This is a genomic window from Streptomyces sp. NPDC001450 (assembly GCF_053597295.1).
Genome location: NZ_JBSFHY010000055.1, coordinates 1 through 48,059, shown reverse-complemented (window position 1 = coordinate 48,059; position 48,059 = coordinate 1). Strand labels below are relative to the sequence as shown.

Here is a 48,059-nt window from a genome sequence, read left to right as displayed (position 1 = left end):
CTCACGGTGGTCACGCCACCGGCCACCACGCCTCGGCGTCCGGTCCGGCAGCAACGGCTCGATCCGCGCCCACTGCGCGTCAGTCAACGGCACATCCAGACCAACGAGCAGATGATCCAAACGAAACTGCCTAACCCCACCAACTGATCACTGCGCCTGTTCCACCCACAACGGCGAACCGGACAAAGGGTTACATACCGCCCTCTGAGAACTCCGCAACAGGAGGAGAACGCGCAACCCTCCCAGGACCGACGGCCGGGCCGGCCGCAGCGGCGGAGACTTCACCGGCTGTGGTAGGACGAGGGGGCCAGGAGCTGAACGGTCGGCCGCTGAGGCCGGCCGCGATCGGGCTGCTCGGATGACCGACTGCTGACGCTGACTCGCCCGGCCGGCCTGATGAGCCTGCTCGGCTGCCGGTGTGCCGGACCGCGGTCGTGGGTCAGAGCTCGGGCGGGCCCCAGGCGTCCACGGTCAGCTTGTCTCCGACGGCGAGTTCACCGGGGCGCAGTACGGCAAATTTTGAGCCGAACGCGACGCCGCCCGCTGTGGCGCGCCGGTACCGGGCGAGGGTGCGCAGTGGCTCGGGGCCGGCTTTGGCGCCGGTGGCCTGGTCGACCAGCGTCACGGCGCAGCGGATGGCGAGTTTGGCGTAGGCCAGCTCGGCGGAGCCGATGGTGATCCGGCGGGTGAGGTCTTCGGTGTGCGGGGTGTCCCAGCCGTCGACGACGATGTTCGGTCGGAAGCGGGCCATCGGTAGCGGACGGCCGTCGGGTGCGGTGGTGAGTGTGTTGAGGTGGTCGAGGGTGGAGCGGGAGAGCAGGTGCACCGCGCAGCTGTCGGCGTAGCCGGAGGTGCCGGGGACCTGTCCGTCGGTCACCCGGTCGTGCTCGGGCGGTACCCGGACCAGTCGGCTGCGGGCTCCGAGTACCTCGGAGAACCAGTCGGCGGCGGCCTCGCCCTGGTCGATCCCGAGGAACGGGTTCCCGAACAGTTCGACCGGTCGTCGCGGTCCGGCGGCGTCCACTTCGAGGGTGAGGGGTTCGGTCCCCGGCGCGGTGAGGGCCAGGCGGCGGCCGTCCGCGGAGACGTCGGGGCGGACGGCGGCCAGCTGCGGGTCCCGGCGCTGGGAGCGGAAGACACCTGCCTCGTCGATCACCATGAATGCGCGGTCGTGCGGCAGCCCGGCCGGGGTGAGTTCCGTCTTCTCCAGGGCCACGGCGGCGCAACCCTTGATGGGATAGGTCGTCAACTCGACCACGGTGGCCATCGGTTACTGCTCCCCCCGGTGGGGGCCCGGTGGCCCCTCCCGTCGAGCATAGTGGATCTTCCCGGAGGCCCTGCACGGACCTCGGAGGCCGCAGTCGGAGTACTCGGGGCGGCGGTGGCGGGCGTGCCGGAGGTCCGCAGGAAAACTCGGCACCGGTCCGCTGCACCTGGATGCCGCAGGGCCCTGGTGCTGCCGACCCGGGGTGCCGGCGACCCGGCTGCCGTGCCTGCGTGGCCGTCGCGACCGGCGCCCGGGCGGTTGCGTGGCGTACGCGGGCTGCTTCGGTGACCTGAACGGGTCCCGGCAGGGCCGCACCAAGCAGGTCTCGGACCCTCCGATGGCGTACCAGGCCGGCAGCGCCACGGTGTACTTCTTCCCGCGTGCGATCTCCGACCCGATCCTCGACATCCTGGGCACCGTCGGCGACCCGGTGAACGGCCAGCCGGCCTGCTACGGAAACCCGCCCGGCTGCGGCACGGCCGACGGGCGTACGGTGATCCGCATCGCCATGCACCAGATCAGCCACGTTGAGGTGGCGAAGAAGCTCTGGGACCTCGACGGCGCCGGCTGCTACGTCGACATCGTCTACCGGGGCCTCGACACCAACGGGTCGGCCGTCCTGGACCGGCTCACCCGGTCCACGAAGTTCGGCGGCATCGCGCTGCACCGGCTGACCGACACGGGAGCGGCGGGCAACACCGCCACGCACTCCAGATATCTGCTGGTGGAGGTCGGCCACAAGGGCCTCCCGAACCAGAAGATCGTCTGGACCGGCAGCCACCCCCACACCGTCATGGGGCTGACCAGCAACGACGAGGCGCTGCTCAAGTACGACGACCCGGCGATCCACGATGCCTACCGGTCGAACTCCTGGGCCCGGCGCGCGGCCGCGGACGCCCAGACGGCGAAGCAGCCGGTTTTCGAGTGAGGGCGGCAGGGAGCGGACGAGCTGGCGGGTGTTCGCCCGGTCCCTGCCGAGTGCTGAGCGCGGCCCCGTACCCGGCCGTCCGCCTGGGCGGCCGCCCGCTTCGCCGCCTGCGGCAACCTGAGTGCCGCGCGAAGTCCCCCAGCGCCCCCGTGTGGCTGACGCTGACCGGGCTGCGGGGTGGGTAGTGGTGGCAGGCCCGCCGTGGCGAGTCGCCGGCCTGCGGCCGCTGGTCCTGCTCTCGGCCCCACAGCCCCGGCGGGCCCGCCAGACGCGAATCCTGCCCCGACCTGCTCCTGCGCAGTACCTCGGAACGGCCGACCGGTAGCCGGTCCACCCCGCCCCGTTGCGATCAGGGCAGGAAGAGCGACACCGCCGCCCCGGTTGCGGTGCGGAAGCGCTGCTCGCCCAGCTTGCCCGGGAAGTGGCCGCCGCGCTCCAGGCTGATCACCCCGTGGGCCGCCGCCCACAGGACGTCGGCGACCTCGTCGACATCGGCGTCCGCCCGCAGTACACCTGCCCGGACGCAGCCGCGAGCCGCCTTGCGCACGATGTCCAGGCTGGCCGCCGCGGCCGCGCGGGCCTCCTCGTCCGGGGTGAAGCCGGGCACGGCCTCACCGAACATGACGCTGTAGAAGTTGGGCTCCTCCAGGGCGTTGGCCCGATAGGCGCGCCCGAGGGCAGCCAGGTACTCGGCCGGATCCCCGTCGTGCGGCACGGCGTCCAGCCGACGCCGCAGCCGGGCGAAGCCCTCCCGGTAGAGGGCCGCCGTGATGCCGTCCTTGGAACCGAACAGCCGGTAGAGGACGGTGGTCGAGCAGTCGGCGGCCGTGGCCAGGCGGCGCATGCTGAGCGCGGCCGGGCCCTCGGCGGCCAGCAGTTCGGCGGCGGTGTCGAGCATGGCGGTGCGCAGGGCGGCCTCGCCCCGGGCCTGGGCCCGGGCGAAGACACCGGTGGGGGAGGTGGCGGGCATGGGCATGATTCTCCGGTATCGATCGGTGCTCGTCTTCTGCGGCACCCGCCTCTACTGCCAGTCCGGCAGCGGCCGGTAGATCGGCACACCGGCCTCCTCCAGGGCGGTGCGCCGAACGAAGTATTCCTCGCCCATCGGGTCCACACCGAGCAGCGGCATCGCACTGCGCCAGCTCGTCACGTCTTCCGGGGAGAGCTCTGCGGCCGCAGCGAAGTGCCGCTGCGCCGCCTGCTGGTGGCCGTGGCGCAGCAGCCACAGCGCCAGCGCGGCCTGGGTGCGGGCGAGTTGCTGCCCGGGGTCGGCGGATCGGGTCAACTCGGCGACCGCGTCCGCGGGCAGGCCCGTGTTGTCGGTGGTCACCCAGCGGCGCAGGGCCCCGAGCGACCTCGCGGAGTCGAGCCCGCTCATGGACCGGAACAGGTCAGTGGCGAACTGGGTGTCGTTCGGGCGTACGATCCGCCCCTGCTCGTCGATCCACACCACGGTCGGGACATTGAGCAGCTGGTACAGGTCGGCGACCCGCCCGTCGACGTCGACCAGCGCGAAGTGTGTGGGCGCGGCCTCGGCGATCCACGGCGCCGCGTCCTCGATCCGCCGGTCCACGGCGACGCTCAGCACCGAGAACCCCTCGGCGGCCAACGCCGCGTGCTGGCGCTCCCACTCCGGAAGGTCGTAGCGGCAGCCGCACCAGGAGGCCCAGAACACCAGCGCGACCTTCCGCCCGCGCAGTTCGCTCAGCGAGTGCCCGGCGCCGTGCACGTCCGGCAGTGTGAAGTCGGGTGCGTCACCGGCCGCCAGCGCCGCCGACCGCTCGGCCGCCGACGCGCCGACCGCCACCACCCGGGCCTCCGGCTCCACGACCACCGGCCGCCCCAACAGTCGGGCGAATCCCGTCAGTTCGATGAGCTGCCCGCCGTCCCTCTCCAGGTCGGCCATGACTGCCGCCGGTACGCATACGTCCCCCCGGCACCACCCCTGCGGCTTGCGCGTGAACCCGAGCACCCGCTCGACCTCCGCCGCGCCGAGCCACACCTGCGACCCGGTGCCAGGCTCCTCCGCCGGCCCTTCCATCAGTGCCCCCGCCACGACGCTCTCCGCGTGGTCGTTCAGAACGGTCAGCTCGATGCTGTTCATGATGTCCCCCTGGTGTCCCGTGTGTCCCCGCAGGCCGCACTCCGCGAAATAACGCCGTGACTCGACAATAACAGTGTTATTTGCGGCTGGGCAACCGCCTTTCTGACGGCGGCGGCCGAGCCGTGGCGCGACTCCACCACACGTTGCTTCGCCCCGATGCCCGTACGGCCGCCGCAGCTCCGCGCCGGCCCGCTGGGCGGTCAGCCGATTCGGGGCGCGCTGATGCCGGGACTACCCCTCCGTCCGGTGCGTGACCCACCACCCGGAGGCGGACCCGGCCTTGGCAGGTCGACGGGGCAGCCGGTGCCTGCCGCCGCCCACGCGGGTCGTGGACCGTGTCGGCACCTCGAAGAGCTGCACCGTCTCCGCGTGGACGCACCTCACCAACACCACCGGCTACGCCACCGTGGCCGGCGAGTCGGGCACCGCAGTGAGCTCCTTCCACCCGCAGTACTCGAAGGCGTTCAACGCGTGGACCTTCGTCTCTCCGCCCTCGGACGGCGCCGACCCGTCCGCCTGCCGGGCGGCGTTCGCGAGCACCCCGCCCGCACTCAACACCTGGACGCACCTGGCCGGCGTCCAGGACGCGAACACCCAGACCATGAGCCCGTACGTCAACGGCACTGTGGTCTCCGCCGTGCCCAACGGCTCCGCCTGGCCGGCCACCGGCTCCCTGGCGATCGGAAACGCCAAGAACGAGAACCCCTTCCCCGGCCGGATCCGCGACGTCCAGGCCTGGCAGCCCGCGCTGCCCGACCCGCGGCCGCCGTCGCCACTCTCGACTCGGGTGTCCAGCCCGTCCCGATCCAGCTGAGAGCGTCCGCCAGCAGGCGGGAGTGAGACTGGACCCTCCCGGTGAACGAAACCTAGGATCTGTCGCCGTGACGAATGTACATCGCGTGTTCTCCTACGGGACCCTTCGGCAGGCCGATGTTCAACAGGCGCTCTACGGGCGGCAGGTGCGAACTGTTGATGACTCCCTACCCGGATACCGCATCGACTGGCTTCAGATCACAAACCCAGAGGTCATCGCGACGAGTGGCTCCGATCGCCATCCGATTCTGCGCCATGGCACCGATGGCGACGGCGTCGAAGGCTCCTACCTGGAGCTCGATGACGCGGAGCTGGCAGTCACCGACGCCTACGAGGTCGACGACTACTCCCGACGCGAAGTCACACTGGCGTCGGGCTTGACCGCCTGGGTCTATGTCGGAGACGCATGAACTGGTTGAGTATGAGGCGGCTCGCGCTGCATCGAGAGCGGAGCAGCGAGGCGGCCATGGTTCAGGCGGGCGCCACGGGTCCGGGCTCTTGTCGCCCTTGGACCGGTTGCTGACCGTGGACACCGCCACGAGCTGAGGCTCCAACGGGTCGTCGGCGAACGCCTTCCTCGTGCTGCTGTCCCAGAGATCGGCGCCAGATCGCCAGGCGTTCGCCAACGGCACGACGTGGTCGATGTCGAGGTCCTTGGCGTTGGTCGTGGCCTTCCCGTCGTAGGGGCTGGTCCAGAATCCGGCAACCGCCTGGCACTTCTCGTTCTGGATCACGTCCCGGCCATCGCGGGCGGGCACCACTTCGCGTGGGTCAAACGCTTCGAGGCTGTTCCTCGGCCCCTTGTCCAGCAGCACCCCGAACGACCTGCTCATCCCGGAGACCACCGGCCCGCTCACCGACCGTTCGGGCGACCTGCCCGCCTCGAAGGTGCTGTTCAGCGACGGCTGGCTCGACTCCGCCGTCGCCCAGATCCTCCACATCCTCGACCGCCCCGACCCGGCCGCGGTGGCGGCCGGCTCCTACGCCGACCACGGCCACGTGCTGCTCTGGCCCACCGACCACCCAGGACGGGCAGTCGACGTGCTACCTGCGCCTGCCGGATGGCACCCCCCCACCTGGACCAACACGGCCCTGGCCCTGGACACCACCATCACCGTGCCCCTGACCGACTCGACGTCACCGGCTGAGATGCCGAGCAACTCGCGGACGGCGCCGCGCTGGCTACCGAGATCGGCTGGTACGGCCCCGGCGGCCGGGCCCATTGCGAGCCCCGGTCACCTTCGTGGTGGCCGGGTGTCCCGTGACAAGTGATCTTGACCATTTGCCAAAAGATCTTGACCGCTGAGTAGGCGCTGGCATGTGCGGGCAGGGGTGTCTGCTGGGCCAGGTCGGCCAGGAGGCGCCGTCTAGCCGTCGGTGCCCCGGTGCGGTCAGCCGTCGGTGCCCCGGTGCGGTGGTCTGCCGCCCACCCGTTCCACCGCTCGTGCTCCCGCCTCGCAGCCCTGTGCCGCCGCCTCCTCCGGATCCGCGCCCGAGAGCAGGGCGGCCAGGAACGCGCCGGTGAAGGCGTCGCCGGCGCCGGTGGTGTCCAGCGGGGTCGCCGGCACGGCCGGAACCCGGGCGACCACGGCCCCGGAACGGGCCACCAGCGCCCCGGCCACACCCGACTTGGCCACCACCAGCGGGACGAGCCGGCTCAACTTGGCCGCCGCGTCCGCCGGTTCGGGCAGCCCGGTCAGCAAGCACGCCTCGTCCCGGCTGGGCAGCAGTATGTCGAGCCCCTCCGCGAACGCCAGGAATCGGTCCACGCCGAACTCCAGCAGGAAGCCCGCCGACGCCGGGTCCAGACTGACCGGCACCCCACGCTCGCGTGCCGCGGCGAGCGCCACCTGGGCGAGCGCCCGGCTCGGCTCGGAGAACAACAGGTAGCCGGACAGGTGCAGCCGGGCGACCCCGTCGAGCAACGCGTCCGACCAGTCGGCGGGTTCGAGCCGCAGGGACGCCCCGCTGTCCGTGAGAAACGTGCGCTCGGCCGAGGCACCCGTGTCGACGAGGCAGATCACCGTCCCGGTCGTCGCCTCCCGGTCGAGCACCAGCCGGGGCCGCACGCCGGCCGCCAGCAGCTCCCGCTCGTGCCACTCGGCCGCGTCCGCGCCCACCCGCCCCACCAGCCGTACGTCGGCACAGCCCGCATGAGCTGCCCAGCAGGCCACGTTGGCGCCCGCGCCGCCCGGCAGGGTCCGGATCGCGGCGGCCGTGTCGGTGCCGGTCGCGAGCGGCACCAGGTGCCGGGCGACGACATCGGTGACGACGTCACCGACGACCAGCAGTGCCCCGCCCCGGGCTGCGGGCACTACCTGGTCCACGCCGTTGCGATCCGCGCCGCCAGCCGCACATTGCCGCGCACCGCCGCCAGGTTGGCGTCCAGCGAGGCCCCGTCCGTGTGTCGGACCAGGAAGTCGAGCAGGAACGGCGTGACCGCCTGGCCGGTGACTCCCTCCTCGTCACAGGCACGCAGCGCGTCGGCGAGCACGCGCGCGTGCAGCCCCGGATCGAGCTGCTGCTCCTCCGGGACAGGGTTGGCGACGATCAGCGCCGACTCCGGCGCGTCGAGCGCGTCCTGCGCCCGCATGACCTCGGCGACCTCTTCCGGGCTCCGCAGCGTCCAGTCGACCGGATGTCCGGAGTCGGACAGATAGAACCCGGGGAACCGGGCGGTGCGGTAACCGGCGACGGCCACGCCCAGCGTCTCCAGCCGCTGCAGGGTCGCCGGCACGTCCAGGATCGACTTCACGCCCGCGCACACCACCGTGATCCGGGTCCGCGCCAGCAGGCCCAGGTCGGCCGACTCGTCCTGGGTCACCGTCCACTCCCGGTGCACACCGCCCAGCCCGCCCGTGGCGAACACCCGGACGCCCGCCAGCGCCGCCAGCTGAGCAGTCGCCGACACGGTCGTCGCCCCACTCGCCCCCGCCGCCACGGCCAGCGGCAGGTCACGGTGGCCCAGCTTGCGGATGCCGTCCTCGTTCGCGACCCGCTCCAGCTGCTCCTTGTCCAGGCCGACGTGCGGGCGCCCGTCCAGGACGGCGATGGTCGCGGGGACGGCCCCCTCCTGCCGCACCACGTGCTCCAGCTCCAGCGCCACCTGGAGATTGCGCGGACGCGGCAGCCCGTGCGCGATGATCGTGGACTCCAGGGCCACCACCGGCCGCCGCGCGTCGATCGCTTCCCTGACTTCTTCCGACACCACCAGCACCACGTACCCGCCTCCTGTCCGTCGGTCCTTCCTCATCTCTGGCGGGCGCCACACCCCGCTAAACGCTTGCCGTCTGTGGGGGACACCACCAGCCTGGACCGCATGACTGACCACACCACGCGTCTCGACCACGTCGTCCTGTGGGTGACCGACCCGGTCGCAGCCGCGCGCTTCTACGAGGACGCCGTCGGCCTGGAGCCCCTGAAGGTCGCCGAGTACGCCGAGGGAAAGGTGTCCTTCCCCTCCGCGCGCGTCAACGAGGAGACGATCCTGGACCTCGCCCCGCGCAGCCTCGTGGAGCGCATGAACATGCTCCCCGGTTCCGCCGAGAGCGCGGGCCACCCCGTCAACCACGTCTGCCTGGCCCTGTCGTCCGACGGCTTCGACGCCCTGCGCGTCCGCCTGGCCGAACACGGCGTCCCCATGTCCGACATCGGCCACGACTCCTCCGGTGCCCGCGGGAACGCCACGCGGAACTTCTACTTCCGGGACCCGGACGGCAACGTCTTCGAGGCCCGGCACTACGCGTAGCCGTACCCGGGGCGCGCGGACCCGCCGCCGTCAGAACAGCGGCTCGGGCAGCACGCCCTCCAGTGCGAGCAGCTTGCGCTTGGTCTCCAGACCGCCACCGAAGCCGCCGATGCCGCCGTCGCTCTCCACCACCCGGTGGCACGGTACGACGACCGGCAGCGGATTGGCGCCCATCGCCGCACCCACCGCCTGCGCCCCGCCCGGCTGCCCGACCCGTCCGGCCAGATCGCCGTACCCCACCACCGTGCCGTACGGGACTCCGGAGGCCAGCTCGCGCAGCACCTGCCGGTTGAAGCCTGAGATGAGGGACCAGTCCAGGGGCAGGTCGAAGTCGTGACGCTCGCCCGCGAAGTACGCCTCGACCTGCCGTATCGCCTCGGCCAGCAGCGGCGAGTCCGGGTCCTCGAAGGGTGCGGTGCCCAGCCTGGCCGCCAGCCGCTCCAGGGCCCGCTCGCGCACCACGTCCGTGGCGTGGAAGACGACGTTGACCAGTCCCTCGTGGGTCGCCGCCAGCATCAGCGGGCCGATGCCGGTGCCCACGACGGCCCACACGACCCGCTGCTCGTCCTGCCCATGGCTGTCCATGCGCCCACCGTACGACCCGCCACTGACAACGCCCGCCGCCCAGCGGTCCCCGCTCAGCCGGTGCTCAGCGCCGTCCGGACCACGTCGGGCTTGTTGCTGATGAGCCCGTCGACGCCGTAGCCCGTGGCCTTCCAGGCGGTGGCCGCGTCGTCCACCGTCCAGGCGAACACCCCGAGCCGCCTGCCGTGCGGGCCGGTGACGGCATGCACGGCGGAGACGTAACTGGCGGAGATCGACCCGTACGAGGGATTGATCAGGTCACTGAAACGCGCGTACTGGCGCAGCTGCGCCACGGACGGCGTGCCGAGGTAGGCGGTGGTGAGAGCCGGCTTCAGCTCGTGCACGGTGCGCACGCTGTCCGCGTCGAAACTCTGCACGATCAGCCGCCCGAGGTGCCGCCGGTCCAGCCAGCTCTCCTCGCCGAGCAGCTTCACGGTCTGCTGCTCGATGCCGGGGTAAAGCGCCGGGTTCTTGACCTCCAGGAGCAGCTTCTCGTGGTTGTGCTCGACCCGGCGCATGTACTGCTTCAGGGTGGGCACGCGCGTGCCCGCGTACACGGGGGAGAACCAGCTGCCCGCGTCCAGCCGGGCGATCTCGGCGGCGGTGAAGTCCTTCACCTTCCAGGGCGCCCGGCCCGGGAAGACGTCCTCGACGTTCGTGGTGCGTCGCAGGTTGTCGTCGTGGATGACGACCAGTTGGCCGTCCTTGGTGCGCTGGACGTCGTTCTCGACCCAGGAGAAGCCCAGCTGCGCGGCCTTGTCGATGGAGGCCAGGGTGTTCTCGGGAGCGTAGGCGGAGGCACCGCGGTGGGCGATCACCGTGGGCTCGCCGGTCTCGCCCGCACGGGCCTCGGTGGTGGGGGTCAGCAGGGCTGCCGTCCCCAGGATCGCGGTTGCCGTGGCGGCGACTGCGCGCGCGTACATGCGGACTCCTCGCGTCGAGCGATTACCGACTGCATTAGCTTGACAGCAGAGAGTCAACGGCATGCGGGCGCAGGACGGCCACACGATGAATGGTGTCGCCCAAGTCCGCTCACGGGTGCCGCACAAGTGGGGCAAGGGCGTGTTTCTTTGCCGGAAAATCGTTCGACCATTCCGGTGCGGGTCATACTCTCTGCGTCAACCCTGACCGCCGGCGCGGTCCTGGGACGGGGGCGCATTTCAGTAATTCCGGGACGCAAGAGGGCGGAAGGGCAGCCGCGCATGCAGGGCACGGTCGACGGATTCAGCTACGGGGTCGTCACCCCGTTGGTGGCCTTTCTGATGGCCTGCCTCGGTGGCGCTCTCGGCCTGCGCTGCACCACCCGATCCCTGCTGGTCACCCACTCCTGGCGGCCCGCCTGGCTGGCCCTCGGCTCGGCCGCGATCGGCTCCGGCATATGGACCATGCATTTCGTCGCCATGATGGGCTTCACCATCAAGCGGACGCCGATCCACTACGACCAACCGATCACCTACGCGAGCCTCGGCCTCGCCGTCGTCATGGTCGGCGTCGGAATCTTCATCGTCGGCTACCGGGGCGCCACCGGCACCGCTCTGTTCACCGGCGGCACGATCACTGGTCTTGGCGTCGCCTCGATGCACTACCTCGGCATGGCGGGCATGCACTTCGACGGGCGGTTCTCGTACAACACGCTCACCGTCGCCGCCTCCGTCGCCATAGCGGTCGTGGCCGCCACGGCCGCCCTGTGGGCGGCCGGACGCGTCCGGGGTTTCCTGTGGAGCGTCGGGGCCAGCATGGTGATGGGTCTCGCCGTCACCGGTATGCACTACACCGGTATGGCCGCCCTCGACGTCCACCTCCATGGCACCTCCGACTCTGCCACCAGCGGCTCACCGGCCACGGTGCTCGCGCCGATGCTGATCGGCCCCCTCGCCTTCCTGCTCCTCGCCGGCGTCGTCGTGATGTTCGACCCGCTGATGGTCATGGGCAGACCCACTCGGCGGGACGTCGAGGACAAGCCGGGTGTCCCGGCCGCCGCCGTGCCCTCCCACCAGCACCGCCACCTCGCGCTCCACTCCGGCCACCGGCCGGTCCGCGACCCGGGGCACCACGGTTCCCGCACCCCGCAGAACCGCTGACCGGGACCCGTTGTCAGTGCGGGGTCGTACGGTGGATCCCATGCGGCCCGTTTCCCACATCGAACGCACGGTGGCGCCCTTCGAGGTCGTCAGCCCCTACCAGCCCAGCGGAGACCAGCCGGCGGCCATCGCCGAGCTGGCCAAGCGCATCGAGGCCGGTGAGAAGGACGTCGTCCTGCTCGGCGCGACCGGCACCGGCAAGTCCGCCACCACCGCGTGGATGATCGAGCAGCTCCAGCGCCCCACCCTCGTGATGGCGCCGAACAAGACGCTGGCCGCCCAGCTGGCCAACGAGTTCCGCGAGCTCCTCCCGAACAACGCGGTCGAGTACTTCGTCTCGTACTACGACTACTACCAGCCCGAGGCCTACGTCCCGCAGTCGGACACCTACATCGAGAAGGACTCCTCGATCAACGAGGAGGTCGAGCGCCTGCGCCACTCGGCGACGAACTCGCTGCTCACCCGCCGCGACGTCATCGTGGTCGCCTCGGTGTCCTGCATCTACGGCCTCGGTACTCCGCAGGAGTACGTGGACCGGATGGTCCCGCTCCGGGTCGGTGACGAGACCGACCGCGACGAACTGCTGCGCCGCTTCGTCGACATCCAGTACACGCGCAACGACATGGCCTTCACCCGCGGCACCTTCCGGGTCCGCGGCGACACCATCGAGATCTTCCCGGTCTACGAGGAGCTGGCCGTCCGCATCGAGATGTTCGGCGACGAGATCGAGGCACTCTCCACGCTCCACCCGCTCACCGGCGAGATCATCAGCGACGACCAGCAACTGTACGTCTTCCCCGCCTCCCACTACGTCGCCGGACCCGAGCGCATGGAGCGGGCCGTCAACGACATCGAGAAGGAGCTGGGGGAGCGCCTGTCCGAGCTGGAGAAGCAGGGCAAACTGCTGGAGGCCCAGCGCCTGCGGATGCGCACCACGTACGACATCGAGATGCTCCGCCAGATCGGCACCTGCTCCGGTGTGGAGAACTACTCGATGCACTTCGACGGCCGCTCGCCCGGCTCCCCGCCCAACACCCTGCTGGACTACTTCCCGGACGACTTCCTGCTCGTCATCGACGAGTCGCACGTCACCGTCCCGCAGATCGGGGCCATGTACGAGGGCGATGCCTCCCGCAAGCGGACCCTGGTCGAGCACGGCTTCCGGCTGCCCTCCGCCCTGGACAACCGCCCCCTGAAGTGGGAGGAGTTCCAGGAGCGCATCGGTCAGACGGTCTACCTGTCGGCGACCCCCGGCACCTATGAGCTGTCCCGCGGCGACGGCGTCGTCGAGCAGATCATCCGCCCCACCGGCCTCGTCGACCCGGAGGTCGTCGTCAAGCCCACCGAGGGCCAGATCGACGACCTGGTGCACGAGATCCGCAAGCGCACCGAGAAGGACGAGCGCGTCCTGGTCACCACGCTCACCAAGAAGATGGCCGAGGACCTCACGGACTACTTCCTGGAACTCGGCATCCAGGTGCGCTATCTGCACAGCGACGTCGACACCCTGCGCCGCGTCGAGCTGCTGCGTGAGCTGCGCTCCGGCGAGTTCGACGTCCTGGTCGGCATCAACCTGCTCCGCGAGGGTCTCGACCTGCCCGAGGTGTCCCTGGTGGCGATCCTCGACGCCGACAAGGAGGGCTTCCTGCGCTCCGGCACCTCGCTGATCCAGACCATCGGCCGCGCGGCGCGCAACGTCTCCGGCCAGGTCCACATGTACGCCGACAAGATCACCCCGGCGATGGAGAAGGCCATCGAGGAGACCAACCGCCGCCGGGAGAAGCAGGTCGCATACAACAAGGCCAACGGCATCGACCCGCAGCCGCTGCGCAAGAAGATCAACGACATCGTCGCGCAGATCGCCCGCGAGGAGGTCGACACCGAACAGCTGCTCGGCTCCGGCTACCGCAAGCAGAAGGACGGCAAGGGCGCCAAGGCCCCCGTCCCGTCGCTCGGCGACAAGGCGGCCAAGGGTGCGAAGGGCGGCAAGGCCGCCAAGGGCAAGGCTGGGGCCGTGGTGCCCACGGACCGCCCGGCGGCCGAACTCGCCGAGCAGATCGAGGAGATGACGGAGCGCATGCGCGCCGCCGCCGCCGAGCTGCAGTTCGAGATCGCCGCCCGGCTGCGCGACGAGGTCTCCGAGATGAAGAAGGAACTGCGCCAGATGCGGGAGGCGGGCCTCGCCTGACCCCTCGTAACCCTGCCGGACCTCGGCATACGCGCCTCGTGTTGCAACACCGACACAAAGCGCGAGCCGGGGTTCGGCACTGTCAGTGCCCGTGCGTAGGGTTCTGGACAGCCGCCCACTGTGCGGCAACAGGGGAACATCGAGAGGGGAATCAGCCGTGACCGTCAACTTGACCAAGGGTCAGGCCATCAGCCTGGAGAAGAAGGACGGGGCCATCCTGACCGCGGTCCGTATGGGTCTCGGCTGGCAGGCGGCGAAGCGGCGCGGCCTGTTCGGCTCGCGCACCCGCGAGATCGACCTGGACGCCTCCGCGGTTCTCTTCGCCGAGAAGGAGCCGGTCGACGTCGTCTTCTTCCGCCATCTGGTGAGCGACGACGGCTCCGTGCGCCACACCGGCGACAACCTCGTCGGCGGCGTCGGCCAGGGCGGTGACGACGAGGCCATCCTCGTGGACCTGCAGCGCGTCCCGGTCCACATCGACCAGATCGTCTTCACCGTGAACTCCTTCACGGGCCAAACCTTCCAGGAGGTGGAGAACGCGTTCTGCCGCCTCGTGGACGAGACCAACGGCCAGGAGCTGGCCCGCTACACGCTGGCGGGCGGCGGCGAGTACACCGCCCAGATCATGGCCAAGGTGCACCGCGTGGGCTCGGGCTGGACGATGACCGCCCTGGGCGAGCCGGCCAGGGGCCGCACCTTCCAGGACCTGATGCCGGCGATCCGGTCGTATCTGTAGGACCGCCCGACGCGGCGCGCACGACAACACGAGACAGGGGGGCGTCGGCGATGACGGCCGAGCTGGTGCGGGGACAGAACCACCCGCTGTCGCAGGTCCGGCTTGAGATCCGGATCTCTGCCGGGGTGCCGGTCCTGGCGGGAGCCACGCTCGGCGACGAGCACGGCACGGTGCACGGCGCCGAGTGGGTGGCCCACCCCGGCGCCCCCACGCTGCCCGGGATCGAGGTCCCGGGGCAGGCCGCCGCCGACCACCGGCTCGCCGTCGACCTGGCCGCCCTGCCCGAGGTGGTCCACCGCGTCACCGTGCTGCTGGCCCTGCCCACGCAGCCGGGAGGCGCGCTCCGGTTCGGTGCGGTCGCCGCCCCGCGTACGGCGGTCACCGGCCTCGACGGCACCGAGATCGTCCGCTTCACCCTCACCGACCTGGACGCCGAGTCCGCCGTCGTCGCCCTGGAGTTGTACCGCCGGCAGGGCGCCTGGAAGGTCCGCGCGGTCGGCCAGGGCTACGCCGCCGGCCTCGCCGCGCTCCTCGCCGACCAGGGCGTGCCCCAGGCCGAAGGGCTCGCGGCGGGCATCCAGGAGGCGGTGTCCCGAGGCCTCGCCCGCGCGATTCCGGTGCCACAGCCTCAGGACATCGCGGGCTCTTCGGCACCACGGCCGACACAGTCGTACGACACGCAGGACGCGCAGGGTGCGCACGACACGCAGGGTGCGCGCGACGCTCGGACATCGGGCGGCCCGATCGACGCTCGGACGCCGGGCGGTCCGATCGACTACACCCACCCCGGCCGCCGTACTCCCACGCCCCCGCCGCCTCCGGCGTCCCCGGTCCAGGACGGGCAGCCTGCCCAGCCCGTGGCGGGTGACGCGGTGGGCTGGTCGATGGAGGAGCGGCTGTACAACCAGGTCTGGGGCATGTTCGAGGATCTGGCCCGCAGCACGGCCGCGTACCGCAGCGCCGTCGACTTCGCCGGCGCCCGCCTGGAGAAGGAACTCGACCAGGTCCTCGCCGATCCGCGCAGCCGGCTCGGCACGACGGGCCAGGCCGCGCGCGAGGCGGCCCACACCCGGCACTCCCAGCTGGTCGACCAGGCACGGGCCGTCTTCGACCGGGACCTCGCCCAGCTCACCGCGGAGTCCGAGGTCGTCGAGCCCGCGCTGCCGCCGGCATACGCCCGCTGGGACAACCCCGCCTGGCACGGCTACCGCGTGCCGGACGAGCCGCCGATGGCCGTGCGGCTCGGCGATCTCCACCTGCCCGAGAGCGTGCCGTTGCGCATTCCCATGCTGGTCCGGCTGCCGCTGGAGCGGGGGCTGTGGATCGACAGCGGCCCGGTGGAAGGACCCGACGATGACACCTTCCTGGACTCCGCCGAGGTACGTCGGCTGGCCATGGACGCCGCGGTGGCGCTCGCGGTACGGCTGCTCGCCGTCCACCCGGTGGGGGAGTTCGCCGTACAGGTCGTCGACCCGGCCGGTGCCGGCTCCCAGGCGCTCCTGCCGCTGACACGGGCGGGGGCTGCGGCGGTTCCGACCGCGAGCGGCGCGGCGGGCGTGGCGGACATGCTGGGACGGCTCACCCGCCGTGTCGACCTGACGCAGATGGCGGTGCGCGGCGGCGCGGCCGCATCGCTGCCACCCGACGTCGACACCGCCCAGCAGCTGCTGATCGTCAACGACTTCCCGCACGGCTTCGACGACCGTGCGGTGACCCAGCTGCGCTATCTCGCCGACGAGGGCCCGTCCGTCGGCATGCACCTGTTGATGGTCGCGGACCGTGCGGACGCCGAGGCCTACGGCCCGTTGCTCGACCCGTTGTGGCGTTCGCTCATGCGACTCACCCCCGTACCCGACGATCACCTCGCCGATCCCTGGGTCGGCCACGCCTGGACGTACGAGCCCTCGCTCGTGCCACCCGGCAGCGGGATCCTCCAGCAGGTGCTCACCGAGGTGACAACAGCCCGCACCAAGCATCGGTAAAGGGTATCTGAGCAGCGGTTTTGGTCTTTCATTTACTAATGACTTTACCTTTCCTTGGTAATTGGGGTACTGTCTTCCCAGCGGAGGGGAGTACTCCCTGACTGCGACGCACCCGTCAGTACGGATCGATGTGGATCCCGGGGCGTCGGCCCATCGCGGGTGGAAGAGACCTCCGGCAGCGACAGCGCTGACAGTGTTTGCCGTTACGTAATGCCGGAGGTGCCATGGAAGTCTCTGTGACCCTGTGGGTCCTGACCATCGTGGGTCTTGCCACCCTGATCGCGGTCGATTTCCTCATCGGGCGCAAGCCTCATGACGTGTCGATCAAGGAAGCCGGCATCTGGACCGTCGTCTGGATCGCCCTGGCCGGGCTCTTCGGCCTCGGTCTCCTCGTCCTCGGAGGTGGCCAGCCGGCCGGCGAATTCTTCGCGGGCTTCATCACCGAGAAGTCGCTGAGCGTCGACAACCTCTTTGTCTTCGTCCTGATCATGGCGAAGTTCGCGGTGCCCTCCCAGTACCAGCAGCGGGTCCTGCTCGTCGGTGTCCTCATAGCCCTGCTCCTGAGGGCCGTCTTCATCGCGGCCGGAGCCGCGATCCTCGCCAGCTTCTCCTGGGTCTTCTATCTCTTCGGCGCCTTCCTGATCTGGACCGCCTGGAAGCTCATCCAGGAGGCTCGCGCCGACGAGGAGGACGAGGAATACGAGGAGAACAAGCTGCTGAAGGCCGCGGAGCGCCGCTTCGGCGTGGCCGACCGGTACCACGGCACCAAGCTCTGGATCCAGCAGAACGGCAAGCGGGTCATGACCCCGATGCTCGTCGTGATGCTCGCCATCGGCACCACCGACGTGCTGTTCGCGCTGGACTCCATTCCCGCGATCTTCGGCCTGACCCAGGACCCGTACATCGTCTTCACCGCCAACGCCTTCGCCCTGATGGGTCTGCGCCAGCTGTACTTCCTCATTGGCGGCCTGCTCAAGAAGCTGGTCCACCTGTCGTACGGCCTGTCGATCATCCTCGGCTTCATCGGCGTCAAGCTGGTGCTGCACGCGCTGCACGAGTCCGGGGTGCACGTCCCCGAGATCAGCATCCCGGTCTCGCTCGGCGTGATCTGTGCGGTGCTGGTCGTCACCACCATCACCAGCCTCATGGCCGTCAGGAAGCAGGTGGCCGCCGAGGTTGCGCACAGCGAGAGCGAGGGCGCCGCGACGGACAGTGTCGACGCCTGACGGCAGAGGTCGACGCCGGACGGCAGGGGGCGCGAGAACCATCACCCGACCTGCGGGGTACCAGCCCTACCGGCGCTGGTGCCCCGCACCGAAAGGATGAGAAGGGATCCGAGAAGAGCGGAATGCGAACCCGAATGCGAACCCTGTACGTGTCTGCCACGATCGCTGCATGATCACTCGGCTCAGGTCGCTCACCACCCAGTGGACGCTCCTCGTGCCGGTGCTCGCGGTCGTTCTGCTGATCTTCACCTGGGGCCGTCATCTGCCCGGCGCGGTCGTGGCGCTGGTGACTCTGGTCCTCGCGGGGTCCGTCCTCGCGGCGGTGCACCACGCGGAGGTGGTCGCTCACCGCGTCGGTGAACCTTTCGGTTCCCTGGTGCTCGCCATCGCCGTCACCGTCATCGAGGTGGCCCTGATCGTCACCCTCATGGCGGACGGCGGTGACAAGAGTGCCACCCTGGCCCGGGACACCGTCTTCGCCGCCGTGATGATCACCTGTAACGGCATCGTGGGGCTCTGCCTCCTCGTCGCCTCCCTGCGTCACGGGACAGCGATCTTCAACCCCGAGGGCACCGGCGCCGCCCTGGCGACCGTCGCGACGCTGGCCACGCTCAGCCTGGTGCTGCCAACCTTCACCACCAGCAAGCCGGGCCCCGAGTTCTCCACCGTGCAGCTGACGTTCGCCGCGCTGTCGTCACTGATCCTCTACGGCCTGTTCGTGGCCACCCAGACCGTGCGGCACCGCGACTACTTCCTGCCGATCACCCGGCAGGGCGAGGTCATCACCGCCGACGACCACGCCGCACGCCCCTCCGCGCGCGTCGCCTGGACCAGCCTCGGCCTGCTCGGCCTCGCCCTGGTCGGGGTGGTGGGCCTGGCCAAGGGGGTGTCGCCCACCATCGAGTCCGGTGTGGAGGCGGCCGGCCTGAACCAAGCGGTCGTCGGCGTGATCATCGCCCTGCTCGTCCTGCTGCCCGAGACGATCTCCGCGCTGCGCTCCGCCCGCCGCGACCGGGTGCAGACCAGCCTCAACCTCGCGCTCGGCTCGGCGATGGCCAGCATCGGCCTGACCATCCCCGCCGTCGCCCTCGCCTCCATCTGGCTGTCCGGACCTCTCGTCCTCGGTCTCGGACCGACGTACATGCTGCTGCTCGCACTGACCGTGGTGGTCAGCTCCCTGACAGTGGTGCCGGGCCGGGCCACGCCCCTGCAGGGCGGCGTGCACCTGGTGCTGTTCGCGGCCTACCTGGAGCTGGCGATCAACCCGTAGCGCGGCCGGCCCGGTCAGCTCGTGACCGGCTCCACCGTCGGCACGGGCACAGGCCGCGTCTCCGGCAGCAGCGCGAAGCAGGCCAGGCTCAGCAGGGCGATCCCCGTCAGATACACGCCCACACCCCACGGAACGCGCCCGCCGTGCTCCGCCAGGGCCGTGGCGACGATCGGGGTGAGCGCGCCGCCCAGGACCCCGCCGAGGTTGTAGCCGACCGCGGCCCCCGTGCAGCGCACCCGCGCCTCGTACAGCTCCGGCAGGTACGCGGCGATCACCGAGAACATGATGACGAAGGCGATCAGCGCGCCCAGGATGCCGAGGAACATCAGCAGCGGCTCGCCCGTCGCCAGCAGCGCGACCATCGGCAGCATCCACAGGGCGCATGCCGTGCACCCCACCAGGCACATCGGACGGCGCCCGTAACGGTCGCCCAGCAGCGCCATGAGGGGCGTGAGCGCGCCCTTGACCACCACGGCGGCCATGACGCACGTCAGCATGACGGTCCGGCTCACCCCGAGGCGTTCGGTCGCGTATGCCAGCGACCACGTCGTCACCGCGTAGAACACGGCGTACCCGACGGCCAGCGCCCCGGCCGTCAGCAGCACCAGCCGCCCGTGGTGTCGTACGACCTCGACGAGCGGCACGCGCGCGTGGTCGTCGATCTCCAGGAACCCGGGAGTCTCGGCGAGTGACGAACGCAGCCACAGCCCGGCCAGAGCCAGCACACCGGCCGCCCAGAACGGAACCCGCCAGCCCCACTGCGCGAACTGCGCGTCGGACAGTGCCGCCGACAGCGCGAGCATCACCCCGTTGGCGAGCACGAAGCCGACCGCGGGCCCCACCTGAGGGAAGCTCGACCACAGGGCGCGCCGTCCCGCGGGCGCGTGCTCGGCGGTCAGCAGCACCGCCCCGCCCCACTCACCGCCGAGCCCGAGACCCTGGAGGAAGCGCAGGACGAGCAGCAGCACGGGGGCGGCCACGCCGACGGATCCGTACACCGGCACGCACCCGACCGCGACCGTCGAAGCACCGGTCAGCAGCAGGGAGACGACCAGCACCGGCCGCCGTCCGCGGCGGTCCCCGAGGTGCCCGAACAGCACCGAGCCCAGCGGCCGGGCCACGAACCCCACCCCGAACGTCACGAACGCCGCCAGCGTCCCCGCCACCGGCGAGAACGTCGGGAAGAACAGAGGTCCCAGGACCAGGGCCGCCGCGGTCCCGTAGACGAAGAAGTCGTAGAACTCGATCGCGGTCCCGGCGAGCGAGGCGGCCGCGAGCCGTGGCATGGAGGGGGCCCTTACGGCCCGTACATCGTGCACACTGTGTCAACTACCCACCGTGATCAAGGGTTACGGGGGCGTGCGGTGTGATCAATGGGCCATGGCGCGCGCCGAGGCGGCCGGAGCAGGCGCCCCCCTTCCCGCGCCGCGCGCCGTGATAGACCGGGTTCGAGCAAGCGGTCGCAGAAGCCGCCCCGAACGGACCGGAGGAACCGTGCCCCGCACCCTGGCCAACGCCCCGATCATGATCCTCAACGGGCCCAACCTGAACCTCCTCGGCCAGCGCCAGCCCGAGATCTACGGCAAGGACACGCTCGCCGACGTCGAGGCGATGTGCGCCAAGGCGGCGGCGGCGCACGGCGGCACGGTGGACTTCCGGCAGTCCAACCATGAGGGCGAGCTGGTCGACTGGATCCACGAGGCGCGGCTCACCCACTGCGGGATCGTCATCAACCCCGGCGCCTACTCCCACACATCGGTCGCGATTCTGGACGCGCTCAACACCTGCGACGGCATGCCCGTGCTGGAGGTGCACATCTCCAACATCCACCAGCGTGAGTCGTTCCGGCACCACTCGTACGTCTCGCTGCGCGCCGACGGCGTGATCGCGGGCTGCGGCGTGCAGGGCTACGTGTTCGGCGTGGAGCGGGTCGCCGCCCTGGTGGGGGCGGCGCAGGCCGACGCATAGCCTCCGTAGGCCCTACAGGCGGCCGGACTCCACGATCCGCCGCAGGAAGCGCCGCGTGCGGTCCTGCTGCGGATCGCCGAAGACCTGCTCGGCGGTGCCGCGCTCCAGCACGACCCCTCCGTCCAGAAAACAAACCTGGTCGGCGACGTCCCGGGCGAACCCCATCTCGTGTGTCGCCAGCACCATGGTCATGCCCTCGTCCTTCAGGCCACGGACCACTTCCAGGACCTCGCCGACGAGTTCGGGGTCCAGCGCGGCGGTGATCTCGTCGAGCAGCAGCAGCCGGGGCCGTGCGGCGAGGGCCCGTACGATCGCCACACGCTGCTGCTGGCCGCCGCTCAGCCGGTCCGGGTAGGCAGCGGCCTTGCCGCCCAGCCCGAGGCGCTCCAGCAACTCCCTGGCCCGCTCCTCGGCCTCCGCGCGAGAGACGCCGTGCACCCGGCGCGGGGCGAGCGTGATGTTGTCCAGCACGGTCATGTGCGGGAAGAGGTTGTACGCCTGGAAGACCACGCCGATACGGCGCCGTACCGCGTCCTGGTCGACGCGCGGGTCGGTGATCTCCTCGCCGTCCAGCCAGATCGCGCCGTCGTCGATCTCCTCCAGGAGGTTGGCGCAGCGCAGCAGCGTGGACTTGCCCGAGCCGGAGGCGCCGATCAGCGCGGTCACGGTGTGCGGGGCGACCTCCAGGCCGACGTCCCGCAGTACGACCGAGCCCCCGAAAGTCTTGCGGACGGACTCCATCCGCAACACCGGGGAGCCGTCCCGGGGTGCCGTACTCATATCGATCCTCCCTGGGCCCGCTGCCGGTCCATCCTGGCCGTCACCCAGTCCGTGAAACGCGTCATCGGGATGGTCAGCGCCACGAAGATCAAGCCCGCGACGATGTACGGCGTGTAGTTGAGGCTGCGGCCCACGATGATGTCGGCGGCCCGTACGGCGTCCACCGCGCCGCCGATCGACACCAGGCCGGTGTCCTTCTGCAGCGACACCAGGTCGTTGAGCAGCGGCGGCACCTGACGGCGCACCGCCTGGGGCAGTACGACGTAGCGCAGGGCCTGCCGGTTGGTGAGGCCCAGCGAGCGGGCCGCGGCGCGCTGTGAGGGGTGGATGGACTCGATGCCGGCCCGGAACACCTCGGCCACGTACGCCGAGTACGTCAGCGTCAGCGCCGTACCGCCCAGCAGCACCGGATCCACCGTCACGCCCTGCAGCCGCAGCGCGGGCACGCCCAGCACCACGATCATCAAGTTGATGATGAGCGGCAGACCGCGGAAGAAGTCGGTGTACGCCGCCGCGAGCACGCGCAACGGGAAGAACACCGGGCCGCGCAGGGTGCGGGCCACGGCGATGAGCATGCCGAGGACCAGCACGGCGGCACCGCAGACGATCAGGAGGCGGACGTTCAGCCACAGTCCTTCGAGGACCTTCGGGAACGCCTCGCGCGCGTACTGAGCGCTGAAGAACGTCTCCTCGGTGCGCGGCCAGCCCGGCGCGTTGACGACGACCAGGTAGAGCACGGCCGCCGTGACCAGAGTGGAGAGAGCCGCGACGGCCGTGGCGCGGCGGGCGCGCACCCGCTTGTAACGCTCGCGCTCCAGCCGCCGCTCGGAGGGCACGTAGCCGTCACCGGCGCCGGGCACCGCGTCCCCGGCGCCGCCGGTCATGTCACCCTTGTCGTCCGCCCCCTCCGCCGCGGACTCACCCTTGGTGAGCGTCACTTGAGCACCGGAGCGTCGACGGCGTCCGAGAGCCACTGCTTCTCGATCCGCGCCAGGGTGCCGTCCTTGCGCAGGGCGTCGACGGCGCCGGTCACGCACGAGGTCAGCGCGCTGCCCTTGTCGAGCACGAGCCCGAACTGCTCGGGCGTGCCGCCCTGGTTCTCGAACTGGCCGACGATCTTCGCGTTCGTCACCTCGGCCGCGGTGATGTAGAACGCGGTCGGCAGGTCGGTGACGATGGCGTCGACCTGACCGTTCTTCAGCGCGGACTTGGCCTGGTCGTTCTTCGCGTACACGGCGGCCTCCTGCTTCGGCTTCACCACGTCGGTGATGTAGTCGAGGCTCGTGGTGCCCACCTGGGCGCCCAGCTTGAGGTTCTTCAGGCCCGCGAGGCTCGTCGCCTTGGCGGCCTTGCTGCCCTTGAGCGCGATGACGGCCTGACGCACGTCGTAGTAACCGGAGGAGAAGTCCACGGCCTTCTTGCGCTCCGTGCTGATCGACACCTGGTTGACGTCGAAGTCGAAGGTCTTCACGCCGGGTGCGAACGCCTTGTTGAAGGGCACGCTCTGCCAGACCACGGCGCTCTTGTCGTAACCCAGCTGCTGGGCCACGGCGTAGGCCACCGCGGACTCGAAGCCCTTGCCGTTCGCGGGCTTGTCGTCCTTGAACCACGGCTCGTACGCGGGCTCGTCCGTCGCGACCGTCAGCTTCCCGGACGTCTTGGTGGCCAACTTGCCCTTGGCGCAGCTCTTCTCGGCGGACCCGGACGGGGCGGCCGACGCCTGCTCCTCGGGCTGCGGAGCACAGCCGACAGCGGTGGCGAGCAGGGCTATGGTGGCGGCGGCTACCGCGCGGCGCAGTGCGCGAGGGGCAAGGTGCATGGCGGGAGATTGGCAGCGAACCCCCTGTTTGTCCAGGTCACGGCGGTCATTGTCCGCATACTGGGAACGGGTGTTGCGCTCGTGTGAACGCTGCCACCCGAGGTGGCCCTGGCCTGGGCCGCCGGCCGAGGGCGGGGTTGGCAGACCGGCGGCCCATACCGCGCAGGAGCCGTCATCCTGTGCGGGGCCGCCACCAGTTGACCGCGTGACACGGCGCGGGGGGAGCGCGCATGTGCCCCCCGTGCGTGCGAACAGTTCACACGGGGCGCGCGACCAGCGCGGAAACGCCAACTTCTTGTGCTGTGCGCGCCGGACGCATCACCACCCGCGCGCGTGCCACTCCGGCAGATGTGGCCGCTCCGCCCCCAGAGTGGTGTCGTTGCCGTGCCCCGGGTACACCCACGTCTCGTCCGGCAGCACGTCGAAGATCTTCGTCTCCACGTCGCGGATCAGACTCGCGAACGCCTCCGGGTCCTTGCGCGTGTTGCCGACGCCGCCCGGGAAGAGGCAGTCCCCGGTGAAGACGTGCGGGTGGCCGTGCGGGTCGTCGTAGACCAGCGCGATGGAGCCCGGAGTGTGTCCGACGAGATGGCGCGCGGTGAGTTCCACGCGCCCCACCCTGATGACGTCACCGTCGTCGACCAGGACGTCGGTGGGCACCGGGATTCCCGGGGCATCCTCCCGGCCGGCGTACGTACGGGCACCCGTCGCGGCGACGACTTCGGCGAGCGCCTGCCGGTGGTCGCCGTGCTGATGCGTGGTGACGACGGACGCGATGCCGTCGTCGCCGATCATGGTCAGCAGGGTCTGTGCCTCGTTGGCGGCGTCGATCAGGAGTTGCTCGTCGGTGGCCCGGCAGCGCAGCAGATAGGCGTTGTTGTCCATCGGGCCGACCGCGATCTTCGTGATCATCAGGTCCTTCAGCTCGTGCACGTCCGCCGGGCCGCCGACCTTGACCTCTCCGCTGTACGTCATGGTGATCAGCCTATAGCGGGGGAGTGCCCGGCGGCCCGTCGTCGCGCTACAGCGGAGGCAGCTTCGGGAGGGCGCCGCCCGTCGCCTCCAGGGCGGCACCTTCGCGGCGTCCGGCGAGCCAGCCCAGCAGGTCCGCCGGAGACCCGCTGACCGCGACCTCGGGCTCGGCGGCCTCGCGTCCCGTGCTCCACACGCGCGTGCCGTCCGTGACCCGGGTCGCCGGGACGTCGGGGTGCCCGGAGAACCGCTGTGCCAGGAACTCGATCTCCCGCTCGGTGAACTCCGCCGGAAGGTCCTCCAGCTCGTACCCGGTCCCGAGGTCCACATGGTGCAGGTCGACCTCGGCCCACCGCCGGAACGGCACCCGGGACGCGGAGTCGGTGACCCCGTTGCGCAGCTCCACCGTGCGCGTCCAGTCCGCCGGTGCGGCCCCCGTCTCCTGGAAGCGGGCAGCGCTCTCGCGGACGTCGGCGAGCTGGACGTCCAGGGCGCGCGGGGCGTCCCGCTCGATGTCGGCGTCCCGGGCCTCGGCGCTCACGTACATGGGGCGGCCCTCGAGGACGTTCACGAGCGCGTCCGCGTTGCGGGCGAGGTGGGCGAGGACGTGTCCGCGGGTCCAGCCGGGCAGGCGTGACGGCTCGGCGAGAGAAGCGTTGTCCAGCTTGGCGACAGCGGTGAGGAGCCGCTCGGTCGCTTCGCGTACACAGGCCAGGTCATGAGCGTGATCAATCATGGGCCTGACCTTAGCTCCGCCACACCTTTGGGTGAAGGTGGTGAACCTCGGCCGAAAATCGAAAGCACGTGCTATATCGTCGGGGGTGGCGTCGGGCATGCTGGATGACCGGGGGTTGTTATGCAACCGGGAAATCCGACCGGCGTTGTCAGTGGCTCCCCCTAGTCTCGAAGAAGCACGGGGGCCCCGCCCCTGTCACTTCTCTCAAGAAAGGTGCGGACCGGCGTGGCCGACCGTCTCATCGTCCGTGGCGCGCGCGAGCACAACCTGAAGAATGTCTCGCTCGACCTGCCGCGTGACTCGCTCATCGTCTTCACGGGCCTGTCGGGGTCGGGCAAGTCCTCGCTGGCCTTCGACACGATCTTCGCCGAGGGCCAGCGCCGCTACGTGGAGTCGCTCTCCTCGTACGCCCGCCAGTTCCTCGGCCAGATGGACAAGCCGGACGTCGACTTCATCGAGGGTCTGTCCCCGGCGGTCTCCATCGACCAGAAGTCGACCTCGCGCAACCCGCGCTCGACGGTCGGCACCATCACCGAGGTCTACGACTACCTGCGTCTGCTCTTCGCCCGCATCGGCAAGCCGCACTGTCCCGAGTGCGGCCGCCCGATCTCGCGCCAGTCGCCGCAGGCCATCGTCGACAAGGTCCTGGAGCTGCCGGAGGGGAGCCGCTTCCAGGTCCTGTCGCCGCTGGTGCGCGAGCGCAAGGGCGAGTTCGTCGACCTCTTCGCCGACCTGCAGACCAAGGGTTACTCACGCGCGCGTGTGGACGGCGAGACCATCCAGCTGTCCGAACCGCCGACCCTGAAGAAGCAGGAGAAGCACACCATCGAGGTGGTCGTCGACCGCCTCACGGTGAAGGACTCCGCCAAGCGCCGCCTCACCGACTCAGTGGAGACCGCCCTCGGCCTGTCCGGCGGCATGGTCGTGCTCGACTTCGTGGACCTCCCCGAGGACGACCCCGAGCGCGAGCGCATGTACTCGGAGCACCTGTACTGCCCGTACGACGACCTGTCCTTCGAGGAGCTGGAGCCCCGCTCCTTCTCCTTCAACTCGCCCTTCGGCGCCTGCCCCGAGTGCACCGGCATCGGCACGCGCATGGAGGTCGACCCGGAGCTGATCGTCCCGGACGAGGACAAGTCCCTGGACGAGGGCGCCATCCACCCCTGGTCGCACGGGCACACCAAGGACTACTTCGGCCGCCTGATCGGCGCCCTCGCGGACGCGCTCGGCTTCCGCACCGACATCCCCTTCGCGGGCCTGCCGCAGCGGGCCAAGAAGGCCCTGCTCTACGGCCACAAGACCCAGATCGAGGTCCGGTACCGCAACCGGTACGGCCGCGAGCGCGTGTACACCACGCCCTTCGAGGGTGCTGTGCCCTTCGTGAAGCGCCGGCACAGCGAGGCCGAGAGCGACGCCAGCCGCGAGCGCTTCGAGGGCTACATGCGCGAGGTGCCCTGCCCCTCCTGCGAGGGCACGCGCCTGAAGCCGATCGTCCTCGCCGTCACGATCATGGAGAAGTCGATCGCCGAGGTCTCCGCGATGTCGATCAGCGACTGCGCGGACTTCCTGGGCGAGCTGACGCTGAACGCCCGCGACAAGAAGATCGCCGAGCGCGTCCTGAAGGAGGTCAACGAGCGACTGCGCTTCCTGGTCGACGTCGGCCTCGACTACCTCTCCCTCAACCGCGCGGCCGGCACCCTCTCGGGCGGCGAGGCCCAGCGCATCCGCCTGGCCACCCAGATCGGGTCCGGCCTCGTCGGCGTCCTGTACGTCCTGGACGAGCCGTCCATCGGCCTGCACCAGCGTGACAACCACCGGCTGATCGAGACCCTGGTCCGGCTGCGCGACATGGGCAACACGCTCATCGTCGTGGAGCACGACGAGGACACGATCAAGGTCGCCGACTGGATCGTCGACATCGGTCCCGGCGCCGGCGAGCACGGCGGCAAGGTCGTGCACAGCGGCTCCCTGAAGGAACTGCTCGCCAACACCGAGTCCCAGACGGGTCAGTACCTCTCGGGGCGCAAGTCCATTCCGCTGCCGGACGTACGGCGCCCCCAGGACCCGTCCCGCCGGCTGACCGTGCACGGCGCCCGGGAGAACAACCTGCAGGACATCGACGTGTCCTTCCCGCTGGGGGTGTTCACGGCCGTCACGGGCGTGTCCGGATCCGGCAAGTCGACGCTGGTCAACGACATCCTCTACACGCACCTGGCCCGCGAGCTGAACGGCGCGCGCAGCGTCCCCGGACGGCACACGCGCGTGGACGGCGACGACCTCGTCGACAAGGTCGTGCACGTCGACCAGTCGCCCATCGGCCGCACCCCGCGGTCCAACCCGGCGACGTACACCGGCGTCTTCGACCACATCCGCAAGCTGTTCGCCGAGACCACCGAGGCGAAGGTCCGCGGCTACCTGCCCGGGCGGTTCTCCTTCAACGTCAAGGGCGGCCGCTGCGAGAACTGCGCGGGCGACGGCACGATCAAGATCGAGATGAACTTCCTCCCGGACGTCTACGTGCCGTGCGAGGTCTGCCACGGCGCCCGGTACAACCGGGAGACCCTGGAGGTCCACTACAAGGGCAAGTCCATCGCCGAAGTGCTGAACATGCCGATCGAGGAGGCGACCGAGTTCTTCGAGGCGGTCCCGGCGATCTCCCGGCACCTGGGGACGCTGAAGGACGTCGGCCTCGGGTACGTGCGGCTCGGCCAGTCCGCGACCACCCTGTCCGGTGGTGAGGCGCAGCGTGTGAAGCTCGCCAGCGAGCTGCAGAAGCGCTCCACCGGGCGCACCGTCTACGTCCTGGACGAGCCGACCACCGGTCTGCACTTCGAGGACATCAGCAAGCTGCTGAAGGTCCTCGCCGGCCTGGTCGAGAAGGGCAACACGGTCATCGTCATCGAGCACAACCTCGACGTGATCAAGACCGCCGACTGGGTCGTCGACATGGGTCCGGAAGGCGGCGCCGGCGGTGGCCTGGTGGTCGCCGAGGGCACGCCCGAGGAAGTCGCCGGCGTTCCGGCCAGCCACACCGGCAAGTTCCTGCGCGAGATCCTCGGCGCCGACCGCATCAGCGACGCGGCCCCGGTGAAGGCACCGCGCGGCGCAGCGGCCAAGAAGACCGCCGCGGCCAGGTCGACGGCGAAGAAGACGGTGACGGCCAAGGCCAACAACACGGCGACCAAGAAGGCCGCCGCGGCCACGAAGAAGACGACACCGGCGAAGAAGACGACGCGGGCCCGCAAGGCCTGAGTCCGGTTGGGGCCATGCCCTGACACGTCATCAAAAAAGCGGCGCCCCGCGGGAACTCCCCGTGGGGCGCCGCTCGTTTCATCATCAGCTACACCCGCTCCGCGGTTCGGTCGTCCCACGAACCGTGGGTTCGGCTGAACCTTGACACGAGCACAGAGAAAAGAGACCGCTCACAACTCGCCCAGCTCGGCCGCGTACGGCGGCTCCGCTCCCGCGCGTGAACAGGTGATCGCCGCCGCGCGTGCCGCGAACCGCAGCAGCCGTCGCCAGCCGTCCCGTCCCAGGGCGGCGAGTCCCTCCGGCGACAGAGCGTCCTGAGCCGACAGGCCGTGCAGCAGGGCCGCGTTCACCGTGTCACCGGCACCGATGGTGTCCACGACCTCGACCTTCTCGCCCGGTACGGAGTACTCCGCGCCGTCCCGGGTGTGGACGGTGAGACCGTCACCGCCCCGGGTGACCACCACGGCCGCCGGCCCCGCGGCCAGCCACTCGCGCGGGGTGCCGCCCAGCCACTCGGCGTCCTCCGCGGACAGCTTCAGCAGCGTCACCGAGGGTAGCCAGCTCTTGAAACGCGCCCGGTAGGCGTCCGCGTCCGGGATGAGGCCCGCCCGGATGTTGGGGTCGAGGGCGGTGAACAGGCCCTGTGCGGCCGCGGTCCGCATCAGCACCTCGTAGGCGCTCGCCCCCGGTTCCAGCACGAGCGAGCAGGTGCCGAAGGACACCGCGCGCGTGCCGGCGGGGAGAGCGGCGGGGGCACTGAAGAGACGGTCGGCGGTGCCGTCGACGTAGAAGGAGTAGGCAGCCGAGCCGCCGCCGTCGATCGTGGCGACCGCGAGCGTCGTCGGCTCGGGGCCACGCTGCACGCCGGACACGTCCACCCCGGCCCGGCGCAGCCCCTCCAGCAGGGCCTCGCCGAAGGCGTCGTGCGAGGTGCGGGAGCAGAAGGCGGTCGGGGAGCCGAGGCGGCCGAGGGCCACGGCGGTGTTGTACGGGCCGCCGCCGAGCGCCGGCTTCAGGTCCGCCAGCGCACCCGGGCCGTGCGGTACCAGGTCGATCAGTGCCTCACCGGCGACGACGATCACGAGGCGGTTCCCTTCTCGGAGAGCGCGGACGGCGCGGACAGCGCCGAATGTGCGGAGCGCGCGGACGGTTCGGTCTTCCCACCAGGCTCGGCCGGCCTTGCGTCTGCGGCCTGGTCCCGGTCCTCCGGGCATCCGCAGGAGGTGCGGTGGACGAGGGCGCAGGTCAGCCGGACGGTCCGGGCCGGTCGGTCGGGGTCGGCCAGCCGGTCCAGGAGCACCCGGACGGCCTGGGCGCCGATCTCCTTGCTGGGCTGGGCGACGGCGGTGAGCCGGGGCGAGAACAGGTCGGCCCAGGCGAAGTCGTCGAAGCAGCACAGGGCGATGTCGTCCGGGACGGCCAGGCACTCCCGGCGCAGGGCACGCAGGGCGCCGATGGTCATTGCGTTGTTGGCGGTGACCAGCGCCGTGGGCGGCGCCGGCAGGGAGAGCAGGGCGGCCGTGGCCCGCTCGGCACCCGCCGACTCGGAGTTGCCGGACACCATGAGGTCCTCGTCGTGGGCCAGCCCGGCGGCGGCGAGGCCCTGCCGGTAGCCGGTGATCCGTTCACTGGTGGTGCTGAGCCCGGGCAGGCCCGCGACCAGGCCGATCCGGCGATGGCCGAGCCCGGCGAGATGGGTCACGAGGCGGGCCGTCGGGCCCTCGTTCTCGGCGCAGATCTGATCGAAACGCGCCTGCTCGGGGAGCACCCGGTCCAGGAACACCGTCGGAACCTCGTGGCGGCCGAGGTAGGCGACAAGGTCGTGCGGGTGCGCGGAGGGGGCGACGATCATGCCGTCCACCCGGCGCTCGTGGAGGAGCTGGACGACCTTCCGCTCGTGCGCGGGGTCGTCGTGCGGGTCGGCGATGAGCAGGCTGTAGCCCTCCTCCAGGGCGGCGGCCTCGACGCCCTGGAGGATCTCCGTGAAGTACGGGTTGCTGATCGCCGACACCGCGAGGCCGATGGAGCGGGTGCGGGAGGTCACCAGGGAGCGGGCGAGGGTGTTGGGCGTGTAGCCGAGGGCGTCGACGGCGTCCAGTACGGCCTGGCGGGTGTGGGGCAGCACCGGACGCGTGCCGTTGAGCACGTGGGAGACGGTCGCCACGGATACTCCGGCACTCCGGGCGACGTCAGCCATGTTGGCCATCGCGTTTTCCTCTCCCTGAGCCGCTGAGCCGCTGAGCCGCGGGACTGTCGGACGCCGGGAAGGTACCCCATCCACCACCCCCGCGTAAACGCTTACGTAAACGTTTACGCACCCGATCCTCCCTCGTCCCCGCTCACCACCCCCGCCCCGGAGCCGGTCGTTCTGCCCGGGTATCGTCGGCCTGCACACCCCCTGACCAGTGGAGACCTGATGTCTGCCCGATCGGCCCGCCCGTCCACGAGTCGTCGTACCGTCCTGCGAGGAGCCGCCGTGGCTCCGGTGGCCGGGCTCGGGCTGGCCGCCTGCTCGGCCCCGGGCGGCACCACCGCCGACGCGACCCCGACCGCGCCGGTCGACCTCGGTGCCGAGAGCGAGGTCGCCAAGGGCGGCGCGAAGCTCTACCGGGAGCACAACGTGGTGGTCAGCCGGGACGGGAGCGGGGCCCTCAAGGCGTACAGCACCATCTGCACGCACGCGGGGTGCCCCATCAACAAGCTCCAGGGGACGACTCTGACCTGCCCCTGCCACGGCAGCCAGTTCGACGCCGTGACGGGCAAGGTGGTCCAGACGCCGGCCACCGAGGCGTTGAACGAACTGCCGGTGAAGGCGTCGAACGGCAGGATCATCGCCGGTCCGGGCGCCTGACCGGCCCGCACGGTCGAGCGGCGGTCAGACTCTCACGCCCGGCCATCGTCACACCGGCTCCGGGCGTTCCGTTCCCGCGCCACACCCGTTCCCGCGCCACACCCACTCCCGCGTCACACCCAGCCCCGCGTCACACCCAGCCCCGCGTCACTCCCAGTCCCAGGCGATGCCGACCAGTCCCGGCCGTATCCGGGGTTCGACCACGTGGACGCTGTGGTGCGGCCCGCTGACCGGCAGCTCGTGGCGGACGGTGCGCGGGGCCGCGGGGGAGTGCTGGGTGAAGCGGTGGCAGCGGGTGGGCAACGCGGCCCGGTCGAAGCGCACCTGGAGCGCGTACTGGCCGCCCGGGAAGCCGAACCCGTGGACGTACTCACGGGAAACCCCCGCAGTGCCGTCCTCGATGCCGTACCGGAAGAGGAAGGTGTCGCCGGAGCGCAGCCGGGTGCCGAAGAGGAGTTCGGCCACCAGTACGCCGGTGCCCTGGTCCAGGCGGACGCGCCCGGTCCGGCAGTTCTCCAGGGCGTGCACAGCCATGGAGCGGGGGCTGCAACCGGGGTCGCCGTGGTGGACGGCGAGGAAGCGGTCGACGCCGTCGCGGTGGGCCCGCACGATGTGGTGGGACTCGATGCCGGCCAGTTCGCGGCGGGCGCCGATCCGGACCCGCTCATGATGGCCGAGGGTGTGCAGGCCGCCGTCGAGGGACCAGCCAAGGTCGCCCTGGAGCCGGTTCAGGGCGTCCGAGGCCTCGATCAGAGAGCGGTAGGAGCGGGCCGACGGGCGGCGGGTGGAGGCGGGCTCGCCGGACTCGGTGAGCAGCCGGATCAGGGACTCGTCCGGCAGCTGGAGGATCTCCTCCAGGGCCCGTACGGCGCGCAGTGACTCGGGGCGCTGCGGGCGGCGGGCGCCCTGCTGCCAGTAACTCAGGCTGGTGACACCGACTTTGACCCCGTGGCGCGACAGATGGTGCTGCACGCGCTGGAGCGGCAGTCCGCGGGCGGCGATCGCGGCGCGCAGGGCCACGTGGAAGGGGCCGCCCCGCAGGGCCGTGTCCAGTTCCGCGGTGGGGACGTCCGCGTGCTCTGTGGCGTGCCGCATGCACAGGGGCCTTTCTGTGAGGTGTCGCGACGGCTGGTCAGACCGTTGGCGCAGGTGTGCGGGGCCACCCCCGTGGGCGTCTGGAGGCGCCCGTATGCGCGCACACCGCGTCCGTACGCCGGTGTGCACGGCCCCGAGTTCCCCCGCATTGAAGCGTGTTGACCAGACCCCGACAACACCTTGGACCCGGCCACCGTGTGCTCCTGGCCGAGCAGCGACCCCCTCGCGTGCGGGCCGGGGCCGCCACGGGCCGCAGGGGTGCCGCCCGGGCGCCCCGCCGGACGGATCCGGAGGGGCCGGCATGGCCGGAAGCGCAGCCCTCGGGGGCAGTCCGGCTGGGGGCCGTGCCGACCGGGGCTGACCGGGGGATCCGCGCCGGTGGGCGTTGTCCACAGGCGCGACGCGGTGTCGGTGCTCGCCAGTAGGGTGTGAGACATGGCCGACCCCTCCAGCTACCGCCCCAGGCCGGGTGAGATCCCGGACTCCCCGGGGGTGTACAGGTTCCGTGACGAGCACCGCCGGGTGATCTACGTCGGAAAGGCGAAGAGCCTGCGCCAGCGCCTGGCGAACTACTTCCAGGACCTGGCGAACCTGCACCCGCGCACCCGGACGATGGTGACCACCGCCGCGTCCGTGGAGTGGACCGTGGTGTCCACGGAGGTCGAGGCGCTGCAGCTGGAGTACTCCTGGATCAAGGAGTACGACCCCCGGTTCAACGTCAAGTACCGCGACGACAAGAGCTACCCGTACCTCGCGGTGACGATGAACGAGGAGTTCCCGCGCGTCCAGGTGATGCGCGGTCACAAGAAGAAGGGCGTCAGGTACTTCGGCCCGTACGGCCACGCCTGGGCCATCCGGGACACCGTCGACCTGTTGCTGCGCGTCTTCCCGGTGCGCACCTGCTCGGCCGGCGTCTTCAAGAACGCCTCCCGCACCGGCCGCCCCTGCCTGCTCGGCTACATCGGCAAATGCTCCGCTCCCTGCGTCGCCCGGATCACCCCGGAGGACCACCGGGACCTGGCCGAGGAGTTCTGCGACTTCATGGCGGGCCGTACCGGCACCTACCTCCGCCGTCTGGAGAAGCAGATGATGGTGGCGGCCGAGGAGATGGAGTACGAGCGGGCCGCCCGCCTGCGCGACGACATCGAGGCCCTGAAGAAGGCCATGGAGAAGAGTGCGGTCGTCCTCGCCGACGCGACCGACGCCGACCTCATCGCCGTCGCCGAGGACGAGCTGGAGGCGGCCGTCCAGATCTTCCACGTGCGCGGCGGCCGGGTGCGCGGCCAGCGCGGCTGGGTGACCGACAAGGTCGAGGAGGTCACCACCGGCGCCCTCGTCGAGCACGCCCTGCAGCAGCTGTACGGCGAGGAGACGGGGGACGCAGTCCCCAAGGAGGTCCTGGTCCCGGCCCTGCCCGAGCCGGTCGAGCCGGTCCAGGAGTGGCTGACCGGCCGCCGCGGGTCGAACGTCTCGCTGCGCATCCCGCAGCGCGGTGACAAGAAGGCGCTCATGGAGACCGTGCAGCGCAACGCTCAGCAGGCCCTCGCCCTTCACAAGACCAAGCGCGCCTCCGACCTGACCACGCGCTCCCGGGCGCTGGAAGAGATCGCCGACGCCCTCGACCTGGACAGCGCCCCGCTGCGGATCGAGTGCTACGACATCTCGCACCTGCAGGGAGACGACGTGGTCGCCTCCATGGTCGTGTTCGAGGACGGCCTGCAGCGTAAGAGCGAGTACCGCCGCTTCCAGATCAAGGGCTTCGCCGGCCAGGACGACGTCCGCTCCATGCACGAGGTCATCACCCGACGCTTCAGGCGCTATCTCGCCGAGAAGGAGAAGACGGGGGAGTGGGCCGACGGCGAGGAGGCGCACACCGACGGCGAGCAGGTCCTCGGCGACGGCGATCCCCTCACCAGCTCCCTCAAGGACGATGACGGCCGCCCCAGGAAGTTCGCCTACCCGCCGCAGCTCGTCGTGGTCGACGGCGGCCAGCCGCAGGTCGCGGCGGCCCGCCGGGCGCTGGACGAGCTGGGCATCGACGACATCGCCGTGTGCGGCCTCGCCAAGCGCCTGGAGGAGGTCTGGGTGCCGGACGACGACGACCCGGTGGTCCTGCCCCGCACCAGCGAGGGCCTCTATCTGCTCCAGCGCGTGCGCGACGAGGCGCACCGCTTCGCGATCACCTACCAGCGCGCCAAGCGCGCCAAGCGTTTCCGCGCCGGCCCCCTGGACGACGTGCCCGGCCTTGGCGAGACCCGCAAACAGGCGCTCATCAAGCATTTCGGCTCGGTGAAGAAGCTGCGGTCCGCCACAATCGAGCAGATCCAGGAGGTGCCCGGGATAGGCCGGAAGACGGCCGAGACCATCGCAGCGGCCCTCGCCCAGGCGGCTCCGGCCGCACCCGCCGTGAACACGGCGACCGGAGAGATCATTGATGACGAGGAACCCGATACGACGGCGGGTTCCTCGGGGGAGCCCGTGTCCGCGGGTCTCCCGGACGAACGACGGGGGCAGGAGAGATGACCGAGCACGACGCACAGCCCACAGCGGACCGAGATCAGGCGGCCGCAGGGGAGCCGCAGCAGGCGGCTGAGGAAAACGGAGCACAGGTGAGTACGGATGCCACGCCGGCCGGGGCCCCCGAAGCGGCCATCCCCGAGCTGGTGATCATCTCCGGCATGTCCGGAGCGGGCCGGTCGACGGCCGCGAAGTGTCTGGAGGACCTCGGCTGGTTCGTCGTGGACAACCTCCCGCCCGCCCTGATCCCCACCATGGTGGAGCTGGGCGCCCGCTCGCAGGGCAACGTGGCGCGGATCGCGGTCGTCGTCGACGTCCGCGGGCGGCGGTTCTTCGACAACCTGCGCGAGTCCCTCGCCGACCTCGACAGCCGGGGCGTCACGCGCCGGATCGTCTTCCTGGAGTCCTCGGACGACGCCCTGGTGCGCCGCTTCGAGTCGGTGCGCCGCCCGCACCCCCTCCAGGGCGACGGCCGCATCGTCGACGGCATCGCCGCCGAGCGCGAGCTGCTGCGCGAGCTGCGCGGCGACGCCGACCTGGTGATCGACACCTCCAGCCTCAACGTGCACGAGCTGCGCGCCAAGATGGACGCCCAGTTCGCGGGCGAGGAGGAGCCCGAGCTGCGGGCCACCGTGATGTCCTTCGGCTTCAAGTACGGCCTGCCGGTCGACGCCGACCTCGTCGCGGACATGCGGTTCCTGCCCAACCCGCACTGGGTGCCGGAGCTGCGCCCGTACACCGGCCTCAACGAGGAGGTCGCCGCCTATGTCTTCAACCAGCCCGGCGCCAAGGAGTTCCTCGACCGCTACGCCGAGCTGCTGCGGCTCATCGCGGCCGGCTACCGGCGTGAGGGCAAGCGGTATGTGACCATCGCCATCGGCTGTACCGGCGGCAAGCACCGCTCGGTCGCGATGTCGGAGAAGCTCGCCGCGCGTCTCGCGGCCGAGGGCGTGGAGACGGTGCTCGTACACCGGGACATGGGACGGGAATGACGGAACGTACACCGCGGCTGAGCAGGCTGCGCCGGGTGGTGCCGGAGGGCCGTTCGAGCCGTGCCGCGGCCGACGCGCGGGCGGCTCGCCCCGCCGAGGTCCGCGGCGGCCGGGCCCGCCGGCGCGGCGCCCAGCCCAAGGTCGTCGCCCTCGGTGGCGGCATGGGCCTGTCCGCCTCGCTCGCCGCGCTGCGCCGGATCACCGGCGACCTCACCGCCGTCGTCACGGTGGCCGACGACGGCGGTTCCAGCGGGCGCCTGCGCGACGAGCTGGGCGTGCTCCCCCCGGGCGATCTGCGCAAGGCCCTGGCCGCGCTGTGCGGTGACGACGACTGGGGCCAGACCTGGGCCCGGGTCATCCAGCACCGCTTCCAGTCCCAGGGCGAGATGCACGGCCACGCGGTCGGCAACCTGCTGATCGTGGCCCTGTGGGAGCAGCTCGGCGACCACGTCCAGGCCCTGGACCTGGTCGGCAAGCTGCTCGGCGCGCACGGCCGCGTGCTGCCCATGTCCGCCGTGCCGCTGGAGCTGGAGGCCCTGGTCAAGGGGCACGACCCGGAGCGCCCGGAAGACGTGGACACCGTGCGCGGTCAGGCGACCGTCGCCCTCACCCCCGGTGAGGTGCAGTCCGTGCACCTCGTGCCGCACGACCCGCCCGCCGTCCCCGAGGCCGTCGCGGCGGTCCTGGACGCGGACTGGGTGGTGCTCGGCCCCGGCTCCTGGTTCTCCTCGGTCATCCCGCACCTGCTCGTCCCCGAGCTGCGGGACGCCCTCACCGAGACCAAGGCGCGCAAGGTCCTGTCCCTGAACCTCGCCCCGCAGCCCGGAGAAACCGAGGGCTTCTCCCCGCAGCGTCATTTGGAGGTTTTGGGGCGACACGCCCCTAAACTCGCCCTGGACGTGGTGCTGGCCGACGAGGCCGCGGTGCCCGACCGCGACTCGCTCACCGAGGCCGCCAAGCGGCTGGGAGCCGCGGTCGAGCTGGCGCCGGTGGCCCGGACCGACGGCAGCCCCCGGCACGACCCGGAGCTGCTGGCCGCCGCGTACGACCGTATTTTTCGGATGCATGGAAGGATCGGCCCATGGCGATGACGGCAGCGGTGAAGGACGAGATCTCCCGGCTCCCCGTCACCCGGACCTGCTGCAGGAAGGCGGAGGTCTCCGCCATTCTGCGGTTCGCCGGCGGCCTCCACCTGGTGAGCGGGCGCATCGTGATCGAGGCGGAGCTGGACACCGCGATGGCGGCCCGCCGGCTCAAGCGGGACATCCTGGAGATCTTCGGCCACAGTTCGGAACTGATCGTGATGGCGCCCGGCGGCCTGCGCCGCGGCTCGCGCTACGTGGTGCGCGTGGTCGCGGGCGGCGACCAGCTGGCCCGTCAGACCGGCCTGGTCGACGGCCGGGGCCGCCCGATCCGCGGCCTGCCCCCGCAGGTGGTCTCCGGAGCCACCTGTGACGCGGAGGCGGCCTGGCGCGGGGCCTTCCTGGCGCACGGCTCGCTGACCGAGCCCGGTCGCTCCTCCTCCCTGGAGGTGACCTGCCCGGGCCCGGAGGCCGCGCTCGCGCTGGTGGGCGCCGCCCGCAGGCTGTCCATCGCGGCGAAGGCCCGCGAGGTGCGCGGGGTGGACCGGGTCGTCGTACGCGACGGTGACGCGATCGGCGCCCTGCTGACCCGGCTCGGTGCGCACGAGTCCGTGCTGGCCTGGGAGGAGCGCCGGATGCGGCGCGAGGTGCGGGCCACCGCCAACCGGCTCGCCAACTTCGACGACGCCAACCTGCGCCGCTCGGCCCGCGCCGCCGTGGCCGCCGGCGCCCGCGTCCAGCGCGCCCTGGAGATCCTCGGAGACGAGGTGCCCGAGCACCTCGCGGCGGCGGGCCGGCTGCGCATGGAGCACAAGCAGGCCTCCCTGGAGGAGCTGGGTGCGCTCGCCGACCCGCCGCTGACCAAGGACGCGGTCGCCGGCCGGATCCGCCGTCTGCTGGCGATGGCCGACAAGCGCGCCGCCGACCTGGGCATCCCGAGCACGGAGGCCAACCTCAGCGAGGAGCTGGCGGACAACCTGGCGGGCTGACCCGAAGCACCGTCAATTCGCCGGTGCCGACGTCCATTCGGGTGGTCGGCACCGGCATTTGCGTGTCCATGAGGCGCCCTTGACTCGATCATGAAGTGACATGAGCCTGGCAACCTGTTCGCCGCTGTGGCGGACCACTGGTAGGGGGGTTCATGAGACACAGAGCGAGATCGATCCTCGCTGTCGGCGCGCTCCTGATCGGGGGAGCGAGCCTTGCACCCATCGCCCAGGCGCAGAGCGGAAGTCCCGCCCCGTCCGACCCCGACGCGGTCAAGGTCTTCCGGGCAGACGTCACCCAGAGACAGATTCCCCTGCTCCTCAAGGCCGGGCAGGACGGCCAGGAACTCGGCGAGCAGGTGGCCGGGCACGGGAAGAGCACCGTTGAGGTCTACCTCACCGACAAGCAGGCGAGGAAGCTCGAGAAGCAGGGCGTCCACCTCACCGAGCACGCCCTCTCGGCCAGGGCCGAGGCACGCGTCGAGGGCGCCGCCCAGAGCGTGTTCCGGCCCTACGGCGGGAGCGGAGGTCTGCAACAGGAGATCGTCCGGACCGGGCAGGCCCACCCCGGTCTCACCAAGGTCGAGTCGATCGGCAGGACGATCAACGGCCAGGACATCCTCGCGCTCAAACTGACCAGGAACGCGCAGAAGTCGAAGGACGGCTCCAAGCCGGCCGTGCTGTACATGTCCAACCAGCACGCCCGCGAGTGGATCACGCCGGAGATGACCCGGCGTCTGATGCACTACTACCTGGACAACTACAGGACGGACCGGCGCATCAAGAAGATCGTCGACTCCACCGAGCTGTGGTTCGTCCTGTCGGCCAACCCCGACGGCTACGACTACACGTTCAAGGACTCCACCACCCGCCTGTGGCGCAAGAACCTGCGGGACGTCAATGGCGACGGCGTCATCAGCACGGGTGACGGCGTCGACCTCAACCGCAACTTCCCCTACAAGTGGGGCTACGACGACGAGGGTTCGTCCCCGAACCCCACCAGCCAGACCTACCGCGGCGCGAGCCCCGAGTCCGAGCCGGAGACCAAGGCCCTCGATGCCTTCGAGAAGCGCATCGGTTTCACGTACGCCATCAACTACCACTCCGCCGCCGAACTCCTCCTCTACGGCGTCGGCTGGCAGGTCGCCACGCCGACCCCGGACGACGTGCTCTACAAGGCGCTCGCCGGCACGCCCGACAACCCGGCGATCCCGGGCTACCGTTCGCAGGTCTCCTCGGAGCTGTACACCACCAACGGCGAAGCGGACGGCCACGCCTCGAACGTCAACGGCATGGCGATGTTCACCCCCGAGATGTCGACCTGTGAGACCGCGTCGAACATCGACCCGAACGACGCCTGGAAGCCCGACGACTGCCAGTCGGTCTTCAACTTCCCCGACGACGAGAAGCTGATCCAGCAGGAGTTCGAGAAGAACGTCCCGTTCGCGCTCTCCGTCGCCGAGACCGCCGCCCGCCCCGACCGGCCGGCCTCCTCGGTCGGTCTGAGCGCCGCCGACTTCACCCCGGCCGCGTTCTCCACGTCGTACGCGCGGGGCGCGGACCAGGAGGTCTCGGTCGTCGTACGCAAGGCCGTGCGCGACAAGGAGCTCAAGTACCGCGTCAACGGCGGCCGTACGTGGGACCAGAGGCTTCGGCACTGGAAGGGCGGCGAGACCTACGGCGGCGAGGACAACCTCTACTTCGACGAGTACCGGGCCAAGGTCCAGGACGGTGAACCGGGCGACAAGGTCGAGGTGTGGTTCACCGGTGAGACGAGGAGCGGCAAGAAGGTCTCCAGCTCCCGCTTCACGTACACCATCGCCGCGCGGCCCAAGGCCGACACCCTCGTCGTTGCCGAGGAGGGCGCGGCCGCGGCACAGGCGCAGAAGTACGTGGACGCGCTGAAGGCGGCCGGGCACCGGGCCATCGTCTGGGACGTCGCCACCCAGGGCGTGCCCGACGCGCTCGGCGTGCTGGGGCACTTCAGGACCGTCGTGCACTACTCGGGCGCGAACGGCCCGGGCAACGCCACCCAGCTCCAGCTGCGCGCCTATCTCAACGAGGGCGGCCGGCTGATCGAGGCCGGCGAGCTGGCCGGTGGCAGCGTCGACCTCGGCGACGGCACCCTCTCGGACGACTTCAGCCAGTACTACCTGGGCGCCTACAGCCGTACGTCGACCAAGGGGGCCACCGCCTTCACCGGCTCCGGCGGCCTCGACGGCTACACCGGTGCCCTCGGTGACGTGCCCGGCAACCCGCTCGACAAGGCCGGCACCTACGGCGTCACCTCGGACGAGCTGCCCGCCGCCACGTACCCGCAGTTCAAGAGCGCGGGCGCGGGCCGGTTCGCCGGGACCGTCAGTCCGTACGGCCCGTACTCCGGCTCCTACATGGCCGCGGCCCTGCACACCGACGACGCCTACAAGCGCCTCACCCGCACCATCGACCTCACCAGGGTCAGCGCGGCCGACCAGCCGGCCCTGCGCACCCGGCTGTTGTGGGACACCGAGCCCGGCTACGACCACGCGGTCGTCGAGGCTCACACCGTGGGCGCCGACGACTGGACGACCCTCCCCGAGGCCGGCGGCGCCACGAAGACTGCCGTACCGGCCGAATGCGGGGCGGGGTTCCTGATCGGCGAGCACCCCTGGCTCAGGCACTACCTCACGCTCGCGGACAACGCCTGCACCGCGACCGGCACCACCGGTTCGTGGCACAGCCTCACCGGCAGCTCCGGCGGCTGGCAGCAGGTGAGTTTCGACCTGAGCGCGTACGCCGGCAAGTCCGTGGAGGTCTCGGTCAGCTACATCACCGACCCGGGCAGCGGCGGGCACGGTGTCCTCGTCGACGACGCCTCGCTCATGGTCGGCGGCACGGCGAAGGAGACCGAGGGCTTCGAGTCGTCCCTGGGCGCCTGGAAGCAGGCCGGACCGCCCGCGGGCAGCCCGGCGGTCCTGAAGGACTGGACGCGCACCGGAACGCTCTTCCAGACGTACGGAGCGGTCACCACCGCGGACACCGTTCTGCTCGGCTTCGGCCTGGAACAGGTGCCGTCGGCGGCCGACCGGGCGGCCTTGCTGAGGAAGGCGTTCGCCTCGCTCGACAGATGAGACAGCCGTATTCAACATGTGAGCGGGACCCCCACTCAACGGTGCGCGAAAACGGCACTCATCAGGTGAGCCGACCCGCTCACGAACGAGTGAAAAGAGCGCCAACGGGCGGCGGCATTACGTAACAAAGAGCGGCAAAACGACCGCCGATCCGAGGTGGTCCGTACCCTACTGGCCGGTACGGACCGCCTGCCCTTTTATGCGGCATCTCGATGTCACTGCGGGGCCCCCAGAGGGGTAGGGTCGGGGGTGGTCGGGGACATCCCAAATACAGCTCGCCGGCACCGCATGGCCGGCGTACCAACGAGGAGATCGGTTCGTGACGATCCGCGTAGGCATCAACGGCTTCGGCCGTATCGGGCGTAACTACTTCCGCGCACTGCTGGAGCAGGGTGCCGACATCGAGGTTGTGGCTGTCAACGACCTGGGTGACACCGCGACCACCGCTCACCTGCTTAAGTACGACACCATCCTGGGCCGTCTGAAGCAGGAGGTGTCCCACACCGCCGACACCATCACCGTCGACGGTCACACCATCAAGGTGCTCTCCGAGCGCAACCCGGCCGACATCCCCTGGGGCCAGCTGGGCGTCGACATCGTCATCGAGTCGACCGGCATCTTCACCAAGAAGGAAGACGCCGCGAAGCACATCGCCGGCGGCGCCAAGAAGGTCCTCATCTCGGCTCCGGCCTCCGGCGAGGACATCACCATCGTGATGGGCGTCAACCAGGACAAGTACGACCCGGCGAACCACCACGTCATCTCCAACGCCTCCTGCACCACCAACTGTGTGGCGCCGATGGCGAAGGTCCTCGACGAGAACTTCGGCATCGTCAAGGGTCTGATGACCACGGTGCACGCGTACACGAACGACCAGCGCATCCTCGACTTCCCGCACAAGGACCTGCGCCGCGCCCGTGCCGCCGCCGAGAACATCATCCCGACCACCACCGGTGCCGCCAAGGCCACCGCCCTGGTCCTCCCGCAGCTCAAGGGCAAGCTGGACGGCATCGCCATGCGCGTCCCGGTCCCCACCGGCTCGGTCACCGACCTCGTCCTGGAGCTCGGCCGCGAGGTCACCAAGGAAGAGATCAACGCCGCCTTCCAGAAGGCCGCCGAGGGCGAGCTCAAGGGCATCCTGGAGTACACCGAGGACCCGATCGTCTCCTCCGACATCGTCAACGCCCCGGCGTCCTGCACCTTCGACTCCTCCCTGACCATGGTCCAGGAGGGCAAGAACGTGAAGGTCATCGGTTGGTACGACAACGAGTGGGGCTACTCCAACCGCCTCGTGGACCTGACGGTCTTCGTCGGCAACCAGCTCTGATCGGCCGTAGCAGGCAGCTGATGCGTCACGCAGGGCTCGGGCAGCGCACCGTCGCGCTGCCCGAGCCCTGACGCGCGTGCAGGCCGCCCCGGCCGACCTGCGAAGATCGGCCCTCGTAGGAACAAGAGCCCTCAGGAGTCCCCTCTCATGAAGACCATCGACGAACTTCTCTCCGCGGGCGTGGACGGCAAGCGGGTCTTCGTCCGTGCCGACCTCAACGTCCCGCTCGCCGACGGCGTCATCACCGACGACGGCCGTATCCGAGCCGTCCTGCCCACCGTCAAGGCCCTCGCCGACGCGGGCGCCAAGGTGGTCGTCGCCTCGCACCTGGGCCGTCCCAAGGGCGCCCCGGACCCCGCCTTCTCGCTGCTGCCCGCCGCCGAACGGCTCGGTGAACTCCTCGGCACGCCGGTCGCGTTCGCCCAGGACACTGTCGGCCCCGCCGCCCACGACGCCGTGGACGGACTGCAGCCCGGCCAGGTCGCGGTCATCGAGAACCTGCGCTTCAACGCCGGCGAGACCTCCAAGGACGACACCGAGCGCGGCGAGTTCGCCGACCGGCTGGCTGCCCTCGCCGACGTCTACGTCGGTGACGGCTTCGGCGCGGTGCACCGCAAGCACGCCTCGGTCTACGACCTCCCGGCCCGCCTGCCGCACTACGCCGGCTACCTGATCGCCACCGAGGTCGGCGTCCTGAAGAAGCTCACCGAGGACGTCAAGCGCCCCTACGTCGTCGCGCTCGGCGGCGCCAAGGTCTCCGACAAGCTCGCCGTCATCGACGAGCTGCTCGGCAAGGCCGACCGCCTGCTCATCGGCGGCGGCATGGCCTACACCTTCCTCAAGGCCAAGGGCCACGAGGTCGGCATCTCCCTCCTCCAGGAGGACCAGGTCCCGGCCGTCACCGAGTACATGGAGCGCGCGGAGAAGAGCGGCGTCGAGCTGGTCCTCCCCGTCGACGTCCTCGTCTCGACCGAGTTCCCGGACCTGAAGACGAAGGCTCCCGCCAACCCCACGACCGTCGCCGCGGACGCCATCCCCGCCGACCAGGAGGGCCTGGACATCGGTCCGGAGACCCGCAAGCTGTACGCCTCGAAGCTCGCCGACGCCGCGACCGTCTTCTGGAACGGTCCCATGGGCGTCTTCGAGCACCCCGACTACGCCGAGGGCACCAAGGCGGTCGCCCAGGCCCTCGTCGAATCGGACGGCTTCACCGTCGTCGGCGGCGGTGACTCCGCCGCGGCCGTGCGTACGCTCGGCTTCGACGAGAAGGCATTCGGCCACATCTCGACCGGTGGCGGCGCCTCCCTCGAATACCTCGAGGGCAAGACGCTCCCCGGCCTCGCCGCACTGGAGGACTGACCTCAATGGCTGCATCTAATGTTTCTGGGCGCACGCCGCTGATGGCGGGCAACTGGAAGATGAACCTCAACCACCTCGAGGCCATCGCGCACGTCCAGAAGCTCGCCTTCGCCCTGGCCGACAAGGACTACGAGGCCGTCGAGGTCGCCGTCCTGCCGCCCTTCACCGACCTGCGCTCCGTGCAGACCCTGGTCGACGGCGACAAGCTCAAGATCAAGTACGGTGCCCAGGACATCTCGCAGTACGACTCCGGTGCCTACACCGGCGAGATCTCCGGCCCGATGCTGGCCAAGCTGAAGTGCACGTACGTGGTGATCGGTCACTCCGAGCGCCGTCAGTACCACAACGAGACCGACGAGCTGGTGAACGCCAAGGTCAAGGCCGCCTACAAGCACGGCCTGACCCCGATCCTGTGCGTCGGCGAGGAGCTGGACGTCCGCGAGGCGGGCAACCACGTCACGCACACCCTCACCCAGGTCGAGGGCGGCCTGAAGGACCTCCCGGCCGAGCAGGCCGAGACCGTCGTGATCGCCTACGAGCCCGTCTGGGCCATCGGCACCGGCAAGGTCTGCGGCGCCGAGGACGCCCAGGAGGTCTGCGCCGCCATCCGCGCCAAGATCGCCGAGCTGTACTCCCAGGAGCTGGCCGACCAGGTCCGCATCCAGTACGGCGGCTCCGTGAAGTCCGGCAACGTCGCCGAGATCATGGCGCAGGCCGACATCGACGGCGCCCTGGTGGGCGGCGCCTCGCTGGACGCCGACGAGTTCGTCAAGATCGTGCGCTTCCGCGACCAGTGAGTATGCGCTAGACGCGATCCGTCGTACCCTGGCGGGGGCACAGCCGTGGTGCTGTGTCCCCGTCGTTTATCCGAATCCGAGGAAGTTGGTCCAGCCGTGGTTTTGGGGTTCTCGATCGCCCTGATCGTCTTCAGCCTGCTGATGATGCTGCTGGTGCTGATGCACAAGGGGAAGGGCGGCGGCCTCTCCGACATGTTCGGTGGCGGCATGCAGTCGTCCGTCGGTGGTTCCTCGGTCGCCGAGCGCAACCTCGACCGCATCACCATCGTGGTCGGTCTGCTGTGGTTCGCGTGCATCGTCGTCCTCGGCATCCTGATGAAGACGAACAGCTGATCGACGTCTCGCAAGCACATACATTCCGTACGTAAGGCCCCATGTTCGGTACGCGCTCCTGAGCGCGGCCTATCATGGGGCTTGCGTCTAGATGTGGGGGCTGTAACTCCAATCACTGGACGCGCGTTGGGCCTTACGTAGACTGAGGCGCTCGCGGCGAAGCGGAACGCCGACTCGCTTCGCGGCACCATCACGCAGGGAGTTACACCGTGGCAAGTGGCAACGCGATCCGGGGAAGCCGGGTCGGGGCGGGGCCGATGGGCGAGGCCGAGCGCGGCGAGTCCGCGCCGCGTCTGCGCATCTCCTTCTGGTGCTCCAACGGGCACGAGACGCAGCCGAGCTTCGCCAGCGACGCACAGGTGCCCGAGACCTGGGACTGCCCGCGCTGCGGCTTCCCGGCCGGCCAGGACCGGGACAACCCGCCGGACCCGCCGCGCACCGAGCCGTACAAGACGCACCTCGCGTACGTACGGGAGCGGCGCAGCGACGCGGACGGCGAGGCGATCCTCGCGGAGGCGCTCGCGAAACTGCGCGGCGAGATCTAGGACTTGTCATCGGCCGGGTGCCCCACGGTGCCTGGCCGAAGCCGTTCCTCCCCGCACGTCCGGCCGACTGTCAGTGGCACCCCCTACGGTTTTCGTGAAGGCGTGAACCGCGAGGGGGAGTTGTGACGGGGGTCGAGGTGGCGGCGTCAGGTGCGCCCGCGTGGCGCGGGGGATTCGGGCGGCTGTGGAGTGCCGCGGTGCTCTCCAGCTTCGGTGACGCACTGCGTACGGCCGCGCTGCCGCTGCTGGCCGCCTCGCTGACCGACGAGCCCCTGCTCATCGCTTCGGTCACCGCCTGCGGCTATCTGCCCTGGATCGTCTTCGGGCTGCTCGGCGGCGCCGTCGCCGACCGGGTGGACCAGCGGCGGGCCATGTGGACGGTGGACGCGCTGCGGGGCCTGCTGGTCGCGGGCTTCGCGGTGGCCGTCGCCCTGGGGCGGGCCTCGATCGGCCTGCTGATCCTGCTGGCCTTCACCCTGACCACGCTCCAGACGCTGTTCGACAACGCGTCGACGGCCCTGCTGCCCGCCCTGGTGGAGACCAAGGTCCTCGGCAGCGCGAACGCCCGGCTGATGACCGGACAGCGGATCGCCGGCGGACTGCTCGGCGCGCCGGCCGTGCCGCTGCTGATCGCCGCCGGGGCAGCCCTCCCCTTCGCCGTCGACGCGGCCACGTTCCTGGTGGCCGCCGCCCTGGTCGCCACCCTCCCGGTCACCCGGCGGGCGGCCGGCCCCGGGGGCGGCACCCTGCGCCGGGACATAGCGGACGGACTGCGCACGCTGTGGCGCGACGGCGCCCTGCGCGGACTGTGTGCCGCCACCGCCCTGTGCAACATCGGCATGGGCGCACTGCTCGCCACCCTGGTCGTCCTGGTCACCGGCTGGCTGGACGCGGGACCCGCGGGATTCGCGGCGGCGGGCACCGCCGTCACCCTGGGCAACCTGGCCGGCGGGCTGGTGAACGGCCGGCTGGTGGACCGCCTCGGCCGGACGGGCGCCGTCCTGCTCGCCGGCGCGGTGCAGACCGGGGCGCTCGTCGTCATGGGCACCGTGCGCAGCCTGGCCGTGCTGGTGGGGGCGCTCGCCGTCTTCGGGGTCATGGGCATGGTGTGGAACGTGAACACGACGACCCTGATGCAGGAGCGCAGCCCCGCCGAGCTGCTCGGCCGGGTCGCCGCGGCCTTCCGGACCCTGGCCTGCGCCGGAGTACCCCTGGGTGCCCTGCTGGGCGGCGCCGTCGCGACCGCCTGGGGCCGCAACACCCCGCCGCTGCTCACCGCCGGCTTCTTCGTCCTCGCCGTCATCGCGCTGATACCCGCGCGCAAGCCGGACGTACCTGTTGTTGCCCCGCGGGACGGCGCCGCGACAGCTCACGGCACCCGCTGATCAACTAGGTTGGAACCGGCAGCGGGGCAAGGTACGCAGCAGGACAGTTGCAGGAAAGAAGGCTGAAGTCGGATATGAACGCAGACGGACGTACCAGGCTCAACCAGACGCCCGAGTGGACCGCTCTCACCAAGCACCGGGAGGAGCTGGCCGACACCCGTCTGCGGGAGCTGTTCGCCGCCGATCCGGAGCGTGGCGCCGGGTACACCCTGCAGGTCGGTGACCTGTACATCGACTACTCGAAGCACCTGGTCACCGACGAGACCTTGCGGCTGCTGCGCGAGCTGGCCGCCGCGACGGACGTGTTCGGCCTGCGGGACGCCATGTTCCGCGGCGAGAAGATCAACGTCACCGAGAACCGGGCGGTGTTGCACACCGCGCTGCGCGCCCCGCGGGACGCGGTGATCGAGGTCGACGGGGAGAACGTCGTCCCGGCCGTGCACGCCGTGCTGGACAAGATGAGCGACTTCGCCGGGCGTGTGCGTTCGGGTGCGTGGACGGGGCACACCGGCAAGCGCATCAAGAACGTGATCAACGTCGGCATCGGCGGCTCCGATCTCGGTCCCGCGATGGCCTACGAGGTGCTGCGCAGCTTCACCGACCGCGACCTCACCGTCCGCTTCGTCTCCAACGTGGACGGCGCCGACCTGCACGAGGCCACCCGCGACCTGGACCCGGCCGAGACGCTGTTCGTCATCGCCTCCAAGACCTTCACCACCATCGAGACGATCACCAACGCGACCTCGGCCCGGAAGTGGCTGCTGGACGCGCTCGGTGCCGAGTCCGCCGTGGCCAAGCACTTCGTGGCCCTGTCGACGAACGCCGAGAAGGTCGCCGAGTTCGGCATCGACACGGCCAACATGTTCGAGTTCTGGGACTGGGTCGGCGGCCGCTACTCCTACGACTCCGCGATCGGCCTGTCCCTGATGATCGCGATCGGTCCCGACCGCTTCCGGGAGATGCTCGACGGCTTCCGCCTGATCGACGACCACTTCCGCACCGCGCCCGCCGAGTCCAACGTGCCGCTCCTGCTGGGCCTGTTGGGCATCTGGTACGACAACTTCCACGACGCCCAGTCGCACGCGGTGCTGCCGTACAGCCACTACCTCTCCAAGTTCACCGCCTATCTCCAGCAGCTGGACATGGAGTCCAACGGCAAGTACGTGGCGCGGGACGGGGGGCAGGTCGAGTGGCAGACCGGTCCGGTGGTGTGGGGCACGCCCGG

General features: G+C 70.6%; 42 protein-coding genes. 26 read left to right on the top strand and 16 right to left on the bottom strand.

The annotated features are described in order from the left end of the window. Nucleotides 1-439 precede the first annotated feature (439 nt). On the bottom strand, nucleotides 440-1,267 hold the full coding sequence (locus ACWC5O_RS40290; RefSeq protein ID WP_450591497.1) for an MOSC domain-containing protein: 828 nt from the start codon (nucleotides 1,265-1,267) through the stop codon (nucleotides 440-442). Between the two features lie 262 nt (nucleotides 1,268-1,529). Between ACWC5O_RS40290 and ACWC5O_RS40285 the strand changes: the two genes are divergently transcribed. Further along, nucleotides 1,530-2,195, top strand: a complete 666-nt coding sequence (locus ACWC5O_RS40285) for a hypothetical protein (RefSeq protein ID WP_450591498.1) — start codon at nucleotides 1,530-1,532, stop codon at nucleotides 2,193-2,195. A gap of 349 nt (nucleotides 2,196-2,544) precedes the next feature. Here ACWC5O_RS40285 and ACWC5O_RS40280 read toward each other — a convergent pair whose 3' ends face one another. Both ACWC5O_RS40280 and ACWC5O_RS40275 read right to left on the bottom strand, forming a co-directional pair. Then, nucleotides 2,545-3,165, bottom strand: a complete 621-nt coding sequence (locus ACWC5O_RS40280; protein WP_450591500.1) for a TetR/AcrR family transcriptional regulator — start codon at nucleotides 3,163-3,165, stop codon at nucleotides 2,545-2,547. Between the two features lie 51 nt (nucleotides 3,166-3,216). Further along, complete coding sequence (locus tag ACWC5O_RS40275) at nucleotides 3,217-4,299, bottom strand: redoxin domain-containing protein (protein ID WP_450591501.1); 1,083 nt, start codon at nucleotides 4,297-4,299, stop codon at nucleotides 3,217-3,219. A 328-nt stretch (nucleotides 4,300-4,627) separates the two neighbouring features. Between ACWC5O_RS40275 and ACWC5O_RS40270 the strand changes: the two genes are divergently transcribed. The 3 genes from ACWC5O_RS40270 (at nucleotide 4,628) to ACWC5O_RS40260 (ending at nucleotide 6,384) form a co-directional block, all read left to right on the top strand. Continuing rightward, complete coding sequence (locus tag ACWC5O_RS40270) at nucleotides 4,628-5,113, top strand: LamG-like jellyroll fold domain-containing protein (RefSeq protein WP_450591503.1); 486 nt, start codon at nucleotides 4,628-4,630, stop codon at nucleotides 5,111-5,113. A gap of 67 nt (nucleotides 5,114-5,180) precedes the next feature. Then, the gene (locus tag ACWC5O_RS40265) at nucleotides 5,181-5,522 is read left to right on the top strand and encodes a gamma-glutamylcyclotransferase family protein (RefSeq protein WP_450591505.1); all 342 of its coding nucleotides are present in this window, start codon (nucleotides 5,181-5,183) and stop codon (nucleotides 5,520-5,522) included. Nucleotides 5,523-5,913: 391 nt separating this feature from the next. Beyond that, the gene (locus ACWC5O_RS40260) at nucleotides 5,914-6,384 is read left to right on the top strand and encodes a hypothetical protein (RefSeq protein WP_450591507.1); all 471 of its coding nucleotides are present in this window, start codon (nucleotides 5,914-5,916) and stop codon (nucleotides 6,382-6,384) included. A gap of 119 nt (nucleotides 6,385-6,503) precedes the next feature. Here the strand turns inward: ACWC5O_RS40260 and ACWC5O_RS40255 are convergent, their stop codons facing one another. Then, the gene (locus tag ACWC5O_RS40255; RefSeq protein ID WP_450591509.1) at nucleotides 6,504-7,439 is read right to left on the bottom strand and encodes a carbohydrate kinase family protein; all 936 of its coding nucleotides are present in this window, start codon (nucleotides 7,437-7,439) and stop codon (nucleotides 6,504-6,506) included. Beyond that, entirely contained in the window at nucleotides 7,427-8,332 is a 906-nt protein-coding gene (locus tag ACWC5O_RS40250) for a pseudouridine-5'-phosphate glycosidase (protein ID WP_450591510.1), read from the bottom strand. The genes ACWC5O_RS40255 and ACWC5O_RS40250 overlap by 13 nt, the downstream gene beginning before the upstream one ends. A gap of 99 nt (nucleotides 8,333-8,431) precedes the next feature. Between ACWC5O_RS40250 and ACWC5O_RS40245 the strand changes: the two genes are divergently transcribed. Then, nucleotides 8,432-8,860 (top strand): VOC family protein, encoded by a 429-nt coding sequence (locus ACWC5O_RS40245; protein WP_450591512.1) that lies wholly within the window; start codon nucleotides 8,432-8,434, stop codon nucleotides 8,858-8,860. A 30-nt stretch (nucleotides 8,861-8,890) separates the two neighbouring features. Here the strand turns inward: ACWC5O_RS40245 and ACWC5O_RS40240 are convergent, their stop codons facing one another. Beyond that, the gene (locus ACWC5O_RS40240) at nucleotides 8,891-9,445 is read right to left on the bottom strand and encodes a methylated-DNA--[protein]-cysteine S-methyltransferase (protein ID WP_450591514.1); all 555 of its coding nucleotides are present in this window, start codon (nucleotides 9,443-9,445) and stop codon (nucleotides 8,891-8,893) included. 53 nt (nucleotides 9,446-9,498) lie between these two features. Then, nucleotides 9,499-10,368 (bottom strand): glycerophosphodiester phosphodiesterase, encoded by an 870-nt coding sequence (locus ACWC5O_RS40235; RefSeq protein WP_450591516.1) that lies wholly within the window; start codon nucleotides 10,366-10,368, stop codon nucleotides 9,499-9,501. Nucleotides 10,369-10,647: 279 nt separating this feature from the next. On the opposite strand from ACWC5O_RS40235, the gene ACWC5O_RS40230 reads away from it, so the two are divergent. The 6 genes from ACWC5O_RS40230 to ACWC5O_RS40205 all read left to right on the top strand — a co-directional run bounded on the left by ACWC5O_RS40230 (nucleotide 10,648) and on the right by ACWC5O_RS40205 (nucleotide 18,928). Then, the gene (locus ACWC5O_RS40230; protein ID WP_450591518.1) at nucleotides 10,648-11,526 is read left to right on the top strand and encodes an MHYT domain-containing protein; all 879 of its coding nucleotides are present in this window, start codon (nucleotides 10,648-10,650) and stop codon (nucleotides 11,524-11,526) included. Nucleotides 11,527-11,566: 40 nt separating this feature from the next. Continuing rightward, complete coding sequence (gene uvrB, locus ACWC5O_RS40225) at nucleotides 11,567-13,714, top strand: excinuclease ABC subunit UvrB (RefSeq protein ID WP_450591519.1); 2,148 nt, start codon at nucleotides 11,567-11,569, stop codon at nucleotides 13,712-13,714. Nucleotides 13,715-13,871: 157 nt separating this feature from the next. After that, nucleotides 13,872-14,450, top strand: coding sequence for a TerD family protein (locus tag ACWC5O_RS40220; protein ID WP_450591520.1), 579 nt, complete (start codon nucleotides 13,872-13,874; stop codon nucleotides 14,448-14,450). Between the two features lie 50 nt (nucleotides 14,451-14,500). Then, nucleotides 14,501-16,432: a TerD family protein gene (locus ACWC5O_RS40215; protein ID WP_450591521.1), complete on the top strand. Its 1,932-nt coding sequence runs from the start codon at nucleotides 14,501-14,503 to the stop codon at nucleotides 16,430-16,432. A 224-nt stretch (nucleotides 16,433-16,656) separates the two neighbouring features. Beyond that, complete coding sequence (locus ACWC5O_RS40210; RefSeq protein WP_450591522.1) at nucleotides 16,657-17,658, top strand: TerC family protein; 1,002 nt, start codon at nucleotides 16,657-16,659, stop codon at nucleotides 17,656-17,658. Between the two features lie 169 nt (nucleotides 17,659-17,827). Further along, nucleotides 17,828-18,928 (top strand): calcium:proton antiporter, encoded by a 1,101-nt coding sequence (locus ACWC5O_RS40205; RefSeq protein ID WP_450591523.1) that lies wholly within the window; start codon nucleotides 17,828-17,830, stop codon nucleotides 18,926-18,928. A 14-nt stretch (nucleotides 18,929-18,942) separates the two neighbouring features. Here the strand turns inward: ACWC5O_RS40205 and ACWC5O_RS40200 are convergent, their stop codons facing one another. After that, entirely contained in the window at nucleotides 18,943-20,214 is a 1,272-nt protein-coding gene (locus ACWC5O_RS40200; RefSeq protein ID WP_450591524.1) for an MFS transporter, read from the bottom strand. A gap of 208 nt (nucleotides 20,215-20,422) precedes the next feature. Between ACWC5O_RS40200 and aroQ the strand changes: the two genes are divergently transcribed. Beyond that, complete coding sequence (aroQ, locus tag ACWC5O_RS40195; RefSeq protein ID WP_381657986.1) at nucleotides 20,423-20,896, top strand: type II 3-dehydroquinate dehydratase; 474 nt, start codon at nucleotides 20,423-20,425, stop codon at nucleotides 20,894-20,896. 12 nt (nucleotides 20,897-20,908) lie between these two features. On the opposite strand, the gene ACWC5O_RS40190 is transcribed toward aroQ, so the two are convergent. The 5 genes from ACWC5O_RS40190 to ACWC5O_RS40170 all read right to left on the bottom strand — a co-directional run bounded on the left by ACWC5O_RS40190 (nucleotide 20,909) and on the right by ACWC5O_RS40170 (nucleotide 25,203). Further along, the gene (locus tag ACWC5O_RS40190; RefSeq protein ID WP_450591525.1) at nucleotides 20,909-21,676 is read right to left on the bottom strand and encodes an amino acid ABC transporter ATP-binding protein; all 768 of its coding nucleotides are present in this window, start codon (nucleotides 21,674-21,676) and stop codon (nucleotides 20,909-20,911) included. Continuing rightward, a complete protein-coding gene (locus tag ACWC5O_RS40185) occupies nucleotides 21,673-22,614 on the bottom strand; it encodes an amino acid ABC transporter permease (protein WP_450591526.1) in 942 nt (313 codons plus the stop codon). Before ACWC5O_RS40185 ends, ACWC5O_RS40190 begins: the two co-directional genes overlap by 4 nt. Next, nucleotides 22,611-23,495, bottom strand: coding sequence for an ABC transporter substrate-binding protein (locus tag ACWC5O_RS40180; protein WP_450591527.1), 885 nt, complete (start codon nucleotides 23,493-23,495; stop codon nucleotides 22,611-22,613). Before ACWC5O_RS40180 ends, ACWC5O_RS40185 begins: the two co-directional genes overlap by 4 nt. A gap of 318 nt (nucleotides 23,496-23,813) precedes the next feature. After that, complete coding sequence (locus ACWC5O_RS40175; protein WP_450591528.1) at nucleotides 23,814-24,470, bottom strand: MBL fold metallo-hydrolase; 657 nt, start codon at nucleotides 24,468-24,470, stop codon at nucleotides 23,814-23,816. 46 nt (nucleotides 24,471-24,516) lie between these two features. Further along, the gene (locus ACWC5O_RS40170; protein WP_450591530.1) at nucleotides 24,517-25,203 is read right to left on the bottom strand and encodes a maleylpyruvate isomerase family mycothiol-dependent enzyme; all 687 of its coding nucleotides are present in this window, start codon (nucleotides 25,201-25,203) and stop codon (nucleotides 24,517-24,519) included. A 225-nt stretch (nucleotides 25,204-25,428) separates the two neighbouring features. On the opposite strand from ACWC5O_RS40170, the gene uvrA reads away from it, so the two are divergent. Beyond that, complete coding sequence (uvrA, locus tag ACWC5O_RS40165; protein WP_450591531.1) at nucleotides 25,429-28,455, top strand: excinuclease ABC subunit UvrA; 3,027 nt, start codon at nucleotides 25,429-25,431, stop codon at nucleotides 28,453-28,455. 170 nt (nucleotides 28,456-28,625) lie between these two features. Here uvrA and ACWC5O_RS40160 read toward each other — a convergent pair whose 3' ends face one another. Together ACWC5O_RS40160 and ACWC5O_RS40155 are read right to left on the bottom strand one after the other, a co-directional pair. Further along, nucleotides 28,626-29,537 carry a carbohydrate kinase family protein gene (locus tag ACWC5O_RS40160; protein WP_450591532.1) on the bottom strand — a complete coding sequence of 304 codons (912 nt, stop codon included), beginning with the start codon at nucleotides 29,535-29,537 and terminating at the stop codon, nucleotides 28,626-28,628. After that, nucleotides 29,534-30,661 carry a LacI family DNA-binding transcriptional regulator gene (locus ACWC5O_RS40155; protein ID WP_450591533.1) on the bottom strand — a complete coding sequence of 376 codons (1,128 nt, stop codon included), beginning with the start codon at nucleotides 30,659-30,661 and terminating at the stop codon, nucleotides 29,534-29,536. The genes ACWC5O_RS40160 and ACWC5O_RS40155 overlap by 4 nt, the downstream gene beginning before the upstream one ends. Nucleotides 30,662-30,871: 210 nt before the next feature. Between ACWC5O_RS40155 and ACWC5O_RS40150 the strand changes: the two genes are divergently transcribed. Further along, nucleotides 30,872-31,306 carry a Rieske 2Fe-2S domain-containing protein gene (locus ACWC5O_RS40150; RefSeq protein ID WP_450591535.1) on the top strand — a complete coding sequence of 145 codons (435 nt, stop codon included), beginning with the start codon at nucleotides 30,872-30,874 and terminating at the stop codon, nucleotides 31,304-31,306. 147 nt (nucleotides 31,307-31,453) lie between these two features. Here ACWC5O_RS40150 and ACWC5O_RS40145 read toward each other — a convergent pair whose 3' ends face one another. Next, the gene (locus ACWC5O_RS40145; RefSeq protein WP_450591536.1) at nucleotides 31,454-32,401 is read right to left on the bottom strand and encodes a hypothetical protein; all 948 of its coding nucleotides are present in this window, start codon (nucleotides 32,399-32,401) and stop codon (nucleotides 31,454-31,456) included. A 435-nt stretch (nucleotides 32,402-32,836) separates the two neighbouring features. Here ACWC5O_RS40145 and uvrC point away from each other — a divergent pair, with 435 nt between their 5' ends. From uvrC to pgi, 12 genes are all read left to right on the top strand, one after another. Continuing rightward, nucleotides 32,837-34,924: an excinuclease ABC subunit UvrC gene (gene uvrC, locus ACWC5O_RS40140; RefSeq protein WP_450591538.1), complete on the top strand. Its 2,088-nt coding sequence runs from the start codon at nucleotides 32,837-32,839 to the stop codon at nucleotides 34,922-34,924. Continuing rightward, nucleotides 34,921-35,910 carry an RNase adapter RapZ gene (gene rapZ / locus ACWC5O_RS40135; RefSeq protein ID WP_450591539.1) on the top strand — a complete coding sequence of 330 codons (990 nt, stop codon included), beginning with the start codon at nucleotides 34,921-34,923 and terminating at the stop codon, nucleotides 35,908-35,910. The genes uvrC and rapZ overlap by 4 nt, the downstream gene beginning before the upstream one ends. Continuing rightward, on the top strand, nucleotides 35,907-37,001 hold the full coding sequence (locus ACWC5O_RS40130) for a gluconeogenesis factor YvcK family protein (RefSeq protein WP_450591541.1): 1,095 nt from the start codon (nucleotides 35,907-35,909) through the stop codon (nucleotides 36,999-37,001). Before rapZ ends, ACWC5O_RS40130 begins: the two co-directional genes overlap by 4 nt. Next, nucleotides 36,992-37,981, top strand: coding sequence for a DNA-binding protein WhiA (gene whiA, locus ACWC5O_RS40125; protein WP_071381536.1), 990 nt, complete (start codon nucleotides 36,992-36,994; stop codon nucleotides 37,979-37,981). Before ACWC5O_RS40130 ends, whiA begins: the two co-directional genes overlap by 10 nt. A 152-nt stretch (nucleotides 37,982-38,133) precedes the next feature. Further along, complete coding sequence (locus ACWC5O_RS40120; protein ID WP_450591543.1) at nucleotides 38,134-41,088, top strand: M14 family zinc carboxypeptidase; 2,955 nt, start codon at nucleotides 38,134-38,136, stop codon at nucleotides 41,086-41,088. 319 nt (nucleotides 41,089-41,407) lie between these two features. Beyond that, nucleotides 41,408-42,415, top strand: a complete 1,008-nt coding sequence (gene gap / locus ACWC5O_RS40115; protein WP_450591545.1) for a type I glyceraldehyde-3-phosphate dehydrogenase — start codon at nucleotides 41,408-41,410, stop codon at nucleotides 42,413-42,415. Between the two features lie 147 nt (nucleotides 42,416-42,562). After that, nucleotides 42,563-43,774: a phosphoglycerate kinase gene (locus ACWC5O_RS40110; protein WP_450591546.1), complete on the top strand. Its 1,212-nt coding sequence runs from the start codon at nucleotides 42,563-42,565 to the stop codon at nucleotides 43,772-43,774. Between the two features lie 41 nt (nucleotides 43,775-43,815). Continuing rightward, nucleotides 43,816-44,571, top strand: coding sequence for a triose-phosphate isomerase (tpiA, locus tag ACWC5O_RS40105; protein ID WP_450591549.1), 756 nt, complete (start codon nucleotides 43,816-43,818; stop codon nucleotides 44,569-44,571). 102 nt (nucleotides 44,572-44,673) lie between these two features. Next, the gene (gene secG, locus ACWC5O_RS40100; RefSeq protein ID WP_450591550.1) at nucleotides 44,674-44,904 is read left to right on the top strand and encodes a preprotein translocase subunit SecG; all 231 of its coding nucleotides are present in this window, start codon (nucleotides 44,674-44,676) and stop codon (nucleotides 44,902-44,904) included. Nucleotides 44,905-45,161: 257 nt separating this feature from the next. Next, complete coding sequence (locus ACWC5O_RS40095; RefSeq protein ID WP_007448238.1) at nucleotides 45,162-45,449, top strand: RNA polymerase-binding protein RbpA; 288 nt, start codon at nucleotides 45,162-45,164, stop codon at nucleotides 45,447-45,449. Nucleotides 45,450-45,571: 122 nt separating this feature from the next. Beyond that, nucleotides 45,572-46,834: an MFS transporter gene (locus ACWC5O_RS40090; protein WP_450591547.1), complete on the top strand. Its 1,263-nt coding sequence runs from the start codon at nucleotides 45,572-45,574 to the stop codon at nucleotides 46,832-46,834. Nucleotides 46,835-46,908: 74 nt separating this feature from the next. After that, nucleotides 46,909-48,059 (top strand): glucose-6-phosphate isomerase (gene pgi, locus ACWC5O_RS40085; protein WP_450781200.1); only part of this gene is annotated, 1,151 nt, incomplete at its 3' end.

Coding starts and splice junctions, on each gene's coding strand:
- ACWC5O_RS40210 (WP_450591522.1), top strand. CDS start 16,657: ATGGAAGTCTCTGTGACCCTGTGGGTCCTGACCATCGTGGGTCTTGCC.
- ACWC5O_RS40280 (WP_450591500.1), bottom strand. CDS start 3,165: ATGCCCGCCACCTCCCCCACCGGTGTCTTCGCCCGGGCCCAGGCCCGG.
- uvrC (WP_450591538.1), top strand. CDS start 32,837: ATGGCCGACCCCTCCAGCTACCGCCCCAGGCCGGGTGAGATCCCGGAC.
- ACWC5O_RS40275 (WP_450591501.1), bottom strand. CDS start 4,299: ATGAACAGCATCGAGCTGACCGTTCTGAACGACCACGCGGAGAGCGTC.
- whiA (WP_071381536.1), top strand. CDS start 36,992: ATGGCGATGACGGCAGCGGTGAAGGACGAGATCTCCCGGCTCCCCGTC.
- ACWC5O_RS40190 (WP_450591525.1), bottom strand. CDS start 21,676: ATGAGTACGGCACCCCGGGACGGCTCCCCGGTGTTGCGGATGGAGTCC.
- ACWC5O_RS40230 (WP_450591518.1), top strand. CDS start 10,648: ATGCAGGGCACGGTCGACGGATTCAGCTACGGGGTCGTCACCCCGTTG.
- tpiA (WP_450591549.1), top strand. CDS start 43,816: ATGGCGGGCAACTGGAAGATGAACCTCAACCACCTCGAGGCCATCGCG.
- ACWC5O_RS40155 (WP_450591533.1), bottom strand. CDS start 30,661: ATGGCCAACATGGCTGACGTCGCCCGGAGTGCCGGAGTATCCGTGGCG.
- ACWC5O_RS40180 (WP_450591527.1), bottom strand. CDS start 23,495: ATGCACCTTGCCCCTCGCGCACTGCGCCGCGCGGTAGCCGCCGCCACC.
- ACWC5O_RS40240 (WP_450591514.1), bottom strand. CDS start 9,445: ATGGACAGCCATGGGCAGGACGAGCAGCGGGTCGTGTGGGCCGTCGTG.
- ACWC5O_RS40150 (WP_450591535.1), top strand. CDS start 30,872: ATGTCTGCCCGATCGGCCCGCCCGTCCACGAGTCGTCGTACCGTCCTG.
- ACWC5O_RS40175 (WP_450591528.1), bottom strand. CDS start 24,470: ATGACGTACAGCGGAGAGGTCAAGGTCGGCGGCCCGGCGGACGTGCAC.
- ACWC5O_RS40245 (WP_450591512.1), top strand. CDS start 8,432: ATGACTGACCACACCACGCGTCTCGACCACGTCGTCCTGTGGGTGACC.
- rapZ (WP_450591539.1), top strand. CDS start 34,921: ATGACCGAGCACGACGCACAGCCCACAGCGGACCGAGATCAGGCGGCC.
- ACWC5O_RS40215 (WP_450591521.1), top strand. CDS start 14,501: ATGACGGCCGAGCTGGTGCGGGGACAGAACCACCCGCTGTCGCAGGTC.
- ACWC5O_RS40290 (WP_450591497.1), bottom strand. CDS start 1,267: ATGGCCACCGTGGTCGAGTTGACGACCTATCCCATCAAGGGTTGCGCC.
- ACWC5O_RS40120 (WP_450591543.1), top strand. CDS start 38,134: ATGAGACACAGAGCGAGATCGATCCTCGCTGTCGGCGCGCTCCTGATC.
- ACWC5O_RS40130 (WP_450591541.1), top strand. CDS start 35,907: ATGACGGAACGTACACCGCGGCTGAGCAGGCTGCGCCGGGTGGTGCCG.
- ACWC5O_RS40205 (WP_450591523.1), top strand. CDS start 17,828: ATGATCACTCGGCTCAGGTCGCTCACCACCCAGTGGACGCTCCTCGTG.
- uvrB (WP_450591519.1), top strand. CDS start 11,567: ATGCGGCCCGTTTCCCACATCGAACGCACGGTGGCGCCCTTCGAGGTC.
- ACWC5O_RS40145 (WP_450591536.1), bottom strand. CDS start 32,401: ATGCGGCACGCCACAGAGCACGCGGACGTCCCCACCGCGGAACTGGAC.
- ACWC5O_RS40235 (WP_450591516.1), bottom strand. CDS start 10,368: ATGTACGCGCGCGCAGTCGCCGCCACGGCAACCGCGATCCTGGGGACG.
- ACWC5O_RS40095 (WP_007448238.1), top strand. CDS start 45,162: ATGGGCGAGGCCGAGCGCGGCGAGTCCGCGCCGCGTCTGCGCATCTCC.
- ACWC5O_RS40170 (WP_450591530.1), bottom strand. CDS start 25,203: ATGATTGATCACGCTCATGACCTGGCCTGTGTACGCGAAGCGACCGAG.
- ACWC5O_RS40110 (WP_450591546.1), top strand. CDS start 42,563: ATGAAGACCATCGACGAACTTCTCTCCGCGGGCGTGGACGGCAAGCGG.
- ACWC5O_RS40200 (WP_450591524.1), bottom strand. CDS start 20,214: ATGCCACGGCTCGCGGCCGCCTCGCTCGCCGGGACCGCGATCGAGTTC.